We start from the raw sequence: 48,199 nt of genomic DNA on the forward strand, positions 1-48,199 counted from the left end.
ACTTTTGGGGTGCAGATCAGCATTTAACCGTTTTGATTTATTAAATAAATTGCTCCCGGTCTATGTCGAAATTTTAAACGCCTTAGCGAAAGAAGGAGTAGATTATATTCAAATTGACGAACCGGCGTTAGCCGTTGACTTACCGCAACAATGGGTCGCAGCATACAAAGAGGTTTACGCCACATTAACCACACAGGTGAACGCAAAATTATTATTAGCCACTTATTTTGGTTCAGTGGCAGAACACGCTAATTTATTAAAATCTTTACCTGTTGCCGGTTTACACATTGATGTGGTGCGTGCCCCAGAACAGCTTTCAGCCTTTATTGATTACGACAAAATTTTGTCTGTGGGTATCATTGATGGTCGTAATATTTGGCGGGCTAATTTAAGCCAAGTGTTAGATATTGTCGAACCACTAAAAGCGAAATTCGCTGATCGTTTATGGATTGCCCCAAGCTGTTCCCTACTCCACTCACCTTATGATTTATCCGTTGAAACCCAATTACAAACCAACAAACCTGAACTTTATCGTTGGCTTTCTTTCTGTTTACAAAAAATTCAAGAATTGCGAGTGATTAAAACTGCACTTGAGCAAGGTCGCCAAGCGGTTCAAGCGGAAATCGATGCCAGCCAAGCAGCCGCTGATGAGCGTGCCAATTCAAAAGAAATTCATCGTCCTGAAGTAGCGGCACGTTTGGCAAACTTACCAAAAGGTGCAGATCAACGGAAATCCCCCTTTGAGGAAAGAATTAAATTACAAAACAGCTGGCTAAACCTTCCATTATTACCTACTACAAGTATCGGCTCTTTTCCACAAACGAAAGAAATTCGTTTAGCCCGAGCCGCATTCAAAAAAGGCGATTTAAGCGTTGCAGACTATGAAGCAGCGATGAAAAAAGAAATTGAATTGGTGGTTCGTGAACAAGAAAAATTAGATTTAGATGTGCTGGTTCATGGTGAAGCAGAGCGTAACGATATGGTGGAATACTTTGGTGAATTACTAGAAGGTTTTGCTTTCACTAAGTTCGGTTGGGTGCAAAGTTATGGCTCTCGTTGTGTGAAACCACCGGTGATTTATGGTGATGTTGTTCGTCCTGAACCAATGACGGTTCGTTGGTCGCAATATGCTCAAAGCCTAACGAAAAAAGTGATGAAAGGGATGCTGACCGGGCCGGTGACGATTTTGCAATGGTCTTTTGTTCGCAACGATATTCCTCGCTCAACCGTCTGTAAACAGATTGCTGTGGCACTTTCTGATGAAGTATTGGATTTAGAAAAAGCCGGTATTAAAGTCATTCAAATTGACGAACCTGCTATTCGTGAAGGGCTACCCCTTAAACGAGCCGATTGGGACGCTTATTTACAATGGGCGGGGGAAGCCTTTCGTTTAAGCTCTATGGGTTGCCAAGATGATACACAAATCCACACCCATATGTGTTATTCAGAGTTTAATGATATTTTACCGGCTATTGCTGCATTAGATGCGGATGTGATCACAATTGAAACCTCACGTTCTGATATGGAACTCCTCACTGCCTTTGCCGATTTCAAATATCCGAACGATATCGGCCCGGGAGTGTATGACATCCATAGCCCACGGGTTCCAACGGAAGCTGAAATTGAACATTTACTACATAAAGCCTTACAAGTAGTACCAAAAGAACGCTTATGGGTTAACCCGGACTGTGGTCTAAAAACCCGAGGTTGGACAGAAACCATTGCGCAATTAAATGTGATGGTTAATGTTACGAAAAAATTGCGTGCTGAGCTTACACAATAAAGCGAAAAGGCTGAATTTTAAAAATTCAGCCTTTTACTTCAAGCGAGGTGCAAAAGCTCCTTAAAATAGATAAAGAATATTTTTAATCTCAAACATTTTCTCGCTAAAAACCACTTCTAAGAAGTGGTTTTTCGATAAGAAAGGGAAAATTATCCTTATTCTGTGACAATAATTTTCGTTTTATTTGTCCCGGTCAATTCAATTAAAGCATTCATATCATTTATTGTAATGTATTTCCCCTGCACGGAAAGCACACCAAGCTTTTGAAAGCGTCCTAACAGACGACTGATAGTTTCAACTGTCAACCCCAGATAGTTACCGATATCACCACGGGTCATGGTTAAACGGAACTCTCGGGCAGAGAAACCTCGGGCTGAATAGCGTTTTGAAAGATTATAAATGAAGGCAGCCAAACGTTCTTCCGCATTCATCTTTGAAAGCAACAAAATCATTTCTTGATCACTTTTAATTTCGCTGCTCATTAAACGAATGATTTGCTGACGAAGCTTCGGCATTTTGCCGGCAAGATCATCTAAAATATCAAAAGGAATTTCACATACCATTGCCGTTTCTAATGCTTGCGCAAAGCTTGGGTGTTGCATATTCGTGATAGCATCAAAACCAACAAGGTCACCGGGCAGATGAAATGAGGTAATTTGTTCCTCACCGGCTTCGCTGATTGTATAACTTTTAATCGTGCCGGAACGGATGGCGTAAATAGAGTTTAGTGTATCGCCTGCTTTAAATAATACTTGTGATTTTTGAATAGGCTTTTTGCGTTCGATAATGTTATCGAGTTGATCAAGTTCGTGTTCATTTAACGTGAAAGGAATACAAAGTTGGCTAATACTGCAATCCTGACAGTGAATCGCACAACCTCCTAATTGAATTCGGCGTCCTGCCTTAGTGTCTGAAACGAAATTTTTCATTTAATCCTCAGATATTTTTTTAAAATAGTATAAAATTGATCTACCGCAAAGATTTTAACACTAAATAGGCATTTTAAGAAGATGGCTGCTGAAAAATTAACAAAGAAACGATTAATTCAAATTCTGATTATGTTGTGTATTTTACTCTCCGCATTTATTTGGCGTTATTTCTTTTCTTAAGCTTTTCCATGATGACAATTTATTTTTGATTAATTTTAAATCAAATAAATAAAATCGCACATTTTTTACTTGATACGGTCTTTTATAAGCGTATAATCGCTCCCCGTACCCAAGCCTGGGTGGCGAAATTGGTAGACGCAGCGGATTCAAAATCCGCCGGTGAATAACCGTGTCGGTTCGAGTCCGACCCTAGGCACCAACAAAATTTTACACATCTAAGCCGCTAATTGAGCGGCTTTTTTGTTTTCTTTTTAACGAAAACTGCTGTCAGATCAGTTTTTTGCCGATCTTTTCTTGTCATACAATCAATTCTTTCTTATGCTATGCAACACCATCACGGAGGTTGTTATGAAATTTAAAAATATTCTCGTTGTACTTAATCCTGATAACGAAAAACAATATGCCCTTGCCCGCGCTGTTCGTCTTGTTAAAGAACAAGAAAATGTTGAAAAAGTAAAAATTACAACATTATTAGCGGTCTATGATTTATCTTATGAAATGTCGGCATTGCTCTCCTCTGAAGAAAGAGAAGAGATGCACAAAACTGCCATTGAGCAACACCGTCAAGCGGTTCAATTTTATCTTGATAAATATGCCGATCCGCAAATTGAATTTGAATCTCACATCGTTTGGAACAGTAACGAAGCGGAAGGAATTCGTGAAGAAGTTGAGAAAAACCAATATGATTTGGTTGTAAAATACACTAAAGATGAAGAAAGCTTAACTTCGCTTATTTTCACTCCGGTTGACTGGCAACTATTACGCAAATGTCCAGTCCCTGTTTTAATTGTTCGTGATGGAAATTGGAAACATCAACGCCGTATTCTCATTGCAGTGAATGTTTCCGGTGAACAAGATTATCAAGATGAATTTAATCAAGAGCTTGTCGCCACAGGCATGTCCCTTGCAGAAAATTTAAACCGTGGCAATGTACACCTTGTCGCCGCCTATCCGGTAACGCCAATTAATATGGCAATTGATTTACCGGAATTTAACACTTCTGGTTATGAAAATGGTATTCGTGGACAACATTTAATCAATATGAAAACCTTACGTCAAAAATTTGGTATTGATGAAGATCATACTCATGTAAGAGAAGGTTTTCCTGAAGATGTCATTCCCGAGGTTGCAAAAGACATTGAGGCGGAACTTGTCATTCTCGGTACAGTCGGAAGAACCGGGTTATCCGCCGCACTACTCGGCAACACCGCCGAACATGTGATAAGTAAGCTCAGCTGTAATTTACTTGCGATCAAACCCGCTAAAAAAGAGGATTAACTCTTACCAAAAGAGCGGTCATTAAATATTGATATTTTAATGACCGCTCTTTTTATACAAAATCATCCCCTCCACCTTTACAACTTAAACTTACCCAAAATTTTTTTTAATATTTTATAAAAAATGTGAACTATCTCACAAAGTGCTGGTCTGATAAGTTGCTAGTGCACTGCGTAAAGCAGTTTTTTAAATTTCTTATTTTAAGACCTCCTCCGCTATTCTTATGAATAGCGTTTTTTTTATCTTCAAAATGTGTCGCCTTTATCATCAGGCTTCACACTTTAAAGTGCGGTCAAATTTAGCCTTGTTTTCATTATAGCTGTTGATAAACCCTCATCGCATAGGCATCGGACATACTCGCAATATAATCACAAATAACACGTTTTTTCTGCTCATTTGGTGCATTTTGCCATTCTTCGGCAGTGTGACGAGGTAAAAGGCGAATAGGGTCAGATTCAAAAATTTGGAACATTTCCGTCAACATTCTTTGCCCTTTATATTCAATTCGCTGCGTATCAACACTCCGAATCACATATTTCCAAACAAATTTTTTGAACACATCAAGGGCCATCACAACCGCTTCGGGTAATTCTGCGTTATAACGTAACAAAGGCTCATCAAAGTTCTCGGTGAGTGTCCAACGTACATTGGTAATGAAGAAATTGACTAATGCCCCAATGGCATTTTTTCGTTCAAAATGTTTATCAGAGAAAAGCCCTTGACTAATCTTTTGGATATTTTTTTGTAACCATGGATAAGGAATTTGTGCCAAAGCGACATGGGCTTCTTGCCATTGATGTTGATTTACCATTTTCGTCACAATCGCATCTTCCAAATCATGTACCGCATAAGCAATGTCATCGGCCAATTCCATAATACTGCAATCGAGAGATTTAAAACGGGTTTTTAAAAACTCGGCAGAAGTTGACCGCACTTTTTGTACCGAACTGAATAAAGTGCGATCATTTTCACTGAGATTTTCCAACAGCCAATGAAACATCCCTAAATCATCACGGAAAAGGCCTTTCCCCGGTTTCCAATCGCTGATTTTGACATAACGGGCATCAACTGGGGTTAAGTGAGGTAAATGGGCATATTGCGGCGATGCGGTATCTAAAATAGTAGGATATTTGACAACACCAAGCAGTGTGCGGCGTGTTAAATTCATCCCTGCATTTTCGGTATAAGGTTCAAGTTTTGTCAGAATTCGAAAAGTTTGCGCATTGCCTTCAAAACCACCATGTTGATGCATCATAAAATTTAACGCCACTTCCCCACCATGCCCAAAAGGCGGATGACCGATATCATGAGCAAAGCAGAGGCTTTCAATTAAATCATTGCTGGGTAGTAGCCCTTTAAGCTGTTTTTGTAGCTCTGTTTGTTCCCAATTTAATTGTTCGGATAAATGATGAAATGCCTCAGCATACTTTAACTGTGCCACCAAACTACTTCCAATTTGCGCCACTTCTAATGAATGGGTTAAACGGGTGCGATAAAAATCATTTTCACCAATGGCGTGAATTTGGGTTTTCGCTTGCAAACAACGGAATGCGGCAGAATGTAAAATTCGTCCACGATCTCGCCGAAATGGCGGACGATAGTCTTTTTCACGGGGTAAATCAGGTATAAACCGTTCAGTCCAACGAGGGGATAAGGTATTTTTCATAGGGCTATAAACACATAAATTATTTTAAACACCAAAGGTGCAAGGATAGCGCTGATAATGCCACAAAGTACCAAAGAAATCGAACTATAACTCCCCGCTTTAGGGTTAATTTCCATACAGCTTACTGTCCCCAAAGCGTGAGATACCGCACCTACAGATAAACCTATCGCTTCTTGGTGGCGTAACCCGATTTTTTTCAAAATCAAATAGCCGAAAACAGAACCCTGTAAGCCGGCCAACACCACCCCTACGGCGGTAACCGCAGGAATGCCGCCTAAATGGGCGGAAACCTCCATCGCAATCGGTGTCGTAATGGATTTTGGCAGTACTGTTGCCACCATTTCCGGTGTCGCCCCTAAAATTAAGGCAATCATTGCGCCACTCAACATCGAAAATACAGAAGCAAGTAAGACAACAGAAAGAATAATACGCCATTGCTTGGCAATTTGTCGTAATTGTTCATAAAGTGGTAAGGCAAGCGCTACAATACTCAGGCTCAATAAATGATTGATGGGAGCATTGCCTTGCATATAGTCATCATAAGGAATTTTTCCCATCACTAAAATGACGACCAAAATGAGCACGGTAAGGATAAATGAATTGAAAATAATGGATTTCCAACGTTTATTAATTTGGAGGGCAAGCCAAAATCCGAAAATCGTTAAAAAACTATAAAGATAAAGGGAATAATTCATCATTTCACTCTATTTAATGGATGAGGTTTCTTCTCGTGCAGCGCGTTTAGCCAGCACCTTCTGGCGTTTATGACGAAAGGATTGGCGTTCAAATAGACGATTTCCCACGATGCCGATAAAAACAAGGGTAAGACAAGTGCTGATCACATTGGGAATAATCAAAATCGTCATTTTTTCCCACAATAAATCGGAATATTTGATGATCCCCACACTCACGGGGACAAACAAAATCGCCATATAGCGAATTAACAAACTCGCCCCCAAATAAACCCATTCAAAAGGAATGAGTTTTGTCGTCAACCCCATAAAAAGCAACAGCAATCCCCAAATACTCCCCGGCACGCCGGCGGGGACAAAATGGGCAAGTTGATTACCAAGATAAAGCATGATGTAAAGTATTAATAAGGAACGAAGTAAAAGAAACGACTTAGATAACATCTTTTTCCTTTTCAACTTTTTCAATAATATTTAAAAAATATTTTACGCCTATCTCTTTCCCCTTCGCCAGCCTTTTTCTTGAAAAACGCAGGAATTTATGCGTTTGATCAAAAACCATGACTTATCGCTCATTTGCGCTGTAATTTGTTACAATAGCCAACTCACTTTTTCAACGTAGAAATTGAACAAAAATTCGCCGGGATGCAAGGCTTATTTTTTTATAATGTTATGATTAAAAATATCATCATTTTAATTTCATTGCTTTTTTTAACCGCACTTTCAGCCTACGCTCAACCTTTCCGCAATTGTCTTGTGGTGGGAGTTAGTGATGGCGATACCATCACTTGCCTGATGAAGGGAAAGAAAAACATCAAAATCCGTTTAGCAGAAATTGATGCACCGGAACGCAATCAGCCCTTTGGAAAGAAAGCCAAACAACAGCTTTCAGCCCTCATTTATAAACGCTGGGTGAGCTTAAAAATAAGCGGTCAAGATCGGTATAAACGGACACTGGCAACCGTCTATCACAACGGAAAAAACATTAATCTTGCCATGGTGAAATCCGGTATGGCTTGGGCATATCATCACTCTCTTCGCCACAGTATTTATTTACAGGCACAACAAAAAGCCCAAGCGAAACGATTAGGCTTATGGGCTGGCAGTTCCCCTATTCCACCCGATGAATGGCGCAAACAGGAGAGAAAATATGGCTTTTGATTATCAATCCTTTAAAGAAAACTTCCCTTATTTTAAACACCCTCAGGCCACAGTGTATTTAGATAGTGCGGCGACAGCATTAAAACCCAATGTTTTAATTGAACGCACCGCTGAATTTTATGCCTCAGCCGGTTCGGTACATCGCAGCCAATATGATGCAGAGCAAACCGCCCAATATGAACAGACCCGCACACAAGTAAAACGGCTGATTAATGCAGAAGATGAAAAAGCGGTGATTTGGACATCAGGCACAACCCACGCTATTAATTTAGTAGCGAATGGGTTATTACCTCATTTAAACACAGGCGATGAAATTCTAATAAGCCAGGCAGATCACCATGCGAATTTTGTCACTTGGCATGAAACCGCCAAAAAATGCGCAGCCACCCTACGAGTTTTGCCGATTTTGGATAATTGGCTTATTGATGAAACGGCATTAAAACACGCCCTCAATGAGCGCACAAAACTGGTGGCATTAAATTTTGTTTCCAATGTTACCGGCACGGAACAGCCTGTTAAACGCCTCATTCAAATTATCCGCCAACACAGCAATGCCCTTGTTTTAGTGGATGCAGCCCAAGCGATTAGCCATATTCAAATTGATTTACAAGATCTTGATACGGATTTTCTTGCCTTTTCCGCCCATAAACTTTATGGACCAAACGGAATTGGCGTTTTAAGCGGAAAATTGACCGCACTTTCACAGCTCACCCCTCTCTTTTTCGGTGGTAAAATGGTGGATCGTGTTTCAGCAGAAAACATCACTTTTGCCAATTTGCCCTATCGTCTTGAGGCAGGCACGCCTAATATCGCCGGTGTGATTGGTTTTAATGCCGTATTAGATTGGTTATCCCAATGGGATGTTACCTGTGCCGAGCAACACGCGGTAACATTAGCGCAATCGGTGAAAGTGCGACTAAAAGACTATGCCAATTGTCGATTATTTAATTCCCCACAAGCAAGCACGATTGTATGCTTCATCTTTGAGGGAATAGACAGCTCGGATCTTTCTACCTTGCTTAGCGAACAACAAATTGCTTTGCGTGTGGGCGAACATTGCGCTCAACCCTATTTAGCAAGACTGGGGGAACGCACTACGTTACGCCTTTCTTTTGCCCCTTACAATACGCCGGAGGATGTGGCACAATTCTTCGCTGCACTGGATAACGCTTTGGAACTTTTACAATGATCGACCAAGTAAAACAAACCAAAAACTGGGAAGAACGCTACCGACTGATTATTCAAGCCGGCAAAAATTTGCCTCGCCCAAGTGATGAAGATCTTGCCAAAATGCAACAAATTCATGGCTGTGAAGCACAGATGTGGTTTCAAATTGCCCCTCAAAATGACCGCACTTTTCAATTCCGTGCCTTTAGCGAAGCCCGTATTATGAACGGTTTACTTTGGTTATTGTTAGAAAAAATCAATGGCAAAACCGCCGAGGAATTAAGCCAATTTGATCTCACTGCTTTTTTTAGCGAACTCGGCATTGCACAACGTTTAAGTGAAACCCGTTTAAACGGCTTAAATCAAATTGGACAAAAATTAAACCAGTTATGTACTTAATTGAAACCTTCTTTAAATTGACCGCTCTTGAAAATGACGTTTCAGAGCAAAGCCGCTTGCTGAATGTGGTTATCGATCAATGGCGTTATAACGGTCAAATTATCGGGCGTGAAATTCCGCTCTATTTGGTGGAGAAAAAGGCTCAACAAGGCTTTGCCATGCGTGTTATCTGCCCTGAGCAAGACAGCCTTTTACCTCAATATAATAATGTAGAAGTCGATGATGCCTTGGAAAAGGCTCAAAAGTGCGGTCTGATTTTTGAGGGTTTTCAAATTATGGGGGATGATCTCAATAGTGATCAAACCGCCTCAAACACACATCCTGAATGGCAAATACTTTATACCACCCATTTACAAAGTTGCTCACCGCTCCACAGTGGCGAAGATTTTTCCCCGATTCCCCTTTATAAACAATTGAAAAATCAACCGCACTTAAGTCAAGATGTGATTAAATGGCAGGAAAATTGGCAAGCCTGTGATCAGCTTCAAATGAATGGTGCAATTTTGGAACAACAAGCTCTAGAGGAAATCACCAATCATCAAAGCCGATTGGCAAAACACGGACGCTATTTGGCACAAGAAATCGAAAAAATAAGCCATATTCCCACCTACTATTATCTGTATCGAGTGGGCGGTCAATCCCTTGAAAATGAGCAACATCGACACTGCCCTGAATGTGGTGGCAACTGGGCGTTAAGTGAACCGATTTTTGAAATATTTCATTTTAAATGTGATCAATGTCGATTGCTCTCAAATATTTCATGGAATTTTTTATAGCGAGGAAACACAATGAACAAGCAAGATTACGGATTAACCTCACTGAAACTTGGTCAAAAAACCAACTATGCCAACAAATATGACTGCACCTTATTACAAGCCGTACCCAGAGCCTTAAACCGTGATGCTTTAGGCATTAGCCAAAGCCAACCTTTCACAATCGGTGCCGATATTTGGACAGCCTATGAAATTTCGTGGCTTAATGAAAAAGGTGTGCCACAAGTGGCGATTGCCGATATTTATTTGGATCACCAAAGTCAAAATTTAATTGAATCGAAAAGTTTTAAACTCTATTTAAACAGCTTTAACCAAACAAAATTCGCCAATTTCAACCAAGTTGCACAAATTATGCAACAAGATTTAACAGAATGTGCCCAAGGTGAGGTGAAAGTGCGGTTAAATTCACTGGCGTTTTATCAAAACCAACAGATTGATAGGTTACAAGGTGAATGTATTGATGAGCAAGACATTGAAATTACGGACTATCAATTTAATGCGGGCTGGTTAGATAATTGCGTTTCTGATGAGGTGGTCGAAGAATATTTAGTCAGCCATTTATTGAAATCAAACTGTTTAATTACCAACCAACCGGATTGGGGTTCTCTTCAAATTCACTATGTGGGTAAAAAAATTGATCGGGAAAAATTATTACGTTACGTTGTCTCTTTCCGTCAGCATAACGAATTTCACGAACAATGTGTCGAGCGTATTTTTTGCGATTTAATGCACTATGCCAAACCACAAAAACTCACGGTTTATGCTCGCTATACCCGCCGGGGCGGTTTGGATATCAACCCTTTCCGTTCCAATTTTGAAAACTTACCGGAAAATTTACGTTTAGCCAGACAATAAGGATTGTTATGTCGAATATCCATTTTATCAACCCGAAAGGCAGCATGGCGTTGCTCTCTCATCTCGAAGTAGAACGTCTTACCAAAACAGCCCAATCGGGGTTATACCAACTTTATCGTAATTGCTCCCTTGCAGTACTGAACTCCGGGGCGATCACCGATGATAGCCGAGCATTATTACAACAATATACCGATTTTGATATTCATCTTGTGGCGCGTGAACGAGGGGTGAGTTTAGAACTTCATAATCCCCCGGAACGTGCCTTTGTGGACGATAAAATTATTGCCAATATTCAGCACCACCTTTTTGCGGTATTGCGTGATATTTTATTTGTCAATCTGCTGCATCAAGATGCCCCAATGCAGGATAGCAAACAAATCACAAACCAAGTTTTCTCTATTTTACGCAATGCGAAAGCATTGATTGTGGGCGAACATCCTAATTTAGTCGTCTGCTGGGGCGGTCATTCAATCAATGAAGTGGAATATCAATATTGCCGCCAAGTGGGATTAGCGCTGGGCTTACGAGAAATGAATATCATCACCGGCTGTGGCACGGGGGTGATGGAAGCGCCAATGAAAGGGGCGGCAATCGGACACGCCAATCAACGTTATAAAAACAGCCGTTTTGTGGGTATCACCGAGCCGTCTATTATTGCTTCCGAACCGCCTAACCCTATTGTGAACGAACTGATTATCATGCCGGATATCGAAAAACGTCTGGAAGCCTTTGTTCGTATGGGACATGGTATTTTAATTTTTCCGGGCGGCCCGGGAACTTTTGAAGAACTGCTCTATGTCCTCGGCGTAAAACTCAATCCGGAAAATAAAGCACAGCATTTACCGGTGATTTTAACCGGGCCAAAAGAAAGTGCGGATTATTTTGCTACCATTGATCGCTTTATTGGCGAAGTCCTTGGTGAAGAAGCGCAAAAACTGTATAGCATTGTGATTGATGATCCGGTAACGGTGGCACGCCATATGAAAAAAGCCATGGAAGAGGTGAAAACCCAACGCCGTCAAACGAATGATTCTTACGGCTTTAATTGGTCGCTAAAAATTGATCCACGTTTTCAACATCCTTTCGACCCAACCCATGAAAACATGGCAAATTTAGCGTTACATTTTAATCAATCCAAAATGGATCTCACCGCCAATCTCCGCCAAGTTTTTTCCGGCATTGTCGCTGGCAACATTAAACCTCAAGCACAAGATGCCATTGCCCAATTAGGAAAATTTAAACTCAAAGGCGAGCGCACTTTAATGGAAAAAGTCGACACCGTCCTACAAGATTTCATTCAACAACACCGAATGAAACTCCCAACCGGCAAAGCCTACGAGCCTTGTTATGAGATTGTGCGGTAAAGTGCGGTTAAAATTTAACTGACAAATTGCGATTATTTGTAGAAGATTAAATCTAATCAGATAACGTATTCCTATTCATCATCTCACCAATAGTGAGATTTCAAAGAGTAACCGTTAAATTAGATTAATCTTCTAAAATAATTAGTTTGTTTGTGTTTCAGAAGAATTATCCTGAAGATATTTTTTCACTTCTTCTCGGAGAGTCATCACTTTCTCTTTTGCTTCCTGTATGTTACGTTTTTTTTCCTCTAGTTTTCTTTCAAACTCAGAAAAAGGAACACTGGTATCACCTTCCAACTTAAATAAATTAAATTTCAAACGATATTCCGCATCTTGGAGTGTTTTCATGACACGTGGGGAAGGTTCTTCTTTTAAACTTTTAATTTTTGCAATGAGTTTTTTATCATTTAAAATCTCATTTTCAATCTTAGGCACCCTGATTTTTAAATCAACTAACTCCTCTAATTTTGATTCATATCGTTTTATCTTTCTTGCTAAATCCGATTCAGCAGATACAAGTGCTTTACGAGGGTCATAGCCAGATCTAATCACGCCATCACTAACATTGAATGATGGTTTTGATGGCAATCTTTTAGTCTCAAATTTTGGTTTTTCTTTTGGATAGGTTTCAAGTAGCTCAATATATCGTGCTTTTCTCGCTTCTTCCTTTGCGAATTCAGTTAATACAATTTTAGACGTTGATGGCACTCCAGGTAAGGCAAACTCTGTAATATCATGAGTCGGTAGAATAGTACATAACTCAATTATTTCATCAATTTCATCTTTAGTTTGATAACAAGTATAATTAGAAACATTGTAGAGTTGATTTAACAAATTAGGATCAGCTTTTTTCACTTGATCTTTTTTTATTTCTTCTCCTTTCTTGATTGTAATTACCGGTTCAGTATCTAAATTATATTGAATAATTTGCCTACCTTTATCTGTTACTAATTCTATTTTATTAATTTGATTAATATCACAAGTGGTATAGACTGAACCGCTTTTACCTTTAACAACTTCATGAGTTCCCCCTAGACGAGTACTTTCCCATAGGGTTGAATAATCTGGAGCCATTGCACCATTTCCATATCCAATTAAACATGCACCATCATTAACTATCATATTTTTGAAAATTAAATCTGTTAAAGGTGTAAAAGAAATATAATTTTTTCCTTGGACTACAACAGTTTCAGTCACACCTAATTTTACATCGAAAAAAGGTTCATCAGCCAATATTGATGGGCTAAACAATAATGGCACTAATGTCAAAAAACTTTTTTTCATAAAAATCACCTATTAATGTAATAAATACCAAATTCAATCTCATAATGTAACGTAATACATTATAACAAAAAAGCGGATAGTCAGCCCCTATTTTACTTCTCTAAACAAAATTTCACTTGGAATAACTGAACCTTGCCAATAAAGTTCGGTGGAAATTTTCTCCGCCAATTGTAGGAAAGCTTGTGCGATTTCACTTTCCGGTGCCGCCACCACAGTTGGGTTGCCAGTATCCAAATCTTCACGGATACGAAGATGTAACGGCAACTGTGCCAATACTTTCACCTTGTATTTTTCCGCCATTTTTTCAGCACCACCGGTGCCAAAAATGGCTTCGTGATGCCCACATTGGCTACAAATATGCATCGACATATTTTCTACAATGCCTAGCACCGGTACAGATACCCGTTCAAACATGGATACTCCTTTTACCGCATCAAGTAAGGCTATATCTTGTGGTGTGGTCACCACCACCGCACCGGTAACCGGAATTTGTTGTGACAGGGTAAGTTGAATATCTCCCGTGCCGGGCGGCATATCAATAACCAAATAATCCAAGCTATCCCATAGGGTTTCATTGAGTAGTTGGCTTAATGCACTGCTTGCCATTGGACCACGCCAAATAGTGGCACTGTCTTCATCCATTAAAAAACCAATCGAGTTTGCCGATAAACCATGCGCTTTAATGGGGGTGATATGTTGATTATCCGGAGAGGTTGGGCGTTGATGAGGCGCGCCCAACATATGAGGGATCGATGGGCCGTAAATATCCGCATCTAAAATACCCACTCTCGCTCCTTGAGCTTGCAACGCCAAGGCTAAATTCACCGAAACACTGGATTTTCCCACCCCACCTTTACCGGAGGTTACCGCAATAATATTCTTCACCCCTTTTACGGCAGGCTGATTATTCGCTCGTTTTAGGGTGGCAATTTGATAATTCACCTCCCATTTGATCGTTTTGCACGCTGCAATTTTTAATAGTTCCTCAGAAATAGCTTGTTTAAGCTGTGCTACGCCACTATTCCATGCAAAGGGAAGTTGTAATTCAATGCGTAATGTCTCGCCCCCTTTTTCAACTTTTTTTAGGGCATTGAGTGAAAGAAGATCTTTTTGTAAATGAGGATGTTGAAATTGCTGAAAAACTTGTTGAAGCTGGGTTTGCTGTGTTGACGTCAGATTGTCGGAAAAATAGATTGTCATAAAATATCCTGTCTAAAAATACAAAATCAACTAAATAAGTCGGGATATTTAATCACGGAAAGTGCGGTCTGTTAAGCTAAAGTTTTTCAAGCTAGAAAAAATACCCTTTCTCAGGTAAGATAACGGCAATTTTTTTGTGTAATAAAAGAGAACAACAATGACAACTCAACCCCGTAAAATGTTAGTCACTTGCGCCCTCCCTTATGCTAATGGTGCAATTCATTTAGGCCATATGCTCGAGCATATTCAAGCGGATATTTGGGTGCGTTTTCAACGTATGCGTGGCAATAAGATTTATTTCGTGTGTGCTGATGATGCCCATGGTACGCCAATTATGCTCAATGCCGATAAATTAGGTATGACACCGGAAGAATTGATCGCTAAAGCGAAAGCGGATCATATTCGTGATTTTGCCGGTTTTAATATTAGTTTTGATAACTATCACTCCACTCACAGTGAAGAAAATAAACAAATCACCGCAGAAATTTATAACAAATTAAAATCAAAGGGTTTCATCAAAAGCAAAGTGATTGAACAACTTTATGATCCGGAAAAAAAGATGTTTTTGCCGGATCGTTTTGTGAAAGGAACTTGCCCGAAATGTAAAGCAGAAGATCAATATGGTGATAACTGCGAAGTCTGTGCTTCCACTTATAGTCCAATGGATTTAATTAACCCTCGTTCTGCAATATCCGGTGCGACACCGATTGTGAAAGAATCTGAACACTTTTTCTTTGATTTGCCAGCATTTGAAAACATGTTGAAAGAATGGACAAATTCAGGTTCTCTTCAAGCGGAAATCGCCAACAAAATGCAAGAATGGTTTGAAAGCGGTTTACAACAATGGGATATTTCTCGTGATGCGCCTTATTTTGGTTTTGAAATTCCGGGAGCAACAGATAAATTCTTCTATGTATGGTTGGATGCACCAATTGGTTATATGGCATCATTCAAAAACCTTTGTGATCGTGAAGGCATTGATTTTAATGCGTTTTGGGCTGAAAACAGTGAAGCAGAACTTTATCATTTTATTGGAAAAGATATCGTCTATTTCCACAGCCTATTTTGGCCTGCGATGTTAGAAGGGAGTGGTTATCGTAAACCAACAAATGTGTTTGCCCATGGTTATGTCACTGTCGATGGGGCGAAAATGTCAAAATCCCGTGGCACGTTCATTCAAGCCAGCACCTATTTGAACCACATTGATCCCGAGTGCTTACGTTATTACTATGCGGCAAAAATCAATAATCGCATTGAAGATTTAGATTTTAATTTAGAGGATTTCGTTCAACGGGTAAACACGGATATCGTTAACAAATTAGTGAATTTAGCCTCTCGTAATGCGAGCTTTATCGCAAAACGTTTTAACGGAAAATTAGCCGATAAATTAGAAGATGAGGCATTATTTGCCGAGTTTACTGCACGAGCCGAACAAATCGCCACCTATTATGAAACCCGAGAATTTAATAAAGCGATCCGTGAAATTATGGCCTTGGCAGATAAAGCCAATAAATACATTGATGATAAAGCCCCTTGGGTGATCGCCAAAGAGGAAGGTAAAGAAGCCGAGCTACAAGCGGTTTGCTCCATGGGCATTGAACTCTTCCGTATTTTAATGACCTACTTAAAACCGGTATTACCCAAACTGGCTGAACGCTCAGAAGCGTTCTTACAAAGTGAATTAGCTTGGGATAATCTCGCCCAACCTTTACTGGGTCATACCCTTTCACCGTTCAAAGCGCTGTTCTCCCGTTTAGAGAAAAAACAAATTGATGCGGTAATTAATGAAACTAAAGCCTTGTTTGCACAAAGCAATCAGACTGCGGAAAAAACAGTATCAAAATCGACCGCACTTTCTCATATCGAACCGATTGCTGAAACGATCACCATTGATGATTTTGCAAAATTAGATATGCGGGTTGCCAAAGTGTTGAAATGCGAAGCCGTGCCGGAATCTAATAAACTTTTACGTTTTGAATTGGATCTTGGTGATCATACCCGCCAAGTTTTCTCAGGCATTAAAGCGGCCTATAACAAACCGGAAGAATTAGAAGGTCGGTTTGTGATTATGGTAGCCAACCTTGCACCACGCAAAATGAAATTTGGTGTGTCAGAAGGCATGATACTTTCCGCCGGTAGCGGAGGCAGTGATTTATTCTTGCTTTCTGCTGATAGCGGTGTCACTGCCGGTATGCAGGTGAAATAATCAATTAAGTATTTATTTGGGCGACATTTTGTCGCCTTTTTTATTTTTTCATTGAAAATTCAAAGCATATAACCTACTATTACACTCAACTATTATCAAACCTATTGGAGATCAGTATGACAAATCAACTCATCTGCTATAAACAAATGCCGATTTGGACGAAAGATAAACTCCCCCAAATGTTTCAGGAAAAGCATAATACCAAAGCAGGGACTTGGGGAAAATTGACCGTATTAAAAGGCAAACTCAAATTTTATGAATTAACGGAAACGGGGGATGTGCTTGCCGAGCATATTTTTACACCGGAAAGCGACATACCATTCGTTGAGCCGCAAGCTTGGCATCGAGTAGAAGCCTTAACGGAGGATTTGGAATGTACTCTTGGATTTTATTGTAAAAAAGAAGATTACTTCAACAAAAAATACAATATGACGGCCACCCATTCTGAAGTAAAAAATGCAGTCAATATCATTAAACCTTGTAAAACCCTCGATCTCGGTTGTGGACAAGGACGAAACTCCCTTTTCTTAAGTTTACTTGGGTTTAATGTTACCGCTTGGGATCATAATGCCAATAGCCTCGCTTTCTTAAATGAAACCAAGGACAAAGAAAATCTCAGCATATCAACCGCACTTTATGATATTAACACTGCCAATATTCAGGAAAACTACGATTTTATTCTTTCTACTGTGGTCTTCATGTTCTTAAACCGAGAACGCATACCAGCAATTATTCACAATATGCAGGAACATACCAATATCGGTGGATACAATTTAATTGTTGCTGCGATGTCCACAGAGGATGTGCCTTGTCCGATGCCTTTTTCTTTCACGTTCAAAGAAAATGAATTGAAAAATTATTACCAAGACTGGGAATTGATTAAATACAATGAAGAAATGGGCGAGTTACACAAAACCGATGAAAATGGCAATCGCATTAAAATGAAATTTGTGACAATGTTAGCCAAAAAGAAATAATCCATTGCTGATAAAAGAAAAAACCGCATTTTGTGACAACAAAGTGCGGTTTGTTTTGAGAAAATTTTTAATTATTCTTCGATAGAACGTAATAACTCGTTAATACCGACTTTACCGAGGGTTTTCGCATCCACTTTTTTCACGATCACCGCACAGTAAAGGCTATATTTACCACATTTTGACGGAAGGCTACCGGAAACCACCACCGATCCTGCCGGTACACGGCCGTAATGGATTTCACCGGTTTCACGGTCATAAATTTTCGTGGATTGACCGATGAATACGCCCATTGAAATCACACAACCGTCTTCAACAATCACCCCTTCCACCACTTCAGAACGTGCGCCGATAAAGCAGTTGTCACCAATGATAGTTGGATTGGCTTGTAATGGTTCTAATACGCCACCAATACCGACCCCACCGGATAAGTGAACATTTTTACCGATTTGTGCACAAGAACCTACTGTTGCCCAAGTATCAACCATCGTACCCTCGCCCACATAAGCCCCGATATTGACATAAGATGGCATTAACACACAGTTCTTCGAAATATAGGCCCCTTTACGCACAGTGGCAGACGGCACAACACGAAAGCCTTCTTGTTGGAAACGTTCTTCTGTGTAATCGGCAAATTTTAATGCGACTTTGTCGTAATATTTAGTTTCCGCTCCATCAATCAATTCGTTGTCATTGATACGGAATGAAAGCAATACCGCTTTTTTTAACCATTGATGAGTAACCCATTCACCCTCAATTTTTTCTGCAACACGATATTTACCACTATCTAAACCTTCGATCACTTCTTCAATCGCAGCTCGAGTTTCTGCATCCACCGTTTTTGGCGTAATTTCTGCACGTTTTTCAAAGGCGGATTCAATAATTGCTTGTAAATTTGACATTGTACTTCCTATTTCGTTAATGAATAAAACGGCGTTAGTTTTACCATATTTTTAATCCTCAAGCAAAAAACACCGAAAAAAATCACCGCACTTTGGAAACCCTAGTAGAAACCCCTAGTGTAAACCCTAGCGCGGTGATGAAAAAGCTATCGTATTAAATTAAAAAATAGCGAATGTTAATCCAAATATAAAAGCCATAACTAACGCAGCGGAAACAACCGCATAACCTAAATCACTCATTGTTTTCTCCTTAAATTGATGTTGAATCCCCGCCATTCTAACAAGAAAAAGAAAAAAAACGACCTTTTTTTAAAAAATTTTTGTTCTCCACTTAACTATTCTTAAACAATCCTTATAATGGGAAAAATTTTTTTAAGGAAAATCAACTATGGCAACGATTAAAGATGTGGCAAAAATGGCGGGCGTTTCCACCACCACGGTTTCCCATGTAATTAATAAAACCCGATTTGTTGCAAAAGAAACAGAAGAAGCCGTACAACATGCGATTAAAACCTTAAAATATTCTCCAAGTGCCGTGGCAAGAAGCCTAAAAGTCAACACCACGAAATCCATTGGCATGATCGTCACCACCAGTGAAACCCCCTACTTTGCGGAAATTATTCACGCCGTGGAAGAACATTGCTATCGTCAAGGCTATTCCCTTTTTTTGTGTAACACACAAAATGATCCTGAAAAAATTAAAAACCACTTAGAAATGTTGGCTAAAAAACGGGTAGATGGCTTGCTAGTGATGTGTTCCGAATATACTCAAACCTCCCTTAATTTACTGGCTAATTTTTCCACCGTACCGATGGTTGTGATGGATTGGGGCCCCAATGGTGATACCGATATCATTGATGATAACAGCTTTACCGGTGGCTATTTAGCCACAAAATATTTAATTGATTGCGGTCATAAAAAAATTGGTATTATCGCAGGTGAACTCACAAAAACGACAGCTAAAACCCGCTATGAAGGTTTTGAAAAAGCCATGAAAGAAGCGCATTTAAGCATCAATAAAAATTGGGTCACGGAAGGCTATTTTGAACCGGAAGACGGCTATGAATGTATGAATAAAATCCTTAACCAAGCAGATCTCCCCACTGCAGTGTTTTGCTGTAACGATGTCATGGCGTTAGGGGCGATTTCCGCTATTACAGAAAAAGGCTTACGAGTGCCCGATGATATTTCCATTATTGGCTATGATAATATTCATTCATCACGTTTTTATGCGCCTCCTTTAACCACCATTCACCAATCCAAATCTCGCCTCGGCGCACGAGCCGTGAATTTGTTATTTGAACGTATTTCACAAAAAGACAACGAGAATTTACCTCAATCTCAAAGCCGAATTGATATTCACCCCGAACTGGTTATCAGAAAATCCGTTAAAACCCTTTCATAAAATTCACTAAAAAATGACTGCACTTTTTACATAATCAATAGAAAGTGCGGTTGTCTTTTGAGAAATCTTTAATTTTTTTGTTTTTTATCAATCTTTTCTTTTATAGGGTTTGACCGAACACCTCTTTTTAGTTATACCTACACCCAGTTTTATTTTTTAATTTAATTTTAGGAGTTTGTATGACACAAGCGTATGCTACTCTGCGTAATAACATCAATATGTTAGGACGTTTTCTCGGTGAAACCATTAACGATGCACAAGGGGCTGATATTCTTGAGCTTATCGAAAATATCCGCAAATTATCCCGTGATTCCCGTGCCGGAGACGACAAAGCCCGTCAAGCCTTGCTCGAAACACTGGCGAACATTTCAACGGATAATATCATCCCTGTGGCTCGTGCATTCAGCCAATTTTTGAACCTCACCAATATTGCTGAACAATATCAAACTATCTCTCGTGAACATTCAAAAAAAGCACCCTCGGAACGTTCTTTACACGCCCTATTCACCCGTTTAAAAGCGGAAAATGCGTCAAAAGAAGATGTTTATAAAACCATTGAAAAACTCTTAATCGAACTGGTGTTAACCGCACACCCTACGGAAACCACCCGCCGTTCGCTTATCCATAAACACGTTGAAATCAACAAATGTTTAAGCAAATTAGAACATGGTGATCTGACACCGAAAGAGCGAAGTGTCATTGAACGCCTACTCCTTCGGTTAATTGCCGAAGCCTGGCATACCAACGAAATTCGCACCGTTCGGCCAACCCCTTTTGACGAAGCAAAATGGGGCTTTGCCATGTTGGAAAACAGCCTCTGGCAAGCTGTGCCGGAATTTCTTCGTCAATTAAATGAAAATGCCCGTGAATTTTTAGGCTATGATTTGCCGGTGGGGCTAAAACCGGTACGCATCTCTTCTTGGATGGGGGGCGACCGTGACGGCAACCCATTTGTTACCGCTCAAATCACTCGAAAAGTGCTTAATTTTGCCCGTTGGAAAGCGGCGGATTTATTCCTGCAAGACATCAGTAAACTTGCCGATGAGCTTTCCATGGTGAAATGTACCGATGAATTTCGAGCAAAATATGGCGATCATTTAGAGCCTTACCGTGTGGTGGTAAAAGACTTACGCAGTAAACTCACCACCACCCTTGCCTACTTTGACGATCTCCTTGCCGAGCGCCTGCCTCGTGTCACAGAAAATGAGATTATTTTAGAAGATAACCAACTTTGGGAACCCCTTTACGATTGTTATCAATCCCTTATGGCATGCGGTATGCGTATTATTGCAAACGGCTCATTGCTTGATATTTTACATCGTATCCGTTGCTTTGGTGTCACCTTGTCACAAATGGACATTCGTCAAGAAAGCACCCGTCATACAGATGCCATTGCAGAAATTACCCGCTATATCGGCTTAGGTGATTATTCCCAATGGACAGAAGAAGACAAGCAAGCTTTCTTAATTCGTGAATTAAGTTCACGCCGTCCACTCATTCCTCAAAATTGGACACCTTCCGCTGAAACACAAGAAATTCTTGATACCTGTAAAGTGGTTGCGGCCCAAAAACAAGGGGTAATTGCTTGTTATGTGATTTCTATGGCACGCAGTGCTTCTGATGTTCTTGCCGTCCATTTATTGCTCAAAGAGGCCGGTGTGCCTCACCACATTCCTGTTGTGCCTCTGTTTGAAACCTTAGATGATTTAGATGCCGCAGAAGAAGTGATGACCCAACTGTTCAATATTGGTTGGTATCGAGGTGTCATCAACAACCGCCAAATGGTGATGATCGGCTATTCAGATTCGGCCAAAGATGCCGGTATGATGGCGGCCTCTTGGGCACAATATCGTGCTCAAGAAGCCTTGGTAAATTTAACGGAAAAACTGGGGATCGAACTCACCTTATTCCACGGTCGTGGCGGCACTATCGGCCGTGGTGGCGCACCGGCTCATGCTGCCCTACTTTCCCAACCGCCACGTTCATTAAAAAATGGCTTGCGTGTTACAGAACAAGGGGAAATGATCCGTTTCAAACTCGGTTTACCTGCCGTAGCGGTGGAAACTTTCGACCTCTACGCCAGCGCCATTTTAGAAGCCAACCTCTTACCACCGCCTGAGCCTAAGGCACAATGGCGTACCGTTATGGATGAGCTTTCCACCATTTCTTGCAAAATCTACCGTGATGTCGTACGGGGCGATAAAGACTTTGTGCCTTACTTCCGCAGTGCTACACCGGAACAAGAGCTCTCTAAATTACCACTGGGTTCACGCCCGGCAAAACGTAACCCAAATGGCGGCGTTGAAAGCCTTCGAGCCATCCCTTGGATTTTCGCTTGGATGCAAAATCGCCTTATGTTGCCAGCATGGCTAGGCGCTGGCGCTTCTGTGCGTCAAGTCATTGAAAATGGTAAAGGTGAAATTATTGAAGAAATGTGCCAAACCTGGCCGTTTTTCTCCACCCGAATTGGGATGCTGGAAATGGTATTCAGCAAAACAGACCTCTGGCTTTCACAACAATATGATCAACGTTTAGTGAAAAAAGAGCTTTGGTATTTAGGCGAAAACCTACGCCAACAATTACAAGCGGATATTCAAACGGTGCTTTCCCTTTCCCACCGTAACGAACTGATGTCCGATTTACAATGGATTGCCGAATCCATTGCATTACGCAACATCTACACCGATCCGCTCAATCTTCTCCAAGTAGAGCTGCTCCACCGCTTCCGTGAAAATCCGGATCAACCAAATCCTGATGTGGAACAAGCCTTGATGATCACCATCACCGGCATTGCCGCAGGAATGCGTAATACGGGTTAGGAAAGAAATGATAAAAGTGCGGTCAAATTCAGCCGCACTTTTAATCTTTTTCTTCCCTTAGTCAGATCATCCTTTTTTACATTATTTTAGGCTTTTCTTAGATAAATCACGATTTTCTTGCAAAAGAATATAAATAGGCAAGATAGCTGCACCGATAGAAATATCCTCTACGCTAATTTGATTGCTTGATAATGTCGCTATCGGGTGTGAAATATTTGTTAAAATTTCTGATTTTTGTGCGTAATCAATTAATTCATCAATAAAATTTGTTGGCAATAGCCCTGTGAGTACAATTTGTTTGGGATCATACCAAGCAATTGCCGAAAGAATAAGTGACAATATTTGTGGTTTAGCATGGTTAAGCCAGGCTTCTATATCCGGATGCTTTTCACAAAGCATGGTTTTTAATAATTCATTAGAAGGCAATTTTTCAAATTTCTGACATAAATTTTTCCATGTTGGACGAGGTTTATCATAAGGAAATAATGCGCCAATTTCCCCTGCATTTCCTCTAGCCCCTCTAATTAATCTACCTTGTGAAATAATTCCAGCACCAATACCAAAATCAAGACTAATTACAATAATGTCATTGATTTTATTCCAACGTCCCGAATAATATTCCCCAATCGCAATAGTATTAATATTGTTTTCAATGTGGCATGGGTAACCTAAGGCATTTTCAAACAGCATTGTAAGATTGGGCTGATTCTGTAAAAGGGGAAACCACGGGGAACTACGGGACTCATCAGGTAATACCACACCAGAAATAGAAATTCCTACCCCAAGAATACGCGCTTCCGACAGGAACTTTCTTTCCAGTAACGAATAAATTGATTGTTTTACTTGATCAAGTAACACCGCCAAATCATTTGAATTATGGTAAAGATATGTTGAATTCGCAATTTTTTTACCCGTAAAATCTACCAAAGAAAGTGAAAAGCTATCCGTAAGAAAAGTAATGCCTATTGAGCAACACCCCGTAGGGTTCAAACTCAAGTGAAATGAAGGCTGCCCCCTCTTTTTCACTTGTTTTTCATTTTCACGGATTAATCCAAGAAATTGCAATTTACGACAATATTGACTAACTGTACCGGGTGTGAGCCCTGAAAGTTGACTTAGTTCTGCCCGAGAAGGTGTATATTGACGAATTAAACGAAGTAAAAGCCTTTCGCTTGCCCGTAAAGAAAGAATAGGATTAGCCATTCATACTTTCCTTTTAACAATTCACTGAAAAAATAAAAATGCAATGGATTATATAATAAAAAGGATACCGAAGTACCCTTTTAAAAAATGCGATGAATAAAGGCTATTTTGCAATAACTTCTCTCGTAAAAGAGGCCATTGCCGGTTTTGACCAGCCAACAGGGAAAAAGAGAATATCCGCTTTTCCGGTATCTTTATTCAATGGACGAGAACCAAAATTTTCACTTAATTTCTGTTGAATTTCAGGTGAAACTATCCAGTTAATGAAAACTAAAGATGCCGCAGGATTTTTACTATTTTTGGCAACAACAAATAAATTTCCACCTGCCGGCATACCGAATTTCGGCACATAAAATTTTAAGCGAGAAGTCACTGCACCTTGTTTTTGCATACTAAACAAATGATCTTGCCATGCTGCAACTAAATCTAATTCACCATCATTTAAACGGGTTAAGCTATCGGCATTGGATGATGTGCGTGTCATTTTATCTTTATTCTCAACAAACCAATCCCAAGTTTTTCCCCAATTTTTCACTTGTTCAGGATTAAAGGCTTGATGTTGATAATCATATTCTCCACTGATGTAATGTAATGCTCGTTCAATAAAAGCTTTACCTGAACCACCACCATTCGGATCAGCATAAGCAAATTTTTTCGGATGAGAATCTAAATATTTTTGAACATCTTCCCAAGTTTGTGGTAATTGATCTTCGGAAATTCGTTGAGGATCATAAGCTAACCCGGTTTGATTTCCCCAATATCCAATTCCCTCATCCCCCAAAGCGACCCCCTGTAAAAAGTGGTTACCTTGTTCAAAATTAGGAAGGTAATTAATTTTTTCAATGACACCGGCTTTTTGCACTGTTGGAAAAACATCTCCTCCAATCGCCACAACATCCATTTTCCCTTTTTCTAGGTTTTTTTCAGCAATTAATTTGTTCACATTGCCTTCATTCGTTCCTTCCGGAATACGCACTTTAATACCATACTCCTCTTCAAACTGCTTCACAAAGGCTCGAAACTGTGGTTGAAGATACCAAATACTGACAACAACCTGACCTTCTTTTTTCGCTTGCTCTTCAATTTCAGCCCAAGATTTTTGGCTAAGATCCTGAGCAAACACATTTCCAGCAAAAAGTGCTGAGCATGCAGTTGAGATGGCTAATAATTTCACCGTTTTTTTCATAACGTTTCTCCTCTATACGTTAAGGTACTATTAGGCTTTGCCTGTTGATTGAGATAAGTAATTTCCCTTTAATAATTTTTCGATAATCATCATCAAAATAATATTGGGTACAAGTAAGATAATCGATACAATTGCTGCGTTTGGACGAACAAAAGAATAACCTAAAAAAGAATAAAGGATTGTCGGCACTGTAATAAAATCAGGTGAGCCTACAATAAAAGAAATTGCAAATTCCTCGATACTTTTCACTAAACAAAAGATTATTGCCGCCAAGAAACTTGGTTTTAACATGGGTAAATAAACATTTTTAAAGGTTGTTATTTTACTTGCTCCTAAATCTCGGCTTGCATCAATTAAATCTTGTGGTACCGCAGAAAACCCTGCAGATAAAATACGAATAGCATAGGGCAATGTCATAACTGTATGCCCAATCACAATACCAATAAATGGATTATTAATATTGAGGCGAAGCAACATTTGGCTAAAAAATAAAGCGATAATCATTCCGGGAATAACTAACGGAATAAGTGTTAATAATTCAGCTAATTTTTTACCACGAAATTCCATTCGTCCAAATGCATAAGAGGTTGGAATAGCCAAAATAATGGCAACTAATGCCACCATTGGTGCAATGGTATAGCTATTAAACATCGCTTCTGGCAAAGCTGTGTTATTCCAAACATCTATCCAGCGTTCAAAAGAAAGTGATCGAGGAAAAATATCGGGATAACTCCAAGGATGCTCGGGATCAACTAAGGACCATAATCCCGCCATTGTGAAAGGAATAACAAGCCAAATCATATTAGATAGAATGAAGAAAACTAACGAAATTTGAGCGATTCGCTTTCCGTTCTTAGTTTGTACACTTTGACTACTCATTTTATCTCTCCTTTTTTATGACTTAACGGACGGATAATCACGGAAATTAAAATGGTAAAGAACGCAGAAGTAAGCATAATCACCAAAGCCATAACGGCACTTTGATTCCATTCTTCAAATTGATAGGCTGTCATTTGCATCAAACGTGCTAATGAATAAGTTTCACGCGGACCAGCAATACTATAAAAGGCAAAATCACCTAATGCACCAATAAAAATTAAAATAAAAGAAACTTGCACTGCCCCTAAACTCAATGGAAATACAACATACCGGAAACGCTGCCAAGCGTTAGAACCTAAATTTGCAGCCGCATCTAATAAATCAGATTTTAGGGAGTTAACAGCTCCACCAATCAAAATCAATGCAAATGGAATATTTTTCCACATTTGTAGGACAACGACCCCCCAACCGAATTCGTCATTTTGGAGTGTACGAGGTGAATCCCAAATGCCTAAATAAACAAATGTTTCGTTAAGAATGCCATGGTAAGAAATCATATTCACAAATAAAAATGCAGCAACTAAGCCCGGCACCAACATTGGCGCACGCAATATAGTAATAATCGCAATTTTTCCCGGAATAGGCTTACGCAACCACATCGCAATAGGATAGGCAACAATAATTGAAAGTATTGCTCCTAAAAGGGAAACTTTTACTGAATAAAAGAAAGCTTTTTGAAATACATTGTCGGAAAGTACGGCTTGCCAATACGCTAAAGTAAATTGTGGTACATCACCAAAAACGTTATACAGCCCAAAACTTTGCATAACAACAATATAAAAAGTCGATCCCATTAATAATAGAATGCTACCCAAACCTGGAACTAATAAACTCCAAGCGAGCAAATCTTGTCTAAATTTATTCATACCGCCTCCAAAAAGTGAATTGCACTTTCTGATAACTTGAAGGTAAGTTGTTTATCTTCTGCTAGCTTTGGAAATTTTGTCAGTTGAAGACGTATTTTTTGATTAGGTTGATAAATTAACGCAGCCTGGATCTCTGTTAAATTTCCCATAAAAGCAGTTTGCAATACCTCAACAGTAAATTGGTTCTGGCAATTTTCTGCTTTATCATCACAAAGTTCCGCATCCTCAGGGCGAAAACAAATATAGATTTTTTCAGCTTCAGGTGCTTTATCCGAATAAACGATAAACTCACCAAGGGCTGAAATAACACGGTAACGATCATCACCTAATGGTGTGACATTAGCTTCTAAAATATTCGCAATACCAATAAAATCAGCCACAAAGCGATTTTTAGGTTTATGGTAAATCTCTTGCGGTGTTCCAATCTGCTCAATACTGCCTTTATTTAAAACGATAATTTTATCTGACATCGCTAAAGCTTCAGCCTGATCGTGAGTGACATAAATACTTGTTAAATTATGTTGACGAGAAAGTTGTTTAATTTCAAAGCGTACACTTTCACGCAATTTAGCATCAAGATTAGAAAGCGGCTCATCAAATAAAATGACATCAGGGCGTGTTACCATTGCACGAGCTAAAGCGACACGCTGTTGTTGTCCCCCGGAGAGTTGATTGGGTAATTTGAGTTTATGGGTTTCAAGATCCATTTGTTTTAGTGCTGCATTTAAGCGAGAAACCTGCTCTTCCTTTTCTACTTTTTTCTGTTGTAATCCATAGCAAATATTATGAGATACATTTAGATGAGGGAATAAAGCATAAGATTGGAAACACATTGCGGTATTACGCTTTTCGGGCGGAACAAAATTAACGTTTTTATCACCAATTAACACCTCTCCCTCATCAGCTTGATAGAAACCGCCAATCAGTTTTAAGAGGGAAGTTTTACCACATCCGCTTGGCCCAAGTAAGGTTACAAACTCTCCTTCCTCTGCAACAAAGGAAATATTTTTTGCTGCATAAAAATCACCAAATTTTTTGGTGACATTTTTAATTTCTAGCTTTGCCATAATTTACCCCAGCAATATAAATTGATGTTCTTTTCTTGAACTATATTGAGTTTAAAAATGAAACTCAAATGAATTTTAAAGAAATAAACATGTATTTTTTAACTTTGTGATATCGATCACACTAATGAAATAAAATAGAGTATAAAGCTAAAAACAACTTCCTTTTCATCTATAACAATAGATAAAATAAATTTAATTTTTAAACTCAAAGGTGATCTAATTATGAGCTTCAATTTCAACGTTAAAAACAAAGGAATCATATTGGCAAATAGCCATCGTGGATACAGCCACAAGTACCCAGAAAATACTATGCCTGCTTTCATAGCCGCAGTTGAAGCAGGCACAAAAAGTATTGAGATTGATGTTTTAATGACTAAAGATGAAAAATTAGTCGTAATTCATGATTTTTCAATTGAACGTGTTTCAAACGGTACTGGTTATGTTGAGCAAATGAGTTTAGAGGAACTGCGACAATATGATTTTGGAATCAAGAAAGGAAAAGAATTTGCGAATACGCCAATTCCTGAACTAAGAGAAGTTTTACTTTGGGCTGTAGAAAATGATGTTGGATTGGTTGTAGAAGCTAAACCACATCGCAATCATCAACGATTTGCTGAAGTTTTAGCCAAAGAAATAAGAGCAACGAATTCAGTCACGAATATTCAATTACTTGGATTTGATCATGTATTAATTAATCGTGTTAAAACACTTTACCCTGAGGTTCAGCTACAAGTCGTCACCCTTGCTCGCTATAATAGACAGTTAGATGCTGTACTGGGATCAAATGCCAGCTGCGTTTGTTGTGAATATCACTATGTCAGTAAAGACGATCTCCTTGCTTATAAAAAAGCGGGATTGATTACTCGCTTGTATTTACATGAATACAAAAACAATGAACCCACTTTAAAAACCTACAGTAAAAAATACGGCTATGATGTAGAAAATGAGGTAATTGAGTGGTTAAGAGAGGGACTGATTGATATGTTAAGCCACGATGATATTGACTATCTAAAAATACTCATTACCAAAGCAGGGAAACAAGTCGGCTAATTTCCGGAAGATTTTACTAACCTGACAGACGCTTAATTCAAACATAGATTTGAGCTTATCTTATAAGTTGTTAACTAACCAATCCCACTTTTGAATAGCAGATCAAAGTGCGGTCAAATTCAGCCGCACTTTTCTCACTTTTCAATTTCCGTCCGCCAAATTTGGTTAAATTCGTCGATTAATGTAAATAATTGCGCTGTTTTTTGTTCGTTAAATCGGTTAAAAATGCCTTCAAACAGAGTTATCGTTGCCAGATAAATGGGTTCGGCTTGTTGTTTGCCGGCTTCGGTTAATTTCATAATTTTTTCACGTTTATCATTTTGGCTTTCAAAAAATTCAATCCAGCCCTTTTCACGATATTCTTTACAAATATTAAATACGGTTTGTTTTGGCGCATACCATTCTTCACAAATTTGTTTTTGTGTACATTGTCCGTTTTCAGCGTTGGATAAACTATAAAGTACGGCAAAATGATGATAATTTATCCCTAATTTCTTGACCCAACGATCAAGCAAATCATCCATTTCTGAAACCTGTTTACCTAACCTATCAAAATTATTCATTGTCTTTCCCCTTTTCCTTAAATTTTCATCATTCTAACACATTCAGGGGGAATATAGTCCTAAAATTTACTTGATTTAAGTAAATTATAAGACTAAAATTTTCCAAATTAGTAAAATTTAAGACTTTGTAAAGGACAATATAAATGACCCCAATTCATTCCAATGCCTTCGAAAATATTAAATCTATTGCGAAGAATAATAAAAAACGGCTCTTTTTTACCTTTGGGTTTGTTGCTTTAGAGAATGTGCTTTTTATCACTTATCCCCTTTTTGGGAGTTTTGCGGTCAATGCGATGATGAATGGTAATGTGACGTTATCACTTACCTATTCATTCGTTGTACTCATCATTTGGGGAATTGGGGCTGCACGGCGTGCGGTTGATACGCGTGCTTTTGCCCGTATTTATGCAGAGCTTGCCGTTCCGGTAATATTAAACCAACGAGAGAAAGGATTCGACAAATCAGCGATTGCTGCGCGTGTGGCTCTTTCACGCCAATTCGTGGATTTCTTTGAACAGCATTTACCTACGCTCATTATGTCAGGCTTTTCCATTATCGGTGCAGCGATCATGCTATTGTGGTTGGAGTTTTGGTCTGGGGTAACCGCCTGTTTTATTTTGATATTCTTTGGATTGATGTTGCCGAAATATGCCAAAACCAACGATTTGCTCTATTTAAAACTGAATGATCGTTTGGAAAAAGAGGTCAATCTCATTGAACAAAAAAGTCATTATCATTTAAATAAACACTATGATTGGCTCGCCACATTACGCATTCGTTTGTCAAATCGTGAGGCAGCAGGCTATTTATGGATTGGTGTAGCTGCAGCGATTTTATTTGGTGTCACTGTCGTTCATTTAGCCATGACAGAAGGTGTGCAAGCTGGGCATATTTATGCGGTGATGACTTATCTTTGGACCTTTGCAATGAGCCTTGATGATGCCCCAAGGCTAATGGAGCAATTTTCCAATTTAAGAGATATTGGTAAACGGGTCGAAGTCCAGTCAAAACACGAAGGAATTTGACCGCACTTTTTATTTCAGTATCATACCGCTCATTCCATGAACAAGAGGTAAAATGATGACAACTGAATTTCAAAAACTTGATCCTGATAGCGCAATTGATATTGCCTACGATATTTTCTTAGAAATGGCCGGGGAAAATTTAGACCCGGCGGATGTTCTGTTATTTAATCTTCAATTTGAAGAACGTGGTGCGGTGGAATTTGTGGAAACCGCAGAAAATTGGGAAGAAGAAATTGGCGTGTTAATCGATCCCGATGCCTTTGCCGAAGTGTGGATTGGTTTGGTTAATGAGAACGATGAAATGGATGATATCTTTGCCAAATTCCTTATCTCTCACCGTGAGGAAGAGCGTGAATTTCATGTGGTTTGGAAATCCTAATTTCGCTAAACGCCGAAGAATGTTTTGATAAATTTGCACCTTAAACGGTTTCCCCTTTAAGGTGCAAATTTTTATGTGGTAACACCAGCGTTGTGATAATTTGTAGAAGATCAGATTAAATATGGGCAAATTTTGTGATTTAAGGTAAACTAACCGCACTTTTTTATCCCATTTTTATAGCGAGAGGTTTATATGTCTAAAATTGCATCCGTTGTTGATGTATTACAAGGAAAAATCGCCCTTGGCGAAACTGTGACAGTGCGGGGCTGGGTGCGTACCCGTCGTGACTCCAAGGCGGGTTTATCTTTCTTAGCCGTATATGACGGCTCTTGTTTTGATCCCATTCAAGCGATTATTAATAACGATATTGAAAATTACGAAACAGAAGTATTACGCCTCACCACAGGCTGTTCTGTGATTGTAACGGGTAAAGTTGTTGCCTCACCGGCTGAGGGTCAAGCGGTTGAATTACAAGCAGAAAAAGTTGAAGTAACCGGCTTTGTCGAAGATCCGGACACCTACCCAATGGCGGCCAAGCGTCATTCTATTGAATACTTACGGGAAGTGGCTCATTTACGTCCTCGTACCAATATTATCGGTGCAGTTGCCCGAGTTCGCCATTGTTTAGCACAAGCTATTCATCGTTTTTTCCATGAACAAGGTTTCTATTGGGTGGCGACCCCACTCATCACCGCTTCCGATACCGAAGGAGCAGGAGAAATGTTCCGTGTTTCTACATTGGATCTCGAAAATCTTCCTCGCGATGAAAAAGGGGCGGTGGACTTTAGCCAAGATTTCTTTGGTAAAGAGTCGTTTTTAACGGTTTCCGGTCAGTTAAACGGTGAAACCTATGCTTGTGCATTAAGTAAAATTTATACCTTTGGCCCGACTTTCCGTGCTGAAAACTCCAATACAACCCGCCATCTTGCCGAATTTTGGATGGTCGAACCGGAAGTAGCCTTTGCCACCTTGGCAGATAATGCCAAACTTGCCGAAGATATGTTGAAATATGTCTTCCGTGCCGTGTTATCCGAACGCAAAGATGATCTCGCTTTCTTTGAAAAACATGTGGATAAAGACGTGATTAGCCGTTTGGAAAACTTCGTCAATTCCGATTTTGCTCAAATTGATTACACTGATGCCATTGAGGTGTTATTAAAATCCGGTAAGAAATTTGAATTCCCGGTATCTTGGGGAATTGATTTGTCTTCTGAACATGAGCGTTATTTAGCAGAAGAATATTTCAAATCACCGGTTGTGGTAAAAAACTATCCAAAAGACATTAAAGCCTTTTATATGCGCTTAAATGATGATGGCAAAACCGTTGCTGCCATGGATGTTCTTGCCCCGGGAATTGGTGAAATTATTGGTGGTTCGCAACGTGAAGAACGTTTAGAGGTGTTGGATAAGCGTATGGAAGAAATGGGATTAAACCCTGAAGATTATTGGTGGTATCGTGATCTTCGTAAATACGGTACAGTGCCACATTCCGGCTTCGGTCTTGGTTTTGAGCGTTTAATTGTCTATGTGACCGGTGTGCAAAATATCCGTGATGTCATTCCATTCCCACGTTCACCAAGAAATGCGAACTTCTAATTAAAAACGTTTGAAAATTGACCGCACTTTTCTGTGCGGTCAAATTTTTTATCTTTAGGAAAGTGATATGAACAAAATTGAACAACTTTTTGCCAATAACGCCAGTTGGGCGCAGCGAATGAAAGAGGAAAACTCGACCTATTTCAAAGAACTGGCGGATCACCAAACCCCGCACTATCTCTGGATTGGTTGCTCTGATAGCCGTGTGCCGGCAGAAAAACTCACGAATTTAGAACCGGGTGAATTATTTGTTCACCGTAATGTTGCCAATCAAGTCATTCACACCGATCTGAATTGCCTTTCTGTTGTGCAATATGCGGTTGATGTACTCCATATTGAGCATATTATCATCTGTGGCCATACCAATTGTGGGGGCATAAAAGCTGCGATGGCCGATCAAGATCTGGGATTAATTAATAATTGGCTGCTCCATATTCGGGATATTTGGTTTAAACACGGGCATATGCTCGGTAAACTTTCGCCGGAAAAACGGGCTGATATGCTCACTAAAATCAATGTTGCCGAACAAGTCTATAACCTGGGTCGTTCTTCGATTGTAAAAAGTGCTTGGGAACGAGGACAAAAGCTCTCTCTACACGGTTGGGTGTATGATGTGAATGATGGATTTTTAGTGGATCAAGGGGTAATGGCAACCAGTCGTGAAACCCTTGAAATCTCCTACCGCAATGCCATTGCCCGTTTACATAGCTTAGAAGAAGAGGATATTTTAAAAAAGGAACAGGATAAATAACAAAAAAGCGGTCAAAATTGACCGCACTTTGCTCTATTTCGTCTGTTCTGTATAAAGAGAAAGCAGATGATCAATATTGGTGAGATACTGCCCCAACTCTTGGCTTTCCGGTTTATGAATATAAGGAATTTTCCCAAGGAGCGGTGCATCAATATTTTTTTCTAGAAACTCAATAATCTCAGCATAATGGCTTAGCAATGGGTTTACCCGATTTGCTACCCAACCTAATAGCGGAACACCTAGGCTACGAATAGCCTGAACCGTTAATAAGGCATGGCTAATGCACCCATCTTTAATCCCCACCACAAGAATAATTGGCATTTTTCGCTCTTTTACCCAATCGGCAAATCCCTTGCCCTCTGTCATTGGTGTTAATAAACCAAATGCTCCCTCCACCGCAACAGCTTGATATTTATGGCAAAGCTTATCCAGCATTTGATTAATTTTATCCAATTTAATGCGGGCTTTTTCTTCCACCAGCATAGGTAAACTATGGTTAAAAGTGTAACTGTTTATTTCTTCATAAGTCACATTTTGTTCAGTGGAATCCATGAGTATTAGCACATCACTGTTTTCTTTATTCTCATAATCAGAAACAGGATTTCGTCCGCTAACGTAATGGGTTTCTTCTGCACTGCAAGCAATGGGTTTAAAACCCACAATATTAATCTCTTTATCTTGTAAGGCTTGAATAATCGCCCGACAGGCGGTGGTTTTCCCCACGTTGGTGTCGGTTCCTGTAATAAAAAAGCTGTTCATTTGTTCTCCTTTAATTGGGGTTTAGGCGGAAAATAACGCCCAAAAGTGCGGTCAATTTTAAAAGTATTTTTAGGATAAAACGTTGAGTTAAAGCAAAACTCATGAATATTCTAACAAAATTTAACGATTATTTGATCTCACTCAAACTATTAAATAAGCCATCATCTTGCTCCGGCATTTGCAAATAAAAACCTTGTGAACGAATTTTTTCTTGTACTTCTTCTTTGTCCGCCTGTCGGAGCGGTTTATTCCCCGCTAAATTAAACATCATCACCAATTCCGGCTTACCAAAATGTTCCAATAATGCCGAGGGAACGGCAGAAAAATCATCACGTTTTTGAATATAAAGATAACTTCCCGGTTTTTTTCGGCTTCGATAAATCGCACACAACATTACTTTTCCTCCAAAAAGAAAATCCCCACCAGATGGTAGGGATTTTGTATGTAATAAACTTATTTGGTTGCGTCTTTCACCGCATCGGCAGCTTCTGTTGCTTTTTCAGTTGCTGCCTCTTTCATTGAAGACACCGCATCTTTGGCTTCGTCCATTTTTGCTGCTGCCGCATCTTTCATTTCAGCGGCTTTTTCTGATGCTTTATTTGTCATCTCTTCCATTTTGCTGACGGCTGCATCTTTTGCTTCTTCCACTTTCGCCACAGCGGCATCTTTCATTTCAGTTGCTTTTTCTGATGCTTTATTTGTCATCTCTTCCATTTTAGCGACTGTCGCTTCTTTAGTTTCTTCCACTTTCGCCACAGCTGCATCTTTCATTTCAGCCACTTTGTCCATTGCGGCATTTTTAGCTTCTTCAGCAGCGGATTTAGCAGAATCCATTGCATTGGCTGCTGCATCTTTTACATCTGCAACCGCTTGTTTTGCCGAATCTTTAACATCGGATGCGGCATTCACCGCTGCATCTTTCACTTCAGTCGCTGCGTTAGTGGCAGCCTCTTTCGCTACTTCTACTTTTTGTGTTGCTTCTTGTTTATCGAAACAGCCGGTTACCGCTAAACTTGCGCCAAGTACTAATGCTGCTAGTGCTGATTTTTTCATTTTTAATCTCCTATTGGGTTAAATAAATGGGAAAACACATTGAGTTTATGCGGCGTAGTTTACGCAAAAAAATGCAAAATAAAATAGCCCAAGCGAAACTTTACATTTCCCTCACATAAAATTGATTACTAAATAAACAAACAAATCAGTAACACAATGAAATATCAATACTTTTTTAAAAGTTCCCATTTTTAAATTTATTTTTTGTAAAGAAATAACCCTATTAAAAACGATGCTTTTTTAGCCACTTTAAAGCATTTCCGGTGGATACTGATGAGTAACAATTCGCCCTTTTCCCTCATTCCAATCCATTTGCACAAGGGTTGCGGGATAAAAACCCACCGGGTTTCGTTTGCCATAAAGCTCTGCCACAATTTCCCCCACTAAGGGCAAATGAGAAATCATCAGAACCGTTTCTACCCCTTGCTTTTCGAGAACGGATAGATAATCCACCACCAATTCTGCCGAACCATAAGGGGTTATCCCCTCCCAAATTTCCATATGAGCCGACAATCCTCCCTCAAAGGATTGATTAACTTGCTCAAAGGTTTCTAAAGCCCGCAGGTAGGGGCTGACAAGAATATAGTCAAAGGAAAGTGCGGTTGAATTAAGATAATTTTTTAACCATTCCCCCTGAACAAAAGCCTGCTTTTGACCGTATTGTGTTAAATGGCGATCTTGATCCGTTTTTGCCATCACTTCCGCTTCACCGTGACGCATAACAAAAATGTTCATTTTGCTTTCCTAAATTTAAAATAAAAACTGACCGCTCTTTTAAAAGAGCGGTCAAAATCAATTAATTTGCTTTTACTGCTTCAGCAATTTCTTCTGCACATTGCTGAGCAAGCTCGCCATCTTGGCATTCAACCATAACGCGAATTAAAGGCTCTGTACCGGATTTACGCAATAGAATTCTGCCTTTTCCTTCCAAACGTTTTTCAACTTCTGCAGCCACCGCTTTCACCGCCTCACTCTCTAATGGATTTTTCCCACCGGCAAAACGTACATTAATTAATACCTGAGGGAATAATTTCACTGCACTTGCCAATTCGTTAAGAGAAAGTTTATGCTGAACCATTGCGGCTAACACCGCAAGAGAAGCCACAATCCCATCTCCCGTGGTATTTTTATCGGAAATAATAATATGGCCGGAATTTTCTCCGCCAAGTGTCCAATCGTTTTCAAGCATTTTCTCAAGCACATAACGATCGCCCACATTCGCACGAACAAAAGAAACACCCAGCATTTTTAAGGCAATTTCAAGGCTCATATTACTCATCAAGGTTCCCACTACCCCCCCTTTTAACTGTCCGGCACGCAAGGCTTCACGGGCAATAATAAAGAGGATTTGGTCGCCATCAATTTTATGACCGAGATGATCCACCATCATTATACGATCGCCATCACCATCATAAGCTAAGCCCACATCGGCTTTCACTTCCAACACTTTTTCTTGTAATGCCCGTACATCGGTTGCCCCACATTTTTCATTGATATTCACACCATTTGGCTCTGTACCGATTTCAATGACTTCTGCACCCAATTCACGCAAGACATTTGGTGCAATGTGATAAGTCGCCCCATTGGCACAATCCACCACAATTTTATAGCCCTCTAAGCCCAAATGTGCCGGGAATGTCCCTTTACAGAATTCAATATAGCGTCCGGCGGCATCATTAATGCGGCTGGCTTTTCCTAATTCTGCAGATTCAACACAATCCATTGGCTGTTCAAGCATCGCTTCAATGGCTTCTTCAATTTCATCGGGTAGTTTTGTACCTTGGGCTGAGAAAAATTTAATACCGTTATCATAATAAGGATTATGAGAGGCGGAAATCACAATGCCCGCTTCTGCACGGAAAGTTCGGGTTAAATAAGCAATCGCCGGTGTTGGCATTGGGCCGGTAAAAGCGGCTGAAAGCCCCGCAGCAGCAAGTCCTGCCTCTAATGCCGATTCCAACATATAGCCTGAAATACGGGTATCTTTACCAATCAAAACGGTTTTCGAACCTTGTGAAGCCAACACTTTACCTGCCGCCCAACCTAATTTTAAAGCGAAATCAGGGGTAATCGGGTAAGTGCCGACTTTACCACGCACACCATCCGTACCAAAATATTTACGCTCTGCCATAATCAATTCCTTTATTTCATTTTTCTAAAAACTAGGCGTTAAAAACTAGGCGTTTTCTGTCGCCTGCCAAATTTTGAGTGCATCGGCTGTGGCAGCCACATCATGCACCCGTAAAATTTTTGCCCCATTCTGCGCCGCAATTAATGCCCCGGCAACACTGCCAACCATTCTTTCTTCAACGCCTTTATCCAACACCGCACCAATCATTGATTTGCGTGATAGGCCCACCAATACCGGATAACCTTCATCACAAAATACGCCAAGCTGTTGTAACAATTGATAATTATGTTGAACGGTTTTCCCAAATCCGAATCCCATATCCCAAATTAACTGTTCTTTTTTTATGCCTGCCTGCATGCACTGTTCTGAACGCTGGCGTAAAAAAGTCAGCACCTCTTGCACCACATCTTGATATTGAGGATTAGCTTGCATCGTTTTGGGTTGGCCCTGCATATGCATAATACAAACTGGCAAATCCAACGCGACAGCCACTTGTAAAGCATTTGGCGCTTGTAAAGCACGAATGTCGTTAATCAAATCCATGCCCACTTTGGCCGCCTCTTGCATCACGATTGCTTTAGAGGTATCCACCGAAATCCAACAATCAAAACGCTGACGAACAGCTTCCACTAGAGGCACAACACGATGAAGCTCTTCTTGCTCGGACACATCCTCTGCCATTGGCCGAGTGGATTCCCCACCGATATCAATAATACTTGCCCCTTCATTGAGCATTTTTTCCACTTGAAACAATGCCTTATCCAAACTAAAAAATTTTCCGCTATCCGAAAAAGAATCCGGCGTGAAATTTAAAATCCCCATAATCTGAGGGCGTGATAAATCAAGGGATTTATTATTGGCATAAAGTTTCATAAAAGTGCGGTCAATTTTTAGGGTGAATTTGAGGTGGGAAATTATAGCGGAATACGGTGAAGAAAAAAATCACCGAACAAAAATAAAGCCTTCCCAATAGGAAGGCTTTAATAGATTATTCAGCATCTTCTGGTTTGTTATCCTCAGTTTCTGCTGTACTGTCTGAAGACACATTGGAATAAGCAGCCTGTGCGGTTTTAGGTTCTTCCCAACCGGAAGGCGGGGTAACCGGTTCACGATTCATTAACTGCTTAATTTGTGTTTCTTCAATGGTTTCATATTTTACTAACGCATCTTTCATGGCGTGTAAAATATCCATATTGTCGATAAGAATTTGTCTTGCTCGCTCATAGTTACGGCTAACAATGGCACGCACTTCTTCATCAATCACATGGGCAGTTTCATCGGACATATGTTTTGCTTTCGCCATTGAACGACCAAGGAACACCTCGCCTTCATCTTCAGAATAAAGAATTGGCCCAAGTTTATCGGAAAAGCCCCATTGGGTTACCATATTACGGGCAATATTGGTCGCCACTTTAATATCATTAGAAGCACCGGTGGAAATATTTTCCTCACCGTAAATTAAATCTTCCGCTAAACGCCCTGCATAAAGGGTGGAAAGTTTACTTTCTAATTGTTTTTGGCTAATACTGACCTGATCACCTTCCGGTAAGAAGAAGGTTACCCCCAAGGCACGACCACGAGGAATAATCGTCACTTTATGAACGGGATCATGTTCAGGCACTAAATAACCCACAATAGCATGGCCTGCCTCATGATAAGCGGTGGATTCTTTTTGTTTCTCCGTCATAATCATGGTACGGCGTTCCGGCCCCATATTGATTTTGTCTTTTGCTTTTTCAAATTCAAGCATAGACACCGTACGTTTATTACTGCGTGCCGCAAATAATGCCGCCTCATTGACAAGATTAGCCAAATCCGCACCTGAGTAACCCGGTGTACCACGAGCTAAGGTCATGGCATCCACATCATCGGCTAGTGGCACTTTACGCATATGCACTTGTAAAATTTGCTCACGGCCTTTAACATCCGGCAGCCCTACCACCACTTGACGGTCGAAACGTCCCGGACGGGTTAATGCAGGGTCTAACACATCCGGGCGGTTTGTCGCCGCAATCACAATGACCCCGTCATTGCCACCAAATCCGTCCATTTCAACTAACATTTGGTTTAAGGTTTGCTCACGCTCATCATGACCGCCGCCTAAACCGGCTCCACGTTGGCGACCAACCGCATCAATTTCATCAATGAAAATCAAACAAGGTGCATTTTTCTTCGCTTGTTCAAACATATCACGAACACGCGATGCCCCCACACCTACAAACATTTCAACAAAGTCAGAACCGGAAATGGTAAAAAACGGTACTTTGGCTTCCCCGGCAATGGCTTTTGCCAATAAGGTTTTACCGGTACCCGGAGGGCCAACCATCAAAATCCCTTTTGGAATTTTACCCCCTAGATTTTGGAACTTAGCCGGATCACGCAAGAAATCCACCACTTCGCCGACTTCCTCTTTCGCTTCATCACAGCCTGCTACATCAGCAAAAGTAACTTTGATTTGATCCTGATTAAGCATTTTCGCCCGACTTTTACCAAAGCTCATGGCTTTACCGCCACCGCCTTGCATTTGGCGCATAAAATAAATCCATATCCCGATTAAGAACAACATTGGGAAGGAAGAAATCAAAAGTTGTGAAAGAATACTGCGTTTTTCAAATGGCGTACCTTCCACTTTCACTTTTTTACTCAATAAATCATCAAGTAATTTCTTATCTTCCAACGGTGGCATAACGGTAATATATTTTGAACCGTCATTTTTTGTTACGGTAATCTCGTTGGTATCAAAACGTGCCTCTTTTACCTGACCATTGCTCACATCGTAAACAAAGGTCGTATAATCGGTCGCATTGTCCGCCGAAGAAGAATTAAAACTCTGGTAAGCGGTCATCATGACCACCGCAACCACAATCCAGAGTACCAAATTTTTGACCATATCGTTCAAAGTCTAACCTGCCTTTCCTAAGTTAATAAATTCGACACAAGATACTATATATCACAAACGATGAAAAGCGATTAAAGTGATTCGCCTTTATAGCCCGTTGCGACAATATAAACTTCACGGGAACGCCCTCGTGATGCCTCCGGTTTACGGACTTTCACCCCACTAAAAAGAGTGCGAATCTCCTTTAGATAGTCATCAAATCCTTCCCCTTGGAATACCTTCACCACAAAACTGCCTTTCATTGCCAACACTTGTTTGCACATATCTAATGCTAGTTCTACCAAATACATCGCACGGGGAATATCCACCGAAGGCATACCGCTAAAATTAGGCGCCATATCCGACATCACCACATCAACTTTTGCTTCTCCAACACGTTCAAGCAACGCATTAAGCACCTGCTCTTCTCGGAAATCACCTTGTAAGAAATCCACCCCCACAATCGGATCCATTTCCAAAATATCACAGGCAATCACTCGGCCTTTATCACCAATTTGGCTCACCACATATTGCGACCAACCGCCCGGGGCTGCACCAAGGTCCACCACGGTCATACCCGGTTTGAATAATTTATCCGTTTGCTGAATTTCATCAATTTTGAAATAAGCACGAGAGCGTAATTTTTGCTTATGCGCTTTCTGTACAAATGGATCTTTAAAATGTTCGTTTAACCAACGAGAAGAACTCGCCGAACGTTTTTTCTTTCCCATAATCTCTGTCTTTTGTGCGATTTTTTGTAGTAGTTTCGCCTATATTTGGGTACAATCTGCCGAATTCAAGACTTGATGAGCTTAAAAACGCAGAAAATTCCTGTTTTTCTGACCGCTCTTTTGATTATTTTTATTCATTTCTAGGATTTCTTATGACAACCTTATCCACCAAACAAAAACAATTTTTAAAAGCCCTTGCCCACCATCTCAATCCTGTTGTGATGCTTGGTGGCAACGGTTTAACCGAAGGAGTGCTGGCCGAAATCGAAAATGCCCTTGACCACCATGAACTTATTAAAGTGAAAATTGCCGGGGCGGATCGTGAAACCAAGCAATTAATTATTAATGCTATTGTCCGTGAAACCAAGGCCTCAAATGTACAAACAATCGGTCATATTTTGGTGCTTTATCGCCCAAGTGAAGAAGCCAAAATTCAGCTTCCTCGCAAATAAGATTTCGACACAATCAATATCCGATATTTATCGCAAATGCATAAAATCGGATGTTTTAACAAAACGTAGGGACACACTGCGTGTGTCCGTTGTAAAAATCAAATGACTTCAATAGGTTAAAATTCGGACACACGCAGTATGTCCCTACACCCCAACAAAAATAACGTTGTACAACTGCCCCATAATATCCTCAATACCACAAAGTGCGGTCATTTCTGCCGCACTTTTTTATTTGAGGTTAAACGTAATTCACTTCAATAATTTCAAACTCAACATTGCCGCCCGGGGTGACAATATTGACCGTATCATCTAATTCTTTACCAATTAACCCCCGAGCAATAGGTGAGTTCACGGAAATCAAACCGGATTTAATATCCGCCTCATCATCCCCCACAATTTGGTAAGTCACTTCTTCATCGGTATCCACATTCACCAACACCACCGTTGCACCGAAAATGATCTTGCCTTTATTCGGCATTTTCGTCACATCGATAATTTGTGAATTGGCTAATTTCCCCTCAATTTCTTGAATTCGCCCCTCACAAAAGCCTTGCTGTTCACGGGCTGCATGATATTCCGCATTTTCTTTCAAATCGCCATGTTCACGAGCTTCTGCAATAGCTTTAATAATTTCCGGGCGACGTACATTCTTTAAAAAATCTAATTCTTCTCTTAACAGCTCTGCACCACGAACCGTCATCGGGATTTGTTTCATAGACTGTATCCTTAAAATTGAGTAAAAAGAAAACCACGGCAAAATTAAAAAATTTTGTCGTAGTATAAGTAAAAATCAGTAGAGAAAGAGAAAATCTGGTTTACTCTCATTCATTCGGTGGCTATTATTGTTTGTCTAAAAAAAAATAGCAACTATAACAAACCACCTATGACAAAATTATCATTCATTCCAACCGCACTTCGCACAATCTTTCTCTCTCTAGGCCTTTCCATGCCGGCTTTGGCAGAAATCAATGTGGAACCCATCACAAACTATTTACCGGAAGGCGCAAGTGCTGGGATTATTGCCAAAAATCTCAATCAGAATAGCCTCATTGCCGACTATAACGGCTCAACCTTTATGCTGCCGGCAAGCACTCAAAAAGTGTTAACGGCTGTTGCAGCCAAATTAGTGCTTGGCGATGAATTCAAATTTGAAACGGCCCTTTTAACCAATGGTCAGGTTGAAAACGGGGCTTTAACCGGCAATTTAATTGCCCGTTTTACCGGCGATCCGGATCTCACCAGTGGGCAACTTTATAGCCTCCTTGCTGAATTAAAAAAACAAGGGATCAATAAAATCAATGGCGATTTGATCTTAGATACCTCTGTTTTCTCTAGCCATGATCGGGGGTTAGGCTGGATTTGGAACGATTTAACCATGTGTTTCAACTCCCCGCCTTCCGCTGCTAATATTGATAGCAACTGTTTCTATGCCGAATTAGATGCCAATCAAGCCCCGGGTGAAACCGTGAAAATCAACGTACCTGCGCAATTTCCTATCCAAGTATTCGGACAAGTTTATGTGGCAGACAGCCGTGAAGCCCCCTATTGCCAATTAGATGTCGTGGTGCATGATAACAATCGCTATCAAGTTAAAGGCTGTCTTGCCCGCCAAAGCAAACCTTTTGGTTTAAGCTTTGCAGTACAAGATCCCGATGCTTACGCCGCAGCCATTATTCAACGCCAGCTCAAACGCTTAGGGATAGCATTCAACGGCAAAGTTCTACAGCCACAAAAACCCCAACAGGGGCAATTACTGGTACAACATTTCTCCAAACCTTTACCGGATTTATTAAAAAAAATGATGAAAAAATCCGATAATCAAATTGCCGATTCCTTATTTCGTGCCATTGCCTACCACCACTATAAACGCCCGGCTTCTTTCCAGCTCGGCACTCTGGCTGTGAAATCCGTTTTACAAAAACAAGGCATTAAATTTGGTAATAGCATTTTAGCCGATGGTTCAGGGCTTTCCCGCCATAATTTAATTTCCCCAAAAACCATGCTTTCCGTGCTGGAATACATTGCCAAAAACGAAGATAAACTGCATTTAATGGAAACCTTCCCTATTGCCGGTGTCGATGGCACTATCAGTGGACGGGGTGGATTAATTCAGCCCCCGCTTGTTAAAAATGTGATCGCTAAAACAGGCTCCCTAAAAGGGGTTTATAACCTTGCAGGGTTTATGACAAATGCACGAGGTGAAAAAATCGCCTTTGTCCAATTTATCAACGGCTACTCCACCGGTGAATTGGAAAATAAAACCAAACGAGCGCCATTAGTACAATTTGAAAGCACGCTTTATAATGAGATTTATAAAAATTAATTACTCTAACCGATGAAAACCGCCCTATGGCGGTTTTCTTTATTCTCTTCATAACGTTTATCTTCACTACCCATTTTTTGACTTAAATAAACATATTACATAGTGGTTGAATACTTTCCAGTCAAAGGGCTATAATTGTATAGCAATTTGTAAGGAGGGAAATAATGTTAGCAATACGACTACCAGAAGATATCGAGATGCGTTTACAACATCTTGCTGATGAAACCGGGCGAAGTAAAACCTTTTATGCTAAAGAAGCGATTTTGAAATATCTCGAAGATATGGAAGATATTTTCCTTGCCGATAAAGCATTAAAAGAATTCAGAGAATCAGGTGAACAGTTGATCAGCCTTGATGAGTTGGAGGCTGAACTTGGATTGGAAGATTAATTTTACCAAGTGCGGTAAAAGAATTTAAAAAGTTAGATAAAACAACTTCCGCTCGAATATTATCCTGTTTAAAGGAAGTGGCAAAATTAAACGATCCAACAATGAGAGGAAAAGGGTTAACCGGTAATCTCACAGGCTATTGGCGTTATCGAATTGGGGATTATAGAGTCATTACACAAATTCAAAACGGCGAGATGATTATTACGGTGATTAAAATAAACCATCGTAGTAAGGTGTATGAAAAGGTATAAAAAAATGGATAACATTTCTCAAAAAATCCAAGATGCAGCAAAAGATTGGAATATTGATGCCATTGTTAAAGCCGTCATTGCAGATGATCCCGATATGGCTGAACATGCTGAGGATTTCCGTGAAAGCTTAATACAAATAAAAACAGGAAATCTAAAAAATGCACGAGTGACGAAAATCCCCCTATCACCAATTACAGAAACTCGTCATGCAGTACAGCTGTCATAACCTAAATTTGCCAAAAAGCTTGGTATTTCTGTCAATACGTTACGTTCTTGGGAACAGGATTTACGCAAACCAAGTGGTGCGGCCAAAACCCTCTTAGATGTGTGGAATCCACACATCTTAGATTTACTCCACCGTCGCCCTGAGCTTATTGATGAACTTCACATTTAACTCATAGATTTGATCTTCTGTACTTTATTTTAGGCATTTACTTCTTTAGGTTTAACTGAAACATTCAAGCCCAGTGCATTGATAATTTTTATAATGCTATCAAATCTTGGTTTTTCACTTGATAAGGTTTTATAAAGACTTTCTCGTCCAATGCCTGTCTTTTCTGCTAATTCAGACATACCTTTGGCTCTCGCAACGGTATTGAGTGCCTGAATAAATTCTTCTGTAGAACCTTCTTCTAGGACTGTTGCTAAATAAGCTGCCATTATTTTTTCGTTTTTTAAATAACGTGCCGCATCAAATTCTCTGGTACTAATTAGCATTTTTAATCTCCTGTTTAAGTTCAGCCCATATTCTCTTAGCTTGTTGGATATCATTATCTTGAGTGGATTTATCACCACCACAAAGTAAGATATAAGTAATTTCCCCTTTGCGTGCGTAATAGAGTCGGTAACCCTTACCCTTTGTAATCCGCATTTCAAATACACCGTCACCAATGGATTTATGATCACCGAAATTACCTAGTTTAGCTCGCTCAATACGGGCAACAATGTTTATTATTGCTAATTCATCCGTCAGATTTTCTAACCAATTAGAAAATATATTAGTTTCCTCAATAAGATACATAATTGCTCCTTTTAGGAACCCTAATTGTATAGTTTTGGATACATAAAGACAAGGGATATTATTTGCTGGAAAATCACCCAAATTATTGATTGTAGAAAGTCAGATTTAATCTTCTGCAGTTAGAAAACATCGACGATTCATCACATCGGCTTCTCATTCCCTCCAATTCCTATAAACCCACTTACCAAAAGCAAAAAAATGAGCGTTTCCTCTAAAGGAAACGCTCATACTTTTATGATTGTTCATTTAAAGCAGTGCTTCTAAAAGCCCTGATATCAGTCTAATCCGGCAGGCAGACATCCTTTTCTCATACACTCTGCCGGACTCGCTGAAATGCAACGGCTTACATCAAAACTCCATAGTAACCTTGACTTCATGATGAACATATAGCATTGCACCACCTGTGTTGTATCGATAGTAAGTTTCACCATCAAGCTGTGTTGAACCGGCTCCTAGTACAGTAGCTGCATCGGTTAATATTACTCTATCACCTGTATTTCCTTGAATGATCATACTTCGCCAAAGCTCTTCTCCTCCAAAGATGACACTACCTGCGTTCTCTAATACATCTAAAGTGCTTAGTTTTAGGACATTATCTTTGGTTCCCTTAATACTGATACGTTCAAATCCAGTTATAGAAACCTTATCATCCGTTAGATCAAGGGTTTGTATGCCATTATTATTCACAGCGGCAGCATTTGGCTCTTCCTTAGGACGATAATCACCAAGCTTATTCGTCAGCACGAGGGTATCAAAGCCGTCTCCACCTTCGATGATCGCTTTAGTAATATGATCCTTATTACTTCTTTGGCCAATCGCATTGGCACCAATTCCACCACCAAACATCAGGTAATCATCTCCGGAACCAAGCTTAATGGAACTATCATTTAAGATATCCCCCCTGACTTCAACAAGATCATTACCGTCTTTTGTATCAATCGAAGCCTGATGATATGAACCATGACGCTCCATATTGTCGTAAACATAGACAGCATCTCTGCCGGAACCACCTGTGATCGCAGAACCACCTAGACGATCGTTAATGTGAATGAGATTATCTCCATCGCCAAGATAAACGTCCGTTTGTCTCAATCCTGAAGTACCGGAAATATTCTTACCTGTAAAGTGGAAGTAAAATTCATCATCACCGGCCCCTGTACCATCAGGGTTATCAAGATAAATCACTCTCCTGGTTCTAGTTAAAGGGCTAGTAGAGGAATATAAATCAATACGGTCATGCCCATTCCCCATAACGATGTTTGCATTTGGTAAAATGTCAGCTTTTACAACAAGTAAATCATCACCACTGGCCAAGTTAATATTATATGGACCGATCTCTCCTCCTTTTAATAACAAAAATGCATCCCCTTGCTCAGTGGCTTTAATCGCATTATCACTCATATCTTGAACTTGGCCCCCGTCACCAAGATGGGCTGTGTTTGGATCAATCCCTTTCTCCGTTGTCACATCAAGCCAAATACCATTAACGATATTCAATCTAGTTTTGCCTACGTTACCTGCTTTATCTGTAAAATAAAGTACCGGACTGACCACACCATTTGGGATGACAAGCTCACCTTGACCATTCATCCCGACTGTTCCAGACTTTAACGATAAACTATTATCTTCTTTAGGGGTGAGTACATATTTCATCCCCTCCTCAAGATTACTGGCAACAAGGGTTTTCGAGCCTCCTGTTGAGTTGCCTTCCTTAAGCGCCCAAGCAGTTGCACGGGTATCTAAATTCAAGATGAATGTTTCTGTTGCAGAAACCCGCTTACCATTATTTTCGCTTACATAAGCGACATAGCGGTAATTTATTCCTTTGTTATCAGGTAACGAATCGGTAAACGTATATTCTGTTGTAGAACCTGCTTTTAAGGTTGCCGTGGTGATAGGTGTCTCTTCAATATACTGGTCTCTAAAAAATTGTTTTGCACGAACAATCACCAACTGTTGTTTCGCAACCAACGGTTTATCCAAGGTAATAGTAAATTCCGGTGTTTTATCATTTGTTAAACCACCTGATGAACGCTCACCAGTTTTACCATTGTCATTGTAGAGTTGACGGGCTTTTAGCACCTCATAGCTCTCTCTGTTTTTATCCATATCATTAACGATAACATTATCAACCGCTTTGATTGAAGTCACAACAGGTACGGGTTCTTGACTATCAATAATTCCATTACTGTTCTTATCATTAACTTCAGGTATTGTCAGACGGGGAATTCTATCCAACCGTGCTTTCAAGATTGATTTTTGTGGCTCACTATCCGGTAATGCGTCAGTTGCAATTTGAGCATCATGTAAGGCCTTGTTAAATGCGGCTAAAACCTGCACATCTTTAGGATTTACCGCTTTCGAAGGGCGAGCATCTATTTCTTTCAATTTTGAATCTGCTTTACCTCTTACTCCTTCAGCTAGCCCTACATAGAAGTTTGCCTCAGATAATTGCCGAGCATCTAATTTGCCATCATTGTTAACATCATTCACCGTAGGGAGGTTCACTGGATTGATTCCATCTACACGATTTTGTAATCCTGCTTTTTCGGCTTCACTATCCGGTAACCCTTTAACTGCAGCATCCGCTTGTGCTTTGGCTTCATTGACTT

General features: G+C 40.0%; 47 protein-coding genes and 1 tRNA gene. 23 read left to right on the plus strand and 25 right to left on the minus strand.

Annotated features, from left to right (window positions below; all coding sequences use genetic code 11):
• On the plus strand, positions 1 to 1,783 hold a 1,783-nt coding region (gene metE, locus BKK48_RS00005; RefSeq protein WP_143538720.1), incomplete at its 5' end, for a 5-methyltetrahydropteroyltriglutamate--homocysteine S-methyltransferase.
• Positions 1,784 to 1,938: 155 nt separating this feature from the next.
• Here the strand turns inward: metE and BKK48_RS00010 are convergent.
• The gene (locus BKK48_RS00010) at positions 1,939 to 2,712 is read right to left on the minus strand and encodes an FNR family transcription factor (RefSeq protein ID WP_077426182.1); all 774 of its coding nucleotides are present in this window, start codon (positions 2,710 to 2,712) and stop codon (positions 1,939 to 1,941) included.
• 293 nt (positions 2,713 to 3,005) lie between these two features.
• On the opposite strand from BKK48_RS00010, the gene BKK48_RS00015 reads away from it, so the two are divergent.
• Together BKK48_RS00015 and uspE are read left to right on the plus strand one after the other, a co-directional pair.
• Positions 3,006 to 3,091: transfer RNA gene (locus BKK48_RS00015), tRNA-Leu, on the plus strand.
• Between the two features lie 149 nt (positions 3,092 to 3,240).
• On the plus strand, positions 3,241 to 4,170 hold the full coding sequence (uspE, locus tag BKK48_RS00020; RefSeq protein ID WP_077426183.1) for a universal stress protein UspE: 930 nt from the start codon (positions 3,241 to 3,243) through the stop codon (positions 4,168 to 4,170).
• Positions 4,171 to 4,483: 313 nt separating this feature from the next.
• On the opposite strand, the gene BKK48_RS00025 is transcribed toward uspE, so the two are convergent.
• From BKK48_RS00025 to BKK48_RS00035, 3 genes are read right to left on the minus strand one after another with little or no spacing between them, the layout of a single operon-like run.
• Positions 4,484 to 5,836: an anti-phage deoxyguanosine triphosphatase gene (locus BKK48_RS00025; protein WP_077426184.1), complete on the minus strand. Its 1,353-nt coding sequence runs from the start codon at positions 5,834 to 5,836 to the stop codon at positions 4,484 to 4,486.
• A complete protein-coding gene (locus tag BKK48_RS00030; protein ID WP_077426185.1) occupies positions 5,833 to 6,534 on the minus strand; it encodes a CidB/LrgB family autolysis modulator in 702 nt (233 codons plus the stop codon). Before BKK48_RS00030 ends, BKK48_RS00025 begins: the two co-directional genes overlap by 4 nt.
• A 6-nt stretch (positions 6,535 to 6,540) precedes the next feature.
• Positions 6,541 to 6,969: a CidA/LrgA family protein gene (locus BKK48_RS00035; protein WP_077426186.1), complete on the minus strand. Its 429-nt coding sequence runs from the start codon at positions 6,967 to 6,969 to the stop codon at positions 6,541 to 6,543.
• Between the two features lie 228 nt (positions 6,970 to 7,197).
• Here BKK48_RS00035 and BKK48_RS00040 point away from each other — a divergent pair, with 228 nt between their 5' ends.
• From BKK48_RS00040 to ppnN, 6 genes are read left to right on the plus strand one after another with little or no spacing between them, the layout of a single operon-like run.
• Complete coding sequence (locus BKK48_RS00040) at positions 7,198 to 7,686, plus strand: thermonuclease family protein (RefSeq protein WP_077426224.1); 489 nt, start codon at positions 7,198 to 7,200, stop codon at positions 7,684 to 7,686.
• Positions 7,676 to 8,875: a cysteine desulfurase gene (locus BKK48_RS00045; protein WP_077426187.1), complete on the plus strand. Its 1,200-nt coding sequence runs from the start codon at positions 7,676 to 7,678 to the stop codon at positions 8,873 to 8,875. The genes BKK48_RS00040 and BKK48_RS00045 overlap by 11 nt, the downstream gene beginning before the upstream one ends.
• The gene (locus BKK48_RS00050; protein ID WP_077426188.1) at positions 8,872 to 9,252 is read left to right on the plus strand and encodes a SufE family protein; all 381 of its coding nucleotides are present in this window, start codon (positions 8,872 to 8,874) and stop codon (positions 9,250 to 9,252) included. The genes BKK48_RS00045 and BKK48_RS00050 overlap by 4 nt, the downstream gene beginning before the upstream one ends.
• Positions 9,243 to 10,028 carry a Zn-ribbon-containing protein gene (locus tag BKK48_RS00055; protein ID WP_077426189.1) on the plus strand — a complete coding sequence of 262 codons (786 nt, stop codon included), beginning with the start codon at positions 9,243 to 9,245 and terminating at the stop codon, positions 10,026 to 10,028. The genes BKK48_RS00050 and BKK48_RS00055 overlap by 10 nt, the downstream gene beginning before the upstream one ends.
• A 12-nt stretch (positions 10,029 to 10,040) precedes the next feature.
• Positions 10,041 to 10,880: an NADPH-dependent 7-cyano-7-deazaguanine reductase QueF gene (queF, locus tag BKK48_RS00060; RefSeq protein ID WP_077426190.1), complete on the plus strand. Its 840-nt coding sequence runs from the start codon at positions 10,041 to 10,043 to the stop codon at positions 10,878 to 10,880.
• Positions 10,881 to 10,888: 8 nt separating this feature from the next.
• Positions 10,889 to 12,244, plus strand: a complete 1,356-nt coding sequence (gene ppnN, locus BKK48_RS00065; protein ID WP_077426191.1) for a nucleotide 5'-monophosphate nucleosidase PpnN — start codon at positions 10,889 to 10,891, stop codon at positions 12,242 to 12,244.
• A gap of 141 nt (positions 12,245 to 12,385) precedes the next feature.
• Here the strand turns inward: ppnN and BKK48_RS00070 are convergent, their stop codons facing one another.
• Positions 12,386 to 13,528 (minus strand): hypothetical protein, encoded by a 1,143-nt coding sequence (locus tag BKK48_RS00070; protein WP_077426192.1) that lies wholly within the window; start codon positions 13,526 to 13,528, stop codon positions 12,386 to 12,388.
• Positions 13,529 to 13,615: 87 nt separating this feature from the next.
• Positions 13,616 to 14,728, minus strand: a complete 1,113-nt coding sequence (apbC, locus tag BKK48_RS00075) for an iron-sulfur cluster carrier protein ApbC (RefSeq protein ID WP_077426193.1) — start codon at positions 14,726 to 14,728, stop codon at positions 13,616 to 13,618.
• Between the two features lie 157 nt (positions 14,729 to 14,885).
• Between apbC and metG the strand changes: the two genes are divergently transcribed.
• Positions 14,886 to 16,934: a methionine--tRNA ligase gene (metG, locus tag BKK48_RS00080; protein WP_077426194.1), complete on the plus strand. Its 2,049-nt coding sequence runs from the start codon at positions 14,886 to 14,888 to the stop codon at positions 16,932 to 16,934.
• Between the two features lie 116 nt (positions 16,935 to 17,050).
• Positions 17,051 to 17,911 carry an SAM-dependent methyltransferase TehB gene (tehB, locus tag BKK48_RS00085; protein WP_077426195.1) on the plus strand — a complete coding sequence of 287 codons (861 nt, stop codon included), beginning with the start codon at positions 17,051 to 17,053 and terminating at the stop codon, positions 17,909 to 17,911.
• Between the two features lie 71 nt (positions 17,912 to 17,982).
• On the opposite strand, the gene dapD is transcribed toward tehB, so the two are convergent.
• Positions 17,983 to 18,810, minus strand: a complete 828-nt coding sequence (dapD, locus tag BKK48_RS00090; RefSeq protein ID WP_077426196.1) for a 2,3,4,5-tetrahydropyridine-2,6-dicarboxylate N-succinyltransferase — start codon at positions 18,808 to 18,810, stop codon at positions 17,983 to 17,985.
• A 388-nt stretch (positions 18,811 to 19,198) separates the two neighbouring features.
• Here dapD and purR point away from each other — a divergent pair, with 388 nt between their 5' ends.
• Complete coding sequence (purR, locus tag BKK48_RS00095) at positions 19,199 to 20,215, plus strand: HTH-type transcriptional repressor PurR (protein WP_077426197.1); 1,017 nt, start codon at positions 19,199 to 19,201, stop codon at positions 20,213 to 20,215.
• Between the two features lie 179 nt (positions 20,216 to 20,394).
• Positions 20,395 to 23,034, plus strand: coding sequence for a phosphoenolpyruvate carboxylase (gene ppc / locus BKK48_RS00100; protein ID WP_077426198.1), 2,640 nt, complete (start codon positions 20,395 to 20,397; stop codon positions 23,032 to 23,034).
• A gap of 81 nt (positions 23,035 to 23,115) precedes the next feature.
• Here the strand turns inward: ppc and BKK48_RS00105 are convergent, their stop codons facing one another.
• The 5 genes from BKK48_RS00105 to BKK48_RS00125 all read right to left on the minus strand — a co-directional run bounded on the left by BKK48_RS00105 (position 23,116) and on the right by BKK48_RS00125 (position 28,235).
• A complete protein-coding gene (locus BKK48_RS00105) occupies positions 23,116 to 24,099 on the minus strand; it encodes an ROK family protein (RefSeq protein ID WP_244154841.1) in 984 nt (327 codons plus the stop codon).
• A 241-nt stretch (positions 24,100 to 24,340) separates the two neighbouring features.
• On the minus strand, positions 24,341 to 25,423 hold the full coding sequence (locus BKK48_RS00110; protein WP_077426200.1) for an extracellular solute-binding protein: 1,083 nt from the start codon (positions 25,421 to 25,423) through the stop codon (positions 24,341 to 24,343).
• 30 nt (positions 25,424 to 25,453) lie between these two features.
• Positions 25,454 to 26,302, minus strand: a complete 849-nt coding sequence (locus BKK48_RS00115) for an ABC transporter permease (RefSeq protein ID WP_077426201.1) — start codon at positions 26,300 to 26,302, stop codon at positions 25,454 to 25,456.
• Positions 26,299 to 27,168, minus strand: coding sequence for an ABC transporter permease (locus BKK48_RS00120; protein WP_077426202.1), 870 nt, complete (start codon positions 27,166 to 27,168; stop codon positions 26,299 to 26,301). Before BKK48_RS00120 ends, BKK48_RS00115 begins: the two co-directional genes overlap by 4 nt.
• Positions 27,165 to 28,235 carry an ABC transporter ATP-binding protein gene (locus tag BKK48_RS00125; RefSeq protein ID WP_077426203.1) on the minus strand — a complete coding sequence of 357 codons (1,071 nt, stop codon included), beginning with the start codon at positions 28,233 to 28,235 and terminating at the stop codon, positions 27,165 to 27,167. The genes BKK48_RS00120 and BKK48_RS00125 overlap by 4 nt, the downstream gene beginning before the upstream one ends.
• 261 nt (positions 28,236 to 28,496) lie before the next feature.
• Here BKK48_RS00125 and BKK48_RS00130 point away from each other — a divergent pair, with 261 nt between their 5' ends.
• Complete coding sequence (locus BKK48_RS00130; protein WP_244154842.1) at positions 28,497 to 29,285, plus strand: glycerophosphodiester phosphodiesterase; 789 nt, start codon at positions 28,497 to 28,499, stop codon at positions 29,283 to 29,285.
• A gap of 134 nt (positions 29,286 to 29,419) precedes the next feature.
• On the opposite strand, the gene BKK48_RS00135 is transcribed toward BKK48_RS00130, so the two are convergent.
• Positions 29,420 to 29,848, minus strand: coding sequence for a MarR family winged helix-turn-helix transcriptional regulator (locus BKK48_RS00135; protein WP_077426205.1), 429 nt, complete (start codon positions 29,846 to 29,848; stop codon positions 29,420 to 29,422).
• Between the two features lie 143 nt (positions 29,849 to 29,991).
• Between BKK48_RS00135 and BKK48_RS00140 the strand changes: the two genes are divergently transcribed.
• From BKK48_RS00140 to can, 4 genes are all read left to right on the plus strand, one after another.
• Entirely contained in the window at positions 29,992 to 30,873 is an 882-nt protein-coding gene (locus BKK48_RS00140; RefSeq protein WP_077426206.1) for an ABC transporter six-transmembrane domain-containing protein, read from the plus strand.
• A gap of 55 nt (positions 30,874 to 30,928) precedes the next feature.
• Positions 30,929 to 31,252 (plus strand): HI1450 family dsDNA-mimic protein, encoded by a 324-nt coding sequence (locus BKK48_RS00145; RefSeq protein ID WP_077426207.1) that lies wholly within the window; start codon positions 30,929 to 30,931, stop codon positions 31,250 to 31,252.
• 192 nt (positions 31,253 to 31,444) lie between these two features.
• Positions 31,445 to 32,848 carry an asparagine--tRNA ligase gene (asnS, locus tag BKK48_RS00150; protein ID WP_077426208.1) on the plus strand — a complete coding sequence of 468 codons (1,404 nt, stop codon included), beginning with the start codon at positions 31,445 to 31,447 and terminating at the stop codon, positions 32,846 to 32,848.
• A gap of 67 nt (positions 32,849 to 32,915) precedes the next feature.
• Positions 32,916 to 33,599, plus strand: coding sequence for a carbonate dehydratase (gene can / locus BKK48_RS00155; RefSeq protein ID WP_077426209.1), 684 nt, complete (start codon positions 32,916 to 32,918; stop codon positions 33,597 to 33,599).
• Between the two features lie 33 nt (positions 33,600 to 33,632).
• Here can and bioD read toward each other — a convergent pair whose 3' ends face one another.
• The 8 genes from bioD to rlmE all read right to left on the minus strand — a co-directional run bounded on the left by bioD (position 33,633) and on the right by rlmE (position 41,151).
• On the minus strand, positions 33,633 to 34,358 hold the full coding sequence (gene bioD / locus BKK48_RS00160; RefSeq protein WP_077426210.1) for a dethiobiotin synthase: 726 nt from the start codon (positions 34,356 to 34,358) through the stop codon (positions 33,633 to 33,635).
• Positions 34,359 to 34,485: 127 nt separating this feature from the next.
• Positions 34,486 to 34,752, minus strand: a complete 267-nt coding sequence (locus BKK48_RS00165) for a YcgL domain-containing protein (protein WP_077426211.1) — start codon at positions 34,750 to 34,752, stop codon at positions 34,486 to 34,488.
• Positions 34,753 to 34,811: 59 nt separating this feature from the next.
• Positions 34,812 to 35,411, minus strand: coding sequence for a prolipoprotein diacylglyceryl transferase (locus tag BKK48_RS00170; protein ID WP_077426212.1), 600 nt, complete (start codon positions 35,409 to 35,411; stop codon positions 34,812 to 34,814).
• A gap of 249 nt (positions 35,412 to 35,660) precedes the next feature.
• Positions 35,661 to 36,146, minus strand: a complete 486-nt coding sequence (sixA, locus tag BKK48_RS00175) for a phosphohistidine phosphatase SixA (protein ID WP_077426213.1) — start codon at positions 36,144 to 36,146, stop codon at positions 35,661 to 35,663.
• Between the two features lie 61 nt (positions 36,147 to 36,207).
• Positions 36,208 to 37,542 (minus strand): phosphoglucosamine mutase, encoded by a 1,335-nt coding sequence (gene glmM / locus BKK48_RS00180; RefSeq protein WP_077426214.1) that lies wholly within the window; start codon positions 37,540 to 37,542, stop codon positions 36,208 to 36,210.
• 45 nt (positions 37,543 to 37,587) lie between these two features.
• Positions 37,588 to 38,415, minus strand: a complete 828-nt coding sequence (gene folP, locus BKK48_RS00185; RefSeq protein WP_077426215.1) for a dihydropteroate synthase — start codon at positions 38,413 to 38,415, stop codon at positions 37,588 to 37,590.
• Between the two features lie 115 nt (positions 38,416 to 38,530).
• Positions 38,531 to 40,432, minus strand: coding sequence for an ATP-dependent zinc metalloprotease FtsH (gene ftsH, locus BKK48_RS00190; protein WP_077426216.1), 1,902 nt, complete (start codon positions 40,430 to 40,432; stop codon positions 38,531 to 38,533).
• Between the two features lie 80 nt (positions 40,433 to 40,512).
• Positions 40,513 to 41,151, minus strand: coding sequence for a 23S rRNA (uridine(2552)-2'-O)-methyltransferase RlmE (gene rlmE / locus BKK48_RS00195; protein ID WP_077426217.1), 639 nt, complete (start codon positions 41,149 to 41,151; stop codon positions 40,513 to 40,515).
• A gap of 152 nt (positions 41,152 to 41,303) precedes the next feature.
• On the opposite strand from rlmE, the gene yhbY reads away from it, so the two are divergent.
• A complete protein-coding gene (gene yhbY / locus BKK48_RS00200; protein ID WP_077426218.1) occupies positions 41,304 to 41,603 on the plus strand; it encodes a ribosome assembly RNA-binding protein YhbY in 300 nt (99 codons plus the stop codon).
• 238 nt (positions 41,604 to 41,841) lie between these two features.
• On the opposite strand, the gene greA is transcribed toward yhbY, so the two are convergent.
• A complete protein-coding gene (gene greA, locus BKK48_RS00205) occupies positions 41,842 to 42,318 on the minus strand; it encodes a transcription elongation factor GreA (protein WP_077426219.1) in 477 nt (158 codons plus the stop codon).
• A 168-nt stretch (positions 42,319 to 42,486) separates the two neighbouring features.
• On the opposite strand from greA, the gene dacB reads away from it, so the two are divergent.
• The 4 genes from dacB (at position 42,487) to BKK48_RS09990 (ending at position 44,792) form a co-directional block, all read left to right on the plus strand.
• On the plus strand, positions 42,487 to 43,926 hold the full coding sequence (gene dacB, locus BKK48_RS00210; RefSeq protein WP_077426225.1) for a serine-type D-Ala-D-Ala carboxypeptidase: 1,440 nt from the start codon (positions 42,487 to 42,489) through the stop codon (positions 43,924 to 43,926).
• Between the two features lie 164 nt (positions 43,927 to 44,090).
• Positions 44,091 to 44,315: a type II toxin-antitoxin system RelB family antitoxin gene (gene relB / locus BKK48_RS00215; RefSeq protein WP_077426220.1), complete on the plus strand. Its 225-nt coding sequence runs from the start codon at positions 44,091 to 44,093 to the stop codon at positions 44,313 to 44,315.
• Positions 44,315 to 44,566 carry a type II toxin-antitoxin system RelE family toxin gene (locus BKK48_RS00220; RefSeq protein ID WP_077426221.1) on the plus strand — a complete coding sequence of 84 codons (252 nt, stop codon included), beginning with the start codon at positions 44,315 to 44,317 and terminating at the stop codon, positions 44,564 to 44,566. The genes relB and BKK48_RS00220 overlap by 1 nt, the downstream gene beginning before the upstream one ends.
• Positions 44,567 to 44,570: 4 nt before the next feature.
• Positions 44,571 to 44,792 (plus strand): hypothetical protein, encoded by a 222-nt coding sequence (locus BKK48_RS09990; protein WP_208604165.1) that lies wholly within the window; start codon positions 44,571 to 44,573, stop codon positions 44,790 to 44,792.
• Positions 44,793 to 44,989: 197 nt separating this feature from the next.
• Here BKK48_RS09990 and BKK48_RS00230 read toward each other — a convergent pair whose 3' ends face one another.
• The 3 genes from BKK48_RS00230 to BKK48_RS09925 all read right to left on the minus strand — a co-directional run.
• Positions 44,990 to 45,283 (minus strand): addiction module antidote protein, encoded by a 294-nt coding sequence (locus tag BKK48_RS00230; protein WP_077426222.1) that lies wholly within the window; start codon positions 45,281 to 45,283, stop codon positions 44,990 to 44,992.
• Complete coding sequence (locus BKK48_RS00235) at positions 45,273 to 45,587, minus strand: type II toxin-antitoxin system RelE/ParE family toxin (protein WP_077426223.1); 315 nt, start codon at positions 45,585 to 45,587, stop codon at positions 45,273 to 45,275. Before BKK48_RS00235 ends, BKK48_RS00230 begins: the two co-directional genes overlap by 11 nt.
• A gap of 348 nt (positions 45,588 to 45,935) precedes the next feature.
• A partial coding sequence (locus BKK48_RS09925; RefSeq protein WP_208604166.1) for a GA-like domain-containing protein occupies positions 45,936 to 48,199 on the minus strand: 2,264 nt, incomplete at its 5' end.

It is taken from the genome of Rodentibacter heidelbergensis, assembly GCF_002000125.1.
Lineage (GTDB): Bacteria > Pseudomonadota > Gammaproteobacteria > Enterobacterales > Pasteurellaceae > Rodentibacter > Rodentibacter heidelbergensis.

What these genes read in the sequence shown, in the direction of transcription:
- BKK48_RS00010 (WP_077426182.1), bottom strand. Translation starts at nt 2,712, where the DNA reads ATGAAAAATTTCGTTTCAGACACTAAGGCAGGACGCCGAATTCAATTA.
- uspE (WP_077426183.1), top strand. Translation starts at nt 3,241, where the DNA reads ATGAAATTTAAAAATATTCTCGTTGTACTTAATCCTGATAACGAAAAA.
- BKK48_RS00025 (WP_077426184.1), bottom strand. Translation starts at nt 5,836, where the DNA reads ATGAAAAATACCTTATCCCCTCGTTGGACTGAACGGTTTATACCTGAT.
- BKK48_RS00030 (WP_077426185.1), bottom strand. Translation starts at nt 6,534, where the DNA reads ATGATGAATTATTCCCTTTATCTTTATAGTTTTTTAACGATTTTCGGA.
- BKK48_RS00035 (WP_077426186.1), bottom strand. Translation starts at nt 6,969, where the DNA reads ATGTTATCTAAGTCGTTTCTTTTACTTCGTTCCTTATTAATACTTTAC.
- BKK48_RS00040 (WP_077426224.1), top strand. Translation starts at nt 7,198, where the DNA reads ATGATTAAAAATATCATCATTTTAATTTCATTGCTTTTTTTAACCGCA.
- BKK48_RS00045 (WP_077426187.1), top strand. Translation starts at nt 7,676, where the DNA reads ATGGCTTTTGATTATCAATCCTTTAAAGAAAACTTCCCTTATTTTAAA.
- BKK48_RS00050 (WP_077426188.1), top strand. Translation starts at nt 8,872, where the DNA reads ATGATCGACCAAGTAAAACAAACCAAAAACTGGGAAGAACGCTACCGA.
- BKK48_RS00055 (WP_077426189.1), top strand. Translation starts at nt 9,243, where the DNA reads ATGTACTTAATTGAAACCTTCTTTAAATTGACCGCTCTTGAAAATGAC.
- queF (WP_077426190.1), top strand. Translation starts at nt 10,041, where the DNA reads ATGAACAAGCAAGATTACGGATTAACCTCACTGAAACTTGGTCAAAAA.
- ppnN (WP_077426191.1), top strand. Translation starts at nt 10,889, where the DNA reads ATGTCGAATATCCATTTTATCAACCCGAAAGGCAGCATGGCGTTGCTC.
- BKK48_RS00070 (WP_077426192.1), bottom strand. Translation starts at nt 13,528, where the DNA reads ATGAAAAAAAGTTTTTTGACATTAGTGCCATTATTGTTTAGCCCATCA.
- apbC (WP_077426193.1), bottom strand. Translation starts at nt 14,728, where the DNA reads ATGACAATCTATTTTTCCGACAATCTGACGTCAACACAGCAAACCCAG.
- metG (WP_077426194.1), top strand. Translation starts at nt 14,886, where the DNA reads ATGACAACTCAACCCCGTAAAATGTTAGTCACTTGCGCCCTCCCTTAT.
- tehB (WP_077426195.1), top strand. Translation starts at nt 17,051, where the DNA reads ATGACAAATCAACTCATCTGCTATAAACAAATGCCGATTTGGACGAAA.
- dapD (WP_077426196.1), bottom strand. Translation starts at nt 18,810, where the DNA reads ATGTCAAATTTACAAGCAATTATTGAATCCGCCTTTGAAAAACGTGCA.
- purR (WP_077426197.1), top strand. Translation starts at nt 19,199, where the DNA reads ATGGCAACGATTAAAGATGTGGCAAAAATGGCGGGCGTTTCCACCACC.
- ppc (WP_077426198.1), top strand. Translation starts at nt 20,395, where the DNA reads ATGACACAAGCGTATGCTACTCTGCGTAATAACATCAATATGTTAGGA.
- BKK48_RS00110 (WP_077426200.1), bottom strand. Translation starts at nt 25,423, where the DNA reads ATGAAAAAAACGGTGAAATTATTAGCCATCTCAACTGCATGCTCAGCA.
- BKK48_RS00115 (WP_077426201.1), bottom strand. Translation starts at nt 26,302, where the DNA reads ATGAGTAGTCAAAGTGTACAAACTAAGAACGGAAAGCGAATCGCTCAA.
- BKK48_RS00120 (WP_077426202.1), bottom strand. Translation starts at nt 27,168, where the DNA reads ATGAATAAATTTAGACAAGATTTGCTCGCTTGGAGTTTATTAGTTCCA.
- BKK48_RS00125 (WP_077426203.1), bottom strand. Translation starts at nt 28,235, where the DNA reads ATGGCAAAGCTAGAAATTAAAAATGTCACCAAAAAATTTGGTGATTTT.
- BKK48_RS00135 (WP_077426205.1), bottom strand. Translation starts at nt 29,848, where the DNA reads ATGAATAATTTTGATAGGTTAGGTAAACAGGTTTCAGAAATGGATGAT.
- BKK48_RS00140 (WP_077426206.1), top strand. Translation starts at nt 29,992, where the DNA reads ATGACCCCAATTCATTCCAATGCCTTCGAAAATATTAAATCTATTGCG.
- BKK48_RS00145 (WP_077426207.1), top strand. Translation starts at nt 30,929, where the DNA reads ATGACAACTGAATTTCAAAAACTTGATCCTGATAGCGCAATTGATATT.
- asnS (WP_077426208.1), top strand. Translation starts at nt 31,445, where the DNA reads ATGTCTAAAATTGCATCCGTTGTTGATGTATTACAAGGAAAAATCGCC.
- can (WP_077426209.1), top strand. Translation starts at nt 32,916, where the DNA reads ATGAACAAAATTGAACAACTTTTTGCCAATAACGCCAGTTGGGCGCAG.
- bioD (WP_077426210.1), bottom strand. Translation starts at nt 34,358, where the DNA reads ATGAACAGCTTTTTTATTACAGGAACCGACACCAACGTGGGGAAAACC.
- BKK48_RS00165 (WP_077426211.1), bottom strand. Translation starts at nt 34,752, where the DNA reads ATGTTGTGTGCGATTTATCGAAGCCGAAAAAAACCGGGAAGTTATCTT.
- BKK48_RS00170 (WP_077426212.1), bottom strand. Translation starts at nt 35,411, where the DNA reads ATGAAAAAATCAGCACTAGCAGCATTAGTACTTGGCGCAAGTTTAGCG.
- sixA (WP_077426213.1), bottom strand. Translation starts at nt 36,146, where the DNA reads ATGAACATTTTTGTTATGCGTCACGGTGAAGCGGAAGTGATGGCAAAA.
- glmM (WP_077426214.1), bottom strand. Translation starts at nt 37,542, where the DNA reads ATGGCAGAGCGTAAATATTTTGGTACGGATGGTGTGCGTGGTAAAGTC.
- folP (WP_077426215.1), bottom strand. Translation starts at nt 38,415, where the DNA reads ATGAAACTTTATGCCAATAATAAATCCCTTGATTTATCACGCCCTCAG.
- ftsH (WP_077426216.1), bottom strand. Translation starts at nt 40,432, where the DNA reads ATGGTCAAAAATTTGGTACTCTGGATTGTGGTTGCGGTGGTCATGATG.
- rlmE (WP_077426217.1), bottom strand. Translation starts at nt 41,151, where the DNA reads ATGGGAAAGAAAAAACGTTCGGCGAGTTCTTCTCGTTGGTTAAACGAA.
- yhbY (WP_077426218.1), top strand. Translation starts at nt 41,304, where the DNA reads ATGACAACCTTATCCACCAAACAAAAACAATTTTTAAAAGCCCTTGCC.
- greA (WP_077426219.1), bottom strand. Translation starts at nt 42,318, where the DNA reads ATGAAACAAATCCCGATGACGGTTCGTGGTGCAGAGCTGTTAAGAGAA.
- dacB (WP_077426225.1), top strand. Translation starts at nt 42,487, where the DNA reads ATGACAAAATTATCATTCATTCCAACCGCACTTCGCACAATCTTTCTC.
- relB (WP_077426220.1), top strand. Translation starts at nt 44,091, where the DNA reads ATGTTAGCAATACGACTACCAGAAGATATCGAGATGCGTTTACAACAT.
- BKK48_RS09990 (WP_208604165.1), top strand. Translation starts at nt 44,571, where the DNA reads ATGGATAACATTTCTCAAAAAATCCAAGATGCAGCAAAAGATTGGAAT.
- BKK48_RS00230 (WP_077426222.1), bottom strand. Translation starts at nt 45,283, where the DNA reads ATGCTAATTAGTACCAGAGAATTTGATGCGGCACGTTATTTAAAAAAC.
- BKK48_RS00235 (WP_077426223.1), bottom strand. Translation starts at nt 45,587, where the DNA reads ATGTATCTTATTGAGGAAACTAATATATTTTCTAATTGGTTAGAAAAT.